The organism is Pseudocitrobacter faecalis (assembly GCF_965231525.1).
In the GTDB taxonomy this organism is placed as follows: Bacteria; Pseudomonadota; Gammaproteobacteria; order Enterobacterales; family Enterobacteriaceae; genus Pseudocitrobacter; species Pseudocitrobacter faecalis.
In genome coordinates this window covers 171977-228238 of sequence record NZ_CBDDNJ010000002.1, presented here as the reverse complement: position 1 = coordinate 228238, position 56262 = coordinate 171977, and the positions used below count along the sequence as shown (strand labels likewise).

57 protein-coding genes, 1 tRNA gene and 1 riboswitch (2 of these 59 only partly in view) are annotated in these 56262 nt (G+C 54.1%); of the genes, 31 read left to right on the top strand and 27 right to left on the bottom strand.

Features of this window, described 5'->3' with window-relative positions:
* The 3 genes in view from ACOXYR_RS01755 to ACOXYR_RS01745 are tightly spaced (at most 13 nt apart) and all read left to right on the top strand, a layout consistent with a single transcriptional unit that may run on beyond the window.
* A protein-coding gene (locus ACOXYR_RS01755; RefSeq protein WP_421355388.1) for a fimbria/pilus outer membrane usher protein crosses the window boundary here: on the top strand, positions 1-60 show its 3' portion. Its footprint begins 2397 nt before the window's first position; only the last 60 of its 2457 coding nucleotides appear in the window; the start codon falls outside the window, past its left edge; it ends in the stop codon at positions 58-60.
* Positions 61-73: 13 nt separating this feature from the next.
* Complete coding sequence (locus ACOXYR_RS01750) at positions 74-808, top strand: fimbrial biogenesis chaperone (protein WP_350435774.1); 735 nt, start codon at positions 74-76, stop codon at positions 806-808.
* Entirely contained in the window at positions 805-1872 is a 1068-nt protein-coding gene (locus ACOXYR_RS01745; protein ID WP_113858959.1) for a fimbrial protein, read from the top strand. Before ACOXYR_RS01750 ends, ACOXYR_RS01745 begins: the two co-directional genes overlap by 4 nt.
* An 83-nt stretch (positions 1873-1955) precedes the next feature.
* Here ACOXYR_RS01745 and ribB read toward each other — a convergent pair whose 3' ends face one another.
* On the bottom strand, positions 1956-2609 hold the full coding sequence (gene ribB, locus ACOXYR_RS01740; protein ID WP_108475086.1) for a 3,4-dihydroxy-2-butanone-4-phosphate synthase: 654 nt from the start codon (positions 2607-2609) through the stop codon (positions 1956-1958).
* A 105-nt stretch (positions 2610-2714) separates the two neighbouring features.
* Positions 2715-2864, bottom strand: a riboswitch (FMN riboswitch).
* Between the two features lie 121 nt (positions 2865-2985).
* On the opposite strand from ribB, the gene ubiK reads away from it, so the two are divergent.
* A complete protein-coding gene (ubiK, locus tag ACOXYR_RS01735) occupies positions 2986-3252 on the top strand; it encodes a ubiquinone biosynthesis accessory factor UbiK (RefSeq protein WP_108475085.1) in 267 nt (88 codons plus the stop codon).
* A gap of 72 nt (positions 3253-3324) precedes the next feature.
* On the opposite strand, the gene glgS is transcribed toward ubiK, so the two are convergent.
* The 4 genes from glgS to ACOXYR_RS01715 all read right to left on the bottom strand — a co-directional run bounded on the left by glgS (position 3325) and on the right by ACOXYR_RS01715 (position 9370).
* A complete protein-coding gene (glgS, locus tag ACOXYR_RS01730) occupies positions 3325-3534 on the bottom strand; it encodes a cell surface composition regulator GlgS (RefSeq protein WP_167405936.1) in 210 nt (69 codons plus the stop codon).
* A 191-nt stretch (positions 3535-3725) separates the two neighbouring features.
* Positions 3726-5159 carry a bifunctional D-glycero-beta-D-manno-heptose-7-phosphate kinase/D-glycero-beta-D-manno-heptose 1-phosphate adenylyltransferase HldE gene (gene hldE, locus ACOXYR_RS01725; RefSeq protein ID WP_108475083.1) on the bottom strand — a complete coding sequence of 478 codons (1434 nt, stop codon included), beginning with the start codon at positions 5157-5159 and terminating at the stop codon, positions 3726-3728.
* 47 nt (positions 5160-5206) lie between these two features.
* Positions 5207-8047, bottom strand: a complete 2841-nt coding sequence (glnE, locus tag ACOXYR_RS01720; protein WP_421355389.1) for a bifunctional [glutamate--ammonia ligase]-adenylyl-L-tyrosine phosphorylase/[glutamate--ammonia-ligase] adenylyltransferase — start codon at positions 8045-8047, stop codon at positions 5207-5209.
* Between the two features lie 21 nt (positions 8048-8068).
* Positions 8069-9370 carry a CYTH domain-containing protein gene (locus ACOXYR_RS01715; protein WP_407731623.1) on the bottom strand — a complete coding sequence of 434 codons (1302 nt, stop codon included), beginning with the start codon at positions 9368-9370 and terminating at the stop codon, positions 8069-8071.
* A 251-nt stretch (positions 9371-9621) separates the two neighbouring features.
* On the opposite strand from ACOXYR_RS01715, the gene ACOXYR_RS01710 reads away from it, so the two are divergent.
* Together ACOXYR_RS01710 and ACOXYR_RS01705 are read left to right on the top strand one after the other, a co-directional pair.
* Complete coding sequence (locus ACOXYR_RS01710) at positions 9622-10242, top strand: TIGR04211 family SH3 domain-containing protein (RefSeq protein WP_108475080.1); 621 nt, start codon at positions 9622-9624, stop codon at positions 10240-10242.
* Positions 10243-10300: 58 nt separating this feature from the next.
* Entirely contained in the window at positions 10301-11542 is a 1242-nt protein-coding gene (locus ACOXYR_RS01705) for a multifunctional CCA addition/repair protein (protein WP_108475079.1), read from the top strand.
* A 10-nt stretch (positions 11543-11552) separates the two neighbouring features.
* On the opposite strand, the gene bacA is transcribed toward ACOXYR_RS01705, so the two are convergent.
* Positions 11553-12371 (bottom strand): undecaprenyl-diphosphate phosphatase, encoded by an 819-nt coding sequence (bacA, locus tag ACOXYR_RS01700; RefSeq protein ID WP_108475078.1) that lies wholly within the window; start codon positions 12369-12371, stop codon positions 11553-11555.
* 85 nt (positions 12372-12456) lie between these two features.
* The gene (gene folB / locus ACOXYR_RS01695) at positions 12457-12825 is read right to left on the bottom strand and encodes a bifunctional dihydroneopterin aldolase/7,8-dihydroneopterin epimerase (protein WP_108475077.1); all 369 of its coding nucleotides are present in this window, start codon (positions 12823-12825) and stop codon (positions 12457-12459) included.
* A 107-nt stretch (positions 12826-12932) separates the two neighbouring features.
* On the opposite strand from folB, the gene plsY reads away from it, so the two are divergent.
* A complete protein-coding gene (gene plsY, locus ACOXYR_RS01690) occupies positions 12933-13547 on the top strand; it encodes a glycerol-3-phosphate 1-O-acyltransferase PlsY (protein WP_108475076.1) in 615 nt (204 codons plus the stop codon).
* 153 nt (positions 13548-13700) lie between these two features.
* Here plsY and tsaD read toward each other — a convergent pair whose 3' ends face one another.
* A complete protein-coding gene (tsaD, locus tag ACOXYR_RS01685; RefSeq protein ID WP_421355390.1) occupies positions 13701-14714 on the bottom strand; it encodes a tRNA (adenosine(37)-N6)-threonylcarbamoyltransferase complex transferase subunit TsaD in 1014 nt (337 codons plus the stop codon).
* Between the two features lie 235 nt (positions 14715-14949).
* Between tsaD and rpsU the strand changes: the two genes are divergently transcribed.
* From rpsU to rpoD, 3 genes are all read left to right on the top strand, one after another.
* Positions 14950-15165 (top strand): 30S ribosomal protein S21, encoded by a 216-nt coding sequence (gene rpsU / locus ACOXYR_RS01680; RefSeq protein ID WP_001144069.1) that lies wholly within the window; start codon positions 14950-14952, stop codon positions 15163-15165.
* Between the two features lie 115 nt (positions 15166-15280).
* On the top strand, positions 15281-17026 hold the full coding sequence (dnaG, locus tag ACOXYR_RS01675; protein WP_108475074.1) for a DNA primase: 1746 nt from the start codon (positions 15281-15283) through the stop codon (positions 17024-17026).
* 155 nt (positions 17027-17181) lie between these two features.
* Positions 17182-19023, top strand: a complete 1842-nt coding sequence (rpoD, locus tag ACOXYR_RS01670; RefSeq protein ID WP_108475073.1) for an RNA polymerase sigma factor RpoD — start codon at positions 17182-17184, stop codon at positions 19021-19023.
* 157 nt (positions 19024-19180) lie between these two features.
* Here the strand turns inward: rpoD and mug are convergent, their stop codons facing one another.
* Positions 19181-19687: a G/U mismatch-specific DNA glycosylase gene (gene mug, locus ACOXYR_RS01665; protein ID WP_108475072.1), complete on the bottom strand. Its 507-nt coding sequence runs from the start codon at positions 19685-19687 to the stop codon at positions 19181-19183.
* 125 nt (positions 19688-19812) lie between these two features.
* Between mug and ACOXYR_RS01660 the strand changes: the two genes are divergently transcribed.
* From ACOXYR_RS01660 to ACOXYR_RS01650, 3 genes are all read left to right on the top strand, one after another.
* A tRNA-Ile gene (locus tag ACOXYR_RS01660) sits at positions 19813-19888 on the top strand.
* 430 nt (positions 19889-20318) lie between these two features.
* Positions 20319-20609, top strand: a complete 291-nt coding sequence (locus ACOXYR_RS01655; RefSeq protein ID WP_113858955.1) for a toxin-antitoxin system TumE family protein — start codon at positions 20319-20321, stop codon at positions 20607-20609.
* Position 20610: 1 nt separating this feature from the next.
* Complete coding sequence (locus ACOXYR_RS01650; protein ID WP_407731628.1) at positions 20611-20970, top strand: HVO_A0114 family putative DNA-binding protein; 360 nt, start codon at positions 20611-20613, stop codon at positions 20968-20970.
* Positions 20971-21001: 31 nt separating this feature from the next.
* Here ACOXYR_RS01650 and yecR read toward each other — a convergent pair whose 3' ends face one another.
* The 3 genes from yecR to ACOXYR_RS01635 all read right to left on the bottom strand — a co-directional run bounded on the left by yecR (position 21002) and on the right by ACOXYR_RS01635 (position 22302).
* Entirely contained in the window at positions 21002-21337 is a 336-nt protein-coding gene (gene yecR / locus ACOXYR_RS01645; protein WP_113858953.1) for a YecR family lipoprotein, read from the bottom strand.
* Positions 21338-21431: 94 nt separating this feature from the next.
* A complete protein-coding gene (locus ACOXYR_RS01640; RefSeq protein WP_421355391.1) occupies positions 21432-21590 on the bottom strand; it encodes a hypothetical protein in 159 nt (52 codons plus the stop codon).
* 412 nt (positions 21591-22002) lie between these two features.
* Complete coding sequence (locus tag ACOXYR_RS01635; protein ID WP_108475064.1) at positions 22003-22302, bottom strand: DUF1889 family protein; 300 nt, start codon at positions 22300-22302, stop codon at positions 22003-22005.
* A gap of 444 nt (positions 22303-22746) precedes the next feature.
* On the opposite strand from ACOXYR_RS01635, the gene ACOXYR_RS01630 reads away from it, so the two are divergent.
* The 4 genes from ACOXYR_RS01630 to ACOXYR_RS01615 all read left to right on the top strand — a co-directional run bounded on the left by ACOXYR_RS01630 (position 22747) and on the right by ACOXYR_RS01615 (position 27346).
* Positions 22747-23277, top strand: coding sequence for a Csu type fimbrial protein (locus ACOXYR_RS01630; protein ID WP_113858952.1), 531 nt, complete (start codon positions 22747-22749; stop codon positions 23275-23277).
* Between the two features lie 14 nt (positions 23278-23291).
* Positions 23292-24011, top strand: a complete 720-nt coding sequence (locus tag ACOXYR_RS01625) for a fimbrial biogenesis chaperone (RefSeq protein ID WP_421355392.1) — start codon at positions 23292-23294, stop codon at positions 24009-24011.
* Positions 24012-24114: 103 nt separating this feature from the next.
* On the top strand, positions 24115-26349 hold the full coding sequence (locus ACOXYR_RS01620) for a fimbria/pilus outer membrane usher protein (RefSeq protein WP_421355393.1): 2235 nt from the start codon (positions 24115-24117) through the stop codon (positions 26347-26349).
* 16 nt (positions 26350-26365) lie between these two features.
* On the top strand, positions 26366-27346 hold the full coding sequence (locus tag ACOXYR_RS01615) for a Csu type fimbrial protein (protein WP_421355394.1): 981 nt from the start codon (positions 26366-26368) through the stop codon (positions 27344-27346).
* Here the strand turns inward: ACOXYR_RS01615 and ACOXYR_RS01610 are convergent.
* From ACOXYR_RS01610 to ACOXYR_RS01575, 8 genes are all read right to left on the bottom strand, one after another.
* Complete coding sequence (locus ACOXYR_RS01610; RefSeq protein WP_421355395.1) at positions 27343-27846, bottom strand: protein disulfide oxidoreductase; 504 nt, start codon at positions 27844-27846, stop codon at positions 27343-27345. The two genes, ACOXYR_RS01615 and ACOXYR_RS01610, sit on opposite strands and share 4 nt — an antisense overlap.
* A complete protein-coding gene (locus tag ACOXYR_RS01605; protein ID WP_421355396.1) occupies positions 27836-28432 on the bottom strand; it encodes a DsbA family protein in 597 nt (198 codons plus the stop codon). Before ACOXYR_RS01605 ends, ACOXYR_RS01610 begins: the two co-directional genes overlap by 11 nt.
* Entirely contained in the window at positions 28432-30444 is a 2013-nt protein-coding gene (locus ACOXYR_RS01600) for a protein-disulfide reductase DsbD family protein (protein WP_421355397.1), read from the bottom strand. Before ACOXYR_RS01600 ends, ACOXYR_RS01605 begins: the two co-directional genes overlap by 1 nt.
* Positions 30445-30493: 49 nt before the next feature.
* Positions 30494-30844 carry a copper resistance protein gene (locus tag ACOXYR_RS01595; RefSeq protein WP_149464053.1) on the bottom strand — a complete coding sequence of 117 codons (351 nt, stop codon included), beginning with the start codon at positions 30842-30844 and terminating at the stop codon, positions 30494-30496.
* A 116-nt stretch (positions 30845-30960) separates the two neighbouring features.
* Positions 30961-31773, bottom strand: coding sequence for a MetQ/NlpA family ABC transporter substrate-binding protein (locus ACOXYR_RS01590; RefSeq protein WP_421355398.1), 813 nt, complete (start codon positions 31771-31773; stop codon positions 30961-30963).
* A gap of 23 nt (positions 31774-31796) precedes the next feature.
* The gene (locus tag ACOXYR_RS01585; protein ID WP_108475053.1) at positions 31797-32465 is read right to left on the bottom strand and encodes a methionine ABC transporter permease; all 669 of its coding nucleotides are present in this window, start codon (positions 32463-32465) and stop codon (positions 31797-31799) included.
* Positions 32458-33480 (bottom strand): methionine ABC transporter ATP-binding protein, encoded by a 1023-nt coding sequence (locus tag ACOXYR_RS01580; RefSeq protein ID WP_421355399.1) that lies wholly within the window; start codon positions 33478-33480, stop codon positions 32458-32460. The genes ACOXYR_RS01585 and ACOXYR_RS01580 overlap by 8 nt, the downstream gene beginning before the upstream one ends.
* 207 nt (positions 33481-33687) lie before the next feature.
* Positions 33688-34452, bottom strand: coding sequence for a siderophore-interacting protein (locus ACOXYR_RS01575; protein ID WP_421355400.1), 765 nt, complete (start codon positions 34450-34452; stop codon positions 33688-33690).
* A 249-nt stretch (positions 34453-34701) separates the two neighbouring features.
* Here ACOXYR_RS01575 and ACOXYR_RS01570 point away from each other — a divergent pair, with 249 nt between their 5' ends.
* Positions 34702-35283: a PadR family transcriptional regulator gene (locus tag ACOXYR_RS01570; RefSeq protein ID WP_421355443.1), complete on the top strand. Its 582-nt coding sequence runs from the start codon at positions 34702-34704 to the stop codon at positions 35281-35283.
* Here the strand turns inward: ACOXYR_RS01570 and ACOXYR_RS01565 are convergent.
* Positions 35280-36800, bottom strand: coding sequence for a methyl-accepting chemotaxis protein (locus ACOXYR_RS01565; protein WP_113858941.1), 1521 nt, complete (start codon positions 36798-36800; stop codon positions 35280-35282). The genes ACOXYR_RS01570 and ACOXYR_RS01565 overlap by 4 nt on opposite strands.
* Before the next feature lie 345 nt (positions 36801-37145).
* Between ACOXYR_RS01565 and ygjG the strand changes: the two genes are divergently transcribed.
* Together ygjG and ACOXYR_RS01555 are read left to right on the top strand one after the other, a co-directional pair.
* The gene (gene ygjG, locus ACOXYR_RS01560; RefSeq protein WP_199538649.1) at positions 37146-38534 is read left to right on the top strand and encodes a putrescine aminotransferase; all 1389 of its coding nucleotides are present in this window, start codon (positions 37146-37148) and stop codon (positions 38532-38534) included.
* A gap of 142 nt (positions 38535-38676) precedes the next feature.
* Positions 38677-40695: an oxidoreductase gene (locus ACOXYR_RS01555; RefSeq protein ID WP_421355401.1), complete on the top strand. Its 2019-nt coding sequence runs from the start codon at positions 38677-38679 to the stop codon at positions 40693-40695.
* A gap of 57 nt (positions 40696-40752) precedes the next feature.
* Here ACOXYR_RS01555 and ACOXYR_RS01550 read toward each other — a convergent pair whose 3' ends face one another.
* The 3 genes from ACOXYR_RS01550 to rlmG all read right to left on the bottom strand — a co-directional run bounded on the left by ACOXYR_RS01550 (position 40753) and on the right by rlmG (position 42829).
* Positions 40753-41169, bottom strand: coding sequence for a helix-turn-helix domain-containing protein (locus ACOXYR_RS01550; RefSeq protein WP_421355402.1), 417 nt, complete (start codon positions 41167-41169; stop codon positions 40753-40755).
* The gene (locus tag ACOXYR_RS01545; protein ID WP_108475046.1) at positions 41166-41480 is read right to left on the bottom strand and encodes a type II toxin-antitoxin system HigB family toxin; all 315 of its coding nucleotides are present in this window, start codon (positions 41478-41480) and stop codon (positions 41166-41168) included. The genes ACOXYR_RS01550 and ACOXYR_RS01545 overlap by 4 nt, the downstream gene beginning before the upstream one ends.
* A 212-nt stretch (positions 41481-41692) precedes the next feature.
* Complete coding sequence (rlmG, locus tag ACOXYR_RS01540; protein WP_108475045.1) at positions 41693-42829, bottom strand: 23S rRNA (guanine(1835)-N(2))-methyltransferase RlmG; 1137 nt, start codon at positions 42827-42829, stop codon at positions 41693-41695.
* An 83-nt stretch (positions 42830-42912) separates the two neighbouring features.
* On the opposite strand from rlmG, the gene ACOXYR_RS01535 reads away from it, so the two are divergent.
* The 5 genes from ACOXYR_RS01535 (at position 42913) to sstT (ending at position 47983) form a co-directional block, all read left to right on the top strand.
* Positions 42913-43416 (top strand): M48 family metallopeptidase, encoded by a 504-nt coding sequence (locus ACOXYR_RS01535; protein ID WP_108475044.1) that lies wholly within the window; start codon positions 42913-42915, stop codon positions 43414-43416.
* 80 nt (positions 43417-43496) lie between these two features.
* Positions 43497-44189 carry a SanA/YdcF family protein gene (locus ACOXYR_RS01530; protein ID WP_108475043.1) on the top strand — a complete coding sequence of 231 codons (693 nt, stop codon included), beginning with the start codon at positions 43497-43499 and terminating at the stop codon, positions 44187-44189.
* A gap of 81 nt (positions 44190-44270) precedes the next feature.
* On the top strand, positions 44271-45269 hold the full coding sequence (locus ACOXYR_RS01525; RefSeq protein WP_108475042.1) for a Gfo/Idh/MocA family protein: 999 nt from the start codon (positions 44271-44273) through the stop codon (positions 45267-45269).
* 286 nt (positions 45270-45555) lie between these two features.
* Complete coding sequence (locus ACOXYR_RS01520; protein WP_108475041.1) at positions 45556-46524, top strand: TerC family protein; 969 nt, start codon at positions 45556-45558, stop codon at positions 46522-46524.
* A 214-nt stretch (positions 46525-46738) separates the two neighbouring features.
* Positions 46739-47983, top strand: coding sequence for a serine/threonine transporter SstT (sstT, locus tag ACOXYR_RS01515; RefSeq protein WP_189624191.1), 1245 nt, complete (start codon positions 46739-46741; stop codon positions 47981-47983).
* Between the two features lie 18 nt (positions 47984-48001).
* Here the strand turns inward: sstT and ACOXYR_RS01510 are convergent, their stop codons facing one another.
* From ACOXYR_RS01510 to uxaC, 3 genes are all read right to left on the bottom strand, one after another.
* Entirely contained in the window at positions 48002-48553 is a 552-nt protein-coding gene (locus ACOXYR_RS01510; protein ID WP_108475039.1) for a YgjV family protein, read from the bottom strand.
* An 82-nt stretch (positions 48554-48635) separates the two neighbouring features.
* Complete coding sequence (locus tag ACOXYR_RS01505) at positions 48636-50123, bottom strand: UxaA family hydrolase (RefSeq protein WP_108475038.1); 1488 nt, start codon at positions 50121-50123, stop codon at positions 48636-48638.
* A gap of 14 nt (positions 50124-50137) precedes the next feature.
* A complete protein-coding gene (uxaC, locus tag ACOXYR_RS01500; RefSeq protein WP_421355403.1) occupies positions 50138-51550 on the bottom strand; it encodes a glucuronate isomerase in 1413 nt (470 codons plus the stop codon).
* Between the two features lie 459 nt (positions 51551-52009).
* Between uxaC and exuT the strand changes: the two genes are divergently transcribed.
* The 6 genes from exuT to ACOXYR_RS01470 form a co-directional block, all read left to right on the top strand.
* Positions 52010-53305 carry a hexuronate transporter ExuT gene (gene exuT, locus ACOXYR_RS01495; protein WP_108475036.1) on the top strand — a complete coding sequence of 432 codons (1296 nt, stop codon included), beginning with the start codon at positions 52010-52012 and terminating at the stop codon, positions 53303-53305.
* A gap of 124 nt (positions 53306-53429) precedes the next feature.
* Positions 53430-54206, top strand: coding sequence for a transcriptional regulator ExuR (gene exuR / locus ACOXYR_RS01490; protein WP_108475035.1), 777 nt, complete (start codon positions 53430-53432; stop codon positions 54204-54206).
* 318 nt (positions 54207-54524) lie between these two features.
* Positions 54525-55190, top strand: coding sequence for a DedA family general envelope maintenance protein YqjA (gene yqjA, locus ACOXYR_RS01485; protein WP_108475034.1), 666 nt, complete (start codon positions 54525-54527; stop codon positions 55188-55190).
* Positions 55190-55573, top strand: a complete 384-nt coding sequence (gene mzrA, locus ACOXYR_RS01480; RefSeq protein WP_108475033.1) for an EnvZ/OmpR regulon moderator MzrA — start codon at positions 55190-55192, stop codon at positions 55571-55573. The genes yqjA and mzrA overlap by 1 nt, the downstream gene beginning before the upstream one ends.
* A 135-nt stretch (positions 55574-55708) precedes the next feature.
* On the top strand, positions 55709-56077 hold the full coding sequence (locus ACOXYR_RS01475) for a DUF1090 domain-containing protein (RefSeq protein WP_421355404.1): 369 nt from the start codon (positions 55709-55711) through the stop codon (positions 56075-56077).
* A gap of 29 nt (positions 56078-56106) precedes the next feature.
* A protein-coding gene (locus ACOXYR_RS01470) for an ElaB/YgaM/YqjD family protein (RefSeq protein WP_015962914.1) crosses the window boundary here: on the top strand, positions 56107-56262 show its 5' portion. Its footprint extends 150 nt past the window's final position; only the first 156 of its 306 coding nucleotides appear in the window; it begins with the start codon at positions 56107-56109; its stop codon lies off the right edge, out of view.

The following is a 56262-nucleotide window of genomic DNA, read 5'->3' as shown; positions in this document are numbered from 1 at the left end:
ATTAAACTGCCAGCATCCCTGGAATCCGTCGCACAGCAGCTTATTTTACCTTGTCATTAATTAAGGATGAGAAATGACACTTTCTAAAGTACTCCCCCTTCTCTGTGTGCTACTGCCGTTAACAAGCCATGCAGCCGTTTTACCTGACAGAACCCGCATTATTTTTCATGCGGATGAGAAGGCCAGCAGCCTGAAACTGGAGAATCAAAGCAAATCACAGCCCTACCTCGCCTACTCCTGGATTGAAAACGAGCATGGCCAAAAGGATGACAGTGCCATTGCGGCATTGCCCCCCATTCAGCGCCTGGAACCCGGGGCAATAAGTCAGGTTCGTATTGTTAAACAAAGTAAAGCCAGCACTCTGCCCACTGACCGCGAGTCTCTCTTTTACTTCAACGTGCGTGAAATTCCGCCCGTCCCGGAAAATAACGATAACCATGCGGTTTTGCAGTTGGCATTACAGTCAAAACTTAAACTGTTCTGGCGGCCAGTGGGCCTAAAAAAATCGCCTGATGCGAAAATTGAGCAGCAAATCACCGCATCTCAACAAGGGAGTTCGCTGCTGGTCAAAAACCCTACTCCCTACTACATCACCCTGGCCTTCTTTGGCAAAGACGATAAAGCCGTATTCCCCGGATATGAAAGCACGATGCTTTCACCCTTTGGCTCGCAAACGCTCAATGCGAATCGTTATACAGGAAACGTGTTTATGTTGGGCTATATTGACGACTACGGTGGGCTGCGCATGCTCAATGTCCGTTGTAATGCTCACTGTGACGTCAAAGCGCCACCGGAGAAAAAACAATGAGGCGCATACTGGTTATCCTGGCGTTGGCCTTAGCCACGTTGCTTCCGCTGCGATCGGCTTTTGCCGTGAACTGTCATTTGGGTACCTCAAATGGGCCGGTGGAAGGCTTTACCAATATCGAGCCTTTCGCCGTGCCTGGTAATGCCAAAGCCGGTGATAAAATTTGGGAAAGTAATGATATTAAAATTCCGGTTTATTGTGACACGGGCACCGCGCCAAACTTCGGAAACGAAGATATCTATGCGTGGGTAAACCCTTACACATCCGTCAACGATCCCTATTATCAGCTTGGCGTCACCTACGAAGGCGTAGACTACGACGCCTCTCAAGGCAGCATCGGCATTGATACCCATCAATGCCTTGATAATAAACAGCTTGCTATCTACACACCGGAACAAATTAAGGCGGCAGGCTGGGAGCACGATCTTTGTTCTGGCGACGTTAATAACATTCACTACTCGCGTACGTTTATTGCCCGTATGAGGCTGTATGTGAAGATAATCACGATGCCGCCTCACGATTATAAAAGCAGTATCAGTGACTATATTTTGGTGCAGTTTGACGGCGTTGGCGGCGTAAACCAGAACCCGGAAGCAAAAAACCTCAAGTATCATGTGACGGGCCTGGATCAGATTCGTGTTCTGGACTGTAGCGTCAAGTTCAGCATTTACCCTGAAAACCAGACCATCGATTTTGGCACGTTTAACAACATGGAAATTAACCATAAAACGTTAACCCGAAGTTTCTCGGTCAAAACCACTAAAAACATTGCTGATTCAGAATGTACAGACACGTTTAAGGTCTCTTCATCGTTCTACACCACAGAAACACTGGCGGATAACGATACATCACTGAGGTTAAGTAATGGGCTACAAATAAAGATTCGCGATACGGAAGATAATACTTTCTTTACCTATAACGATTACAAAGAGTTCGCCAGTTTCGACTCAAACCTGTTGGTGCGAGAAAAAAACTATCAGGCAGAACTCAGTCAGGCGGCAGGTGAAACGGTAAAAATTGGGCCGTTCCAGACAGTGGTGTTATATAAAATTAACTACAACTAAAAACGAAAAAGCCCGCGAAGCGGGCTTTCAGTGCCGGATGCAACTTAAACGTCTTATCCGGCCTACAGGCGTTGAACCAGCAATCAGCTTGCTTTACGTTCGTGAGCCTGGCGATATGCCACCAGGTCTTCAATTGTCACCAACGCCATATTGTGTTTGCGGGCAAACTCGATGCACTCTGGCGCACGCGCCATGGTACCGTCGTCGTTGGTCAGTTCACACAGTACGCCTGCTGGCTTGAAGCCCGCCAGAGTAACCAAGTCGATGGTCGCTTCAGTGTGGCCGCCACGAGTCAGTACGCCGCCCTTCTGCGCGCGCAGCGGGAAGACATGGCCCGGACGATTCAGGTCGGACGGTTTTGCATCGTCAGCAATTGCCGCGCGGACGGTGGTCAGACGGTCAGCGGCGGAAACGCCGGTAGTCACGCCATGTGCCGCTTCGATGGTAATGGTGAAGCCCGTCCCGTATGCGCTGGTGTTGTTCTCTACCATCATCGGCAGATCCAGCTGTTTACGGCGTTCTTCCGTCAGGCACAGACACACGATGCCGCTACCGTGACGAATAGTCAGCGCCATTTGTTCAACAGTCATGTTTTCGGCGGCGAAGATCATATCGCCTTCGTTTTCACGGTTTTCGTCGTCCAGCACCATCGCGCCGCGGCCTTCGCGCAGAGCAATCAGTGCGTTTTCAACGCGTTCAAAAGCAGTACCAAAAGAGGAAAGTAGCGTCTGATTCATGGTAAAAAAACCTCGTTAAAATTATGGTTACCAGAATCAGGGCAGTCTTAGGAGTGCCGGTTTAGCGGCAAATGGATAACGCGAGCGGGCTCAGCCCGACTGAATCGTTACTCTCTCCCATCCGGACTCTAACCGTCGGCCCCGGAATTACACCGGATCTGCTGACCTTTGAGTTTGCACTCAAAGCGCTCGCGGGCTTTCAGCCGTAGCTGATTTACCGCCGGTGGGGAATTTCGCCCCGCCCTGAGAATAAGCGTACTCACTATAACGCTATTGACTATCTTCGGCAATGCATAAGCTTCGAACAATTCTGGTTTATAGAACCAGGCGAAGGCACTACAATGATTGTCAGAACAGACAAATCAGGTAAACGACGATGATTGACCCGAAAAAAATTGAACAAATCGCACGCCAGGTCCATGAATCTATGCCGAAAGGCCTCCGTGATTTCGGGGATGATGTAGAGAAAAAAGTGCGTCAGGTTCTGCAGTCACAGTTGACTCGTCTGGATCTGGTGAGCCGCGAAGAGTTTGATGTGCAAACGCAGGTGTTGCTGCGCACGCGTGAGAAACTGGCGCTTCTTGAACAGCGTCTTAGCGAGCTCGAAGGTCGTGCGGCCACGTCAGTGGAAGATAAAGAGTAAGAAAAAGCCGGGTAGCGCTGCGCTTACCCGGCCTACGATCTACGTCCCCACGCGACTCCCGGGGCAAATGAATCAGTGTTCCAGCTCAGTTTCCTTACGCTTCTCTACCATCCGGCAATAGCGTTCATAACGCTTGCAAAACCAGACGCGGTGCTCTTCATCCATGTTGCCGGTAATCGCTTCTAAATCAACGTCCTGACCCTGATCGTGCATTCTGGCAAAGCTCTGGGCCAAAAAATCAAAATTATTCAGGGAATAAATATTGCTGTTGTCCATCGGCATACTCCTTCAGTCGTTGTATATCTGAGTGTATATGCTTTATCTGATTTCAGTATTCGCCGACCAAAAATCAGAATTTGGACATTCCGTGCGCTTATTGTGGATAAAAAATGTGCTAAATCATATTTCTGATTAATCAATAAAAAGCCCTGTCGTTCGAAGCCGACAGGGCTTTTAAATGAAGCGAGTACCGCTTACTTATTAGCGTCTTTTTGAATCTTCTTGATGATGTTGGTGGTCGAACACCCGTCTTCGAAGTTGAGCACCAGTACTTCACCGCCGTTGGCCCACACTTCTTCACTGCCGGCAATCTGTTCAGGTTTATAATCGCCGCCTTTCACCAGGCGATCCGGTAAGATCCCGGCGATCAAACGCTGCGGCGTATCCTCTTCAAAGGAAACCACCCAGTCGACGGATTCCAGTGCGCCCAGCACGATCATACGCTGTTCCAGCGGGTTCACCGGGCGGGATTCACCCTTCAGACGTTTGGTCGAGGCATCGCTGTTTACCGCGACGATCAGACGATCGCCCAGCTTGCGCGCGTTAGCGAGATAAGAGACGTGACCCGCGTGCAGAATGTCGAAGACACCGTTGGTCATCACCACTTTCTCACCGCGTTTACGCGCCGCGGCCACCGCCTGTTTCAGCTCTTCTTCGCTCATCACACCAAAGCCGGTTTCCGCACGACCGCGCACGGCGTTTTCCAGCTCGATAGGCGAAACGGTTGAAGTACCGAGTTTACCCACCACCACGCCTGCCGCCGCGTTAGCGAAGTAGCAGGCATCTTCCAGTGAGTTACCCGCCGCGAGCGTTGCCGCCAGCACACCAATCACCGTGTCACCGGCACCGGTGACATCATACACTTCCTGCGCCTGGGTCGGTTGATGCAGCGGCTCTTTACCCGGCTGAAGCAGTGTCATACCCTGCTCGGAACGTGTTACCAGCAGTGCGGAAAGTTCGTAATCGGCAATCAATTTCATGCCGCGCTCAACGATCTCCGCTTCGCTTTTGCACTTACCGACAACCGCTTCAAACTCAGAGAGGTTTGGCGTTAACAACGTCGCACCGCGATAACGTTCAAAATCAGTGCCTTTCGGGTCGATTAATACCGGGACGTTCGCTTCACGCGCGAGCTTAATCATCTGCTGTACGCTTTCCAGCGCGCCTTTGGCGTAGTCGGAAAGCACCAGAGCGCCCACGCTCGCCAGACTGCTTTTAATGCGGTCATGCAGCGGCTGCGGGTCAACCCCGGCAAAGCCTTCTTCGAAGTCGAGACGAATCAGTTGCTGGTTACGCGACAGCACACGCAGCTTGGTAATGGTCGGGTGCGTCGCCACAGAGACGAAATCACATTTGACGTTTACGTCCGCCAGCGCTTTGTTCAATGCGCGCGCCGCGTCATCAATACCGGTCAGGCCGACCAGACGAGAATTCGCTCCCAGGGACGCGATATTCATCGCCACGTTCGCCGCGCCGCCAGGACGTTCCTCGATGGTTTCAACCTTCACCACCGGCACCGGCGCTTCCGGGGAGATACGGCTGGTTGGGCCATACCAGTAGCGATCCAGCATCACATCACCAACAACCATCACCCCTGCGCGCTCATATTCTGGCAGCGTTACTTTCATTCGTGTCTCCTGAGAGATTCAAAAATTTGGCGCGATAATAGCACATTTCACGGCGTGACCAGCCACTTCAGCCAACTCGCCTCTACCTGTTCACGCTCGGCGGTAAAACGCTCCAGCCCGACGTTCCCCGGTAATTCCTGCAACGCCAGATGATGCAGCGCATCACGTAGCGTGGTGTAGGCACGGGTCAACGCTTGCGCTTCCTGCTCGTCCATGATGTCGTTCTGCGCCAGCAGCTCGAGGATGCGCACATTATCTGACCAGCGGGTCAGTTTCGGTTTGTCATGGGCGTAGCGCAGCACCAGATATTGCGTAATAAATTCGATGTCCGTGATCCCACCAGCATCAGCCTTAATATCAAAGCGATCGCGATGTTTATTACCAAGATGGGCGCGCATTTTTTCACGCATTTCACGCACTTCCGTGCGTAAGGTGTCGCCGTCTCGCACGTTGGTGAGGATCTGGCGGCGAATAGCATCAAACTGCTGCTGAAGCTGCGGGTCGCCATAAACCACGCGCGCGCGAACCAGCGCCTGGTGCTCCCATGTCCACGCTTCGTTCTGCTGATAATCAGCAAAGGCTTCGGCGGTCGTCACCAGCATTCCCGCCGCGCCGGAGGGACGTAAACGCGCGTCAACTTCATAAAGGATGCCAGAAGAGGTTCGCGTGCTGAACAGATGCATAATGCGCTGCGCCAGACGCAGGTAGAACTGGCGACCATCAATTTCGCGTTCGCCATCGGTCATCACATCCGCCGGGCAATCGTGAAGGAACACCAGATCCAGGTCGGAACTGTAACCCAGTTCCCAGCCGCCCAGCTTGCCGTAACCAATTACCGCAAAACCGCGTCCGTGGCGATCGTGCAGGTGCGTTGGCTGCCCATAACGAGCAACCATTTGCGTCCACGCCTGATGTACCACGGCGTCAATCATCGCCTCCGCAAGCCAGGTCAGATGGTCGCTCACTTTCATAACCGGCAGCGTACCGGCGATATCCGCCGCCGCAATGTGCAGCAATTGGGCCTGTTTAAACTGGCGCAATGCTTCCAGTTGTTGTTCTTCATCCTCTTCCGGTACGCGCAACAAATACTGACGCAGTTCATCGCGATAGGCGTCGGTCGCTGTCGGTTGATAAAGCGTGTTGGGGTCGAGTAGTTCATCCAACAACAGCGGATAACGCGCCAGCTGGCTCGCCACCATCGGTGAGGCGGCGCACAGCCGGATAAGGTGTTTCAATGTTCCCGGATATTCGCTGAGCAATTCCAGGTAAGTGGTGCGCGTAACGATGCCAATCAGCAATGGAGTGATGCGCATCAGCGGCACCGGGGCATCATCGCGAACGCACACTTCGCTCAACAGATGCGGCATCAGCGAATCGAGCACCTGACGACCGCGCGGGCCAATGGTTCGTTTATCCAGTTCTTTGCGGAAATCCGCAATCAGCGCCACCACCTGGCGGCGATCGTCCTCGCTGAGGTGCGCCAGTACCGGCGGGTTGTCCTCTTCCTGCAACGTGTCCTGCCAGAGTTCACGCCAGTCTTCAGCCAGCGTCTCTTCTTCCGGCGAAGATTCATCGTCGCCAATCAGTTCGTCAAAAATGCGGCGCACGCCCGCCATCAGCCCTTCAAGCTGTACGGTGAGCGTCTCCCAGTCAGCCACGCCCATTCCCCACGCCAGGCGCGCGCGGTTAAGGTCGTCGCCCGGTAGGGTTTGCGTCTGTTCATCGTTGATGCTTTGCAGGAGATTTTCCAGGCGACGCAGGAAAAGATAGGCTTCGCGCAGCGCGTTTGCGTCCTGCTCTGAAAGCAGATGCAGGTTTTCAATCGCCGCAAGCGTCGGCAGCAGTGAGCGCTCCTGTAACGACGGTTCACGCCCGCCACGAATCAACTGGAACACCTGGACGATAAATTCGATTTCGCGGATGCCGCCCGCGCCGAGCTTGATATTGTCTTTCAGCCCCCGGCGACGCACTTCTCGGGCAATCATCCCTTTCATGCTACGCAGCGACTGAATCACGCTGAAGTCGATATAGCGACGGAAAACAAAGGGCCGCAGCATTGCGCGTAATTCCTTGCTCCAGACGTCATCGTTGTCGCCCATAATCCGCGCTTTCACCATCGCGTAGCGTTCCCAGTCGCGCCCCTGCTCCTGGTAATAATCCTCCAGCGCGGCAAAGCTCAGCACCAGCGGGCCGCTGTCACCAAACGGGCGCAGGCGCATATCGACGCGATAGACAAAGCCATCCTGGGTCGGTTGGTCGAGCACTTTAATCAGCCGCTGACCAAGACGGGTAAAGAACTGGGCGTTGTCGAGTTCGCGTCGCCCGCCGCGCGTGGAGCCGTGCTCCGGCCAGGCAAAAATCAGGTCGATATCTGAGGAGAAGTTCAGCTCCCCGCCGCCCAGCTTGCCCATGCCAAGAATCAACAGCGGTTGCGCGACGCCGTCGGCGTTGCTGGGCGTGCCCCATTCGCGACAACAGGCGTCGTAGAGCCAGTCACGGGCGTTGACGATCAGCGTCTCGGCCAGCACGCTCAACTGCTGGAGCGTATCCACCTCGGAAATCAGCGACAGCGACTGCGCCCAGGCGATGCGTACCATGATACGTCGGCGGAACAACCGCAGTTCACGCATGAGCCCGGCTTCATCGGTTACATCGACCAGCGCGGCCTGTAGCCAGTCGCGATAGTGTTGCCATTCGTCCGCCTGTGGCGGTTGGCTGGCGAGCGTCTCCAGCCATTCGGGATAGATCGTCAGGCTTTGCTGAACGAAATCGCTGAACGTCATGACGGCCTGCGCCTGCGGCGTCAGTGTCGCTACCGGAAAGGTCTCTGGTAGCCGCTCAACCAACGTTTGCCAGTGCTGCTGTAACTGCGATGAAAGCGGGGTCATACTCGGTTTCCCTGAGGTCAGTTATCGTTTTCCGCTGTGTAACCAGAATGGCTCAACCGCCAGTGCTTCATTGCGGAAATGTTCAATTTCGATGTGCTGGCGCGTCAAAATAGCGTGACGCAGCCCCAGCCAGTTCGCCAGCCATGCGTCGGCCTGCGCGCGATTGTAATAACCCGCCAGCAGCTGCACGCAGGTGATATCGCGCGTTAAACGTGGCAACTGGTCGGCATAGCTGTCGCCCAGGGGATACGCAAAAGTGGTGCGCAGCTCTGCCGCCTGGCGTGAAAGATGGGTATCGGCGAAACGCTTAAAGGAGTCGCTGATTTTGGTCTGCGCTTTGGCATCCAGGAAAGGCCGCCAGCCGCGCGTCACCAGCCACTCGGTGAAGGCCAGCTTGGCCTGGGTCACCGCCACGTTAAAGGCGGCATCATGAGCGGAAATATCGCCGCCCAGCACCGCTTCGGCCTGGGTCAGTAAATCGCGCAGCGCCGCGCTGGCTTTGCGCGGTACCACGCCGCCAAACAGCATCAGCGTGTGGCGAATCTGGCCGATTGCCGCCAGCACTTCGTCTTTCGCTTTTCTATTACCGCGAACCCACAGCTCTTCGTGGTATTGCCAGTGCGCCAGCGCTTTTTCCAGCGCCGCTTCCAGCCCCTGCTCAATGGTCGATTTCGGCGCGATTTGCATGATTTCAGCAGGTTTGAGCGGACGCTCCTCATTGCCCTGTGCGAGATGATAGCCGCGCGCGGCTTTGCTCAGGCTGCCCTGACGCACCAGCCCCGTCTGGCTCAGTTGCTGCGCCAGCGTCAGAACATCGACGGTGTCACCGGAAAGCAGTTCCAGTTCCAGCTCGCAAATTGGCTCCTGATGCTCGCCCGCTTTGACGTCGCCCAGGTCGAGCGCAATTTCAATCTGGCTCTTGCCGTGACTGACTACCCACTTTTCACGCATGAAATCGGTGCTGAACAGCGGCTGCACCTGCGCCGCCAGCCCTTCGGGCATCTCGCCATTCGGCCAGACTTCTGCAGGCAGTTTTTCCAGCGCGAGGGTCGGTTCATCAAGGTCGATATTGTACTCCGGGCGCTGATGCAGCCCGCCCACTGTACGACCAGCCACTTTCAGGGTCATTTCATAGCGATCGCCCGCGCCGCGAATGCGCAGGCCCATGTCATGACGCCGCAGCCAGTTATCTTCGGTTTCGTAGTAAATATTGAGGAGTTTTCCGGCAGCCGTATGCTCGGCTTTTAGGGTGGAGAGATGCTGACGCAGGGCTTCAACACCTGCCTCATCAACGATGAACTTTAATTCAATTTCTTGTGCCATGGCTGATTTCTTATGGTTTCGTGGCCCTGAAGTACCCTTTCGGCGAACTTCCAGGTAATCTTTTTGTCAGTAGATAGTATTTTGCGAAAAATTACCATGCAATGCGCAATTTGCGCGGCAACTTTACGCGGTTAACACTATTGCGACGTCACCCGCGCCTCCTGGATGATTCTGATTGCTGTAGAAGGCTTTGCGTCGCCAGACTGTTGCCACTACTATCGTCCCACTTTTATGACAAAAACGATGACCTGATGCCAAAATTACGCCTAATCGCAGTCACTTTACTTGCACTCACCGCTTCCGCCGTCACTCACGCAGAAGAGAAGCGTTATGTTTCTGATGAACTGAATACCTGGGTTCGCAGCGGCCCAGGCGATAACTATCGCCTGGTGGGCTCTATTAATGCCGGTGAAGAAGTCACCCTGCTGCAAACCAATCCCGGCACCCAGTATGGACAAGTTCGCGACGGCAATGGCCGTACCGCGTGGATCCCGCTGAAAGAGCTGACGGAAACCCCGAGCCTGCGCACCCGTGTGCCGGATCTGGAAAATCAGGTGAAAACCCTGACCGACAAGCTGACTAACATCGATTCGACCTGGAATCAGCGTACCGCTGAAATGCAGACCAAAGTCTCTCAGAGCGACAGCGTGATCAACAGCCTGAAAGAAGAGAATCAAAAGCTGAAAAATGAGCTTATCGTGGCACAGAAAAAAGTCAGCGCCGCTAATCTGCAGCTCGACGATAAACAGCGCACCATCATCATGCAGTGGTTTATGTACGGTGGCGGCGTGTTGGGCGCGGGCCTGATTCTTGGCCTGGTGCTGCCGCATCTGGTGCCAAGCCGTAAGCGTAAAGACCGCTGGATGAATTAGCCATAACGCCGCTTCTCTCGTATTATCCACACAGGACAACAGTGAGGAGAAACGCGGCGTGAAGAGTTATCTGGTCGGTGGTGCGGTAAGAGACGGTTTATTAGGCCTGCCGGTCAAAGATAAAGATTGGGTCGTGGTCGGTGCGACGCCACAGCAAATGCTCGACGCGGGCTACCAGCAGGTAGGCCGCGATTTTCCTGTGTTTTTGCATCCGCAAAGTCATGAAGAGTATGCGCTGGCGCGTACCGAGCGTAAATCGGGTTCCGGGTATACGGGTTTTACCTGCTATGCCGCACCGGATGTGACGCTGGAGCAAGATTTACTTCGCCGCGATCTGACAGTGAACGCCCTCGCACAGGACGACAACGGCACGATTATCGACCCTTACGGCGGTCGTGCCGATCTGCAAAACCGCCTGCTGCGTCATGTTTCCCCCGCCTTTGGTGAAGACCCGCTCCGCGTGCTGCGCGTGGCGCGTTTTGCCGCCCGATATGCCCATCTTAGCTTCCGCATTGCCGATGAAACACTGACGCTGATGCGCGACATGACTGCCGCCGGCGAACTTGAACACCTGACGCCGGAACGTGTGTGGAAAGAGACAGAAGGCGCGCTCGGTACTCGCAACCCACAGGTCTTTTTCCAGACCTTACGCGACTGCGGCGCGCTGAAAGTTCTGTTCCCGGAAGTTGACGCGCTGTACGGCGTGCCTGCGCCGGAGAAATGGCATCCGGAAATCGATACCGGCGTGCATACGCTGATGACGCTAACGATGGCGGCAATGCTGAGCCCGGAGATCGACATCCGCTTCGCCACTCTTTGCCACGATTTAGGCAAAGGTTTAACGCCAAAACATCTCTGGCCGCGTCATCACGGTCACGGCCCGGCGGGCGTCAAACTGGTGGAACAACTCTGCCAGCGTCTGAAAGTGCCTAATGAGATGCGCGATTTAGCGAAACTGGTGGCGGAGTTCCACGATCTCATTCATACCTTCCCGATTCTGCAACCAAAAACGATCGTCAAGCTGTTCGATGCTATCGATGCCTGGCGCAAGCCTCAGCGCGTCGAGCAGATTGCGCTAACCAGCGAAGCCGACGTGCGTGGGCGCACCCATTTTGAAGCCAGCGATTACCCGCAAGGGCGCTTGCTGCGTGAATCCTGGATAGTGGCGAAAGGTGTATCGAATAAAGAGGTCATTGAAGCGGGGTTTCAGGGGCCGGCAATCCGCGAAGAGTTAACGCGCCGTCGCATTAAAGCCGTCGCCCACTGGAAGGAACAACGTTGCCCTCAGCCGAAAGACTGAGGGCAGGACATCAGAAGAACACCACGTACACCGCTGCCGCGACGATAAAGCGGTAGATAGCGAACGGAATAAACGAGATGCGCTTGATGAGTTGCAGGAAGGTCTTAATCGCCACCAGCGCCACAAGGAAAGCCATCACAAAGCCTACGGCAAACATCGGCAAATCCGCCAGCGTCAGGAAATGCCAGCTCTTATAGAGATCCAATGCCGTGGCACCCATCATCATCGGTACCGCCAACAGGAATGAGAATTCCGACGCCGCATAGCGGCTCACCCCCATCAGCATACCGCCAGAAATGGTCGCCCCTGAGCGAGAAAAGCCCGGCCACAGCGCCAGACACTGGAAGCAGCCAATGATAAATGCCTGACGATAGGTCATGTCGTCCACGCCTACCGCGCGCGGCTGTTTCGGCTTCAGGCATTCGGCGGCAATCAGCAGGAAACCGCCGACAATGAGCGCGTACATCACGTTAATCGGATTGAATAGCGACTTGATCGTGTCGTGAAACACCAGCCCCAGAACCACTGCCGGAATCATGCCCAACAGAATGTGGATGAGCGACAAACGCCCTTTTCCTTCGCCTTCATGAATCGGTCGGCCAAAATGGATACCAATCAGGCCAAACAGACGACGCCAGAACATCACCACCACGGCCAGAATCGAACCGAGCTGAATCACCACTTCAAACGTCTTCGCCGTTTCACCTTCAAAACCCAGCAGATGCCCGACAATAATCATGTGGCCGGTGCTGGAAACGGGCAAAAACTCCGTCAATCCTTCGACAACACCCAGAATAGCCGCCACCAGCAGCGAGTGCATATCGCTCATCACTTAAACCCTTAAAAATTAAAAAAATAAAATAAACCCGGCTCTAAGACCGGTGTAATGCCGTTTGGTTTAATCCATTGTGAATTTAAATAGTTTGTTTCAGATTTTGGCCACGCTCGATAATCACACCCACGTTCGCCGCTCTGGCGACCGCGCCTGGTTTGCTGACTTTAATGCGCACCCAAGGGGAGTTAAAGCGCGTCATAAGCAACTCTGCTACTTCTTCCGCTACGCGCTCAACCAGCGCAAAGCGGCTCCCTTCAACATGCGCAATCACCGCATCGCTAATATCGGCATAGCTCAGGCAATACTTAACATCATCGCTGGATGCCGCCCGACGATTGTCCCATCCCATTTCGATATCGAACACCAGTTTCTGCTCGATGGTCTGTTCCCAGTCGTAAACACCGATAGTGGTGATTACCGAAAGTTGCTCTATAAATACAATATCCATCACGACCTGCCTGCTTTTTGGCTGAACCGGATACCACTTCCGGCGAATTATGCGTATTATCCACAGATGCAGAGAATACTTCGACATTTTCACAACGGAACAGCGTTATGAGTGCAATCGCGCCTGGAATGATCCTCCTCGCCTACCTTTGCGGCTCAATTTCCAGCGCCATTCTGGTCTGCCGCATCGCGGGTTTACCCGATCCTCGCGAGAGTGGTTCGGGGAATCCCGGGGCGACCAACGTTTTACGAATTGGCGGCAAGGGAGCAGCCGTAGCAGTTCTGATTTTCGACATCCTGAAAGGGATGTTGCCGGTCTGGGGCGCGTATGCCCTCGGGCTCACGCCGTTTTGGCTTGGGCTGGTGGCTATCGCTGCCTGTCTGGGACACATCTGGCCGGTTTTCTTTGGCTTTCACGGTGGGAAAGGCGTGGCCACCGCGTTTGGTGCTATCGCGCCGATTGGCCTCGATCTCACTGGCGTGATGGCCGGCACCTGGCTTTTGACCATCCTGCTGAGCGGTTATTCGTCGCTGGGCGCCATCGTCAGCGCACTGGTTGCGCCGTTTTATGTCTGGTGGTTTAAACCGCAATACACTTTCCCGGTATCAATGCTGTCGTGCCTGATCTTACTGCGTCATCATGACAATATTCAGCGTCTGTGGCGACGTCAGGAAACAAAAATCTGGGCGCGGTTTAAGAAGAAGAAAGAAGAGAAAAAATAAAAGCGTGCCGAATGACACGCTTTGAGACTGATGACAATCGCAACATTGCCTGATGCGCTTCGCTTATCAGGCCTACGACGCTCCTGCAATATATTGAATTTTCAATTTCTTGTAGGCCGGATAAGGCGTCTACGCCGCATCCGGCATCGTCCCTCACGCTGCCGGTAATTCCGCCAGCGGCCAACGCGGACGCACGGTTACGCCAAGATCTGCATTCACGCCTGCTTTGAAGCGCACCATGCCTGCATAGGCAATCATCGCCCCGTTATCGGTGCAGAATTCCGGGCGCGCGTAGAACACTTCGCCACGACGTTTCTGCATCATCTCCGCCAGCTTCGCCCGCAGCGTGCGGTTAGCGCTTACGCCACCTGCCATCACCAAACGCTTGAAGCCGGTTTGTTCCAGCGCGCGTTTGCACTTGATCATCAACGTATCGACCACCGCATCTTCAAAAGCACGGGCAATATCGGCACGGGTTTGATCGTCGTTGTCATTATTGCGAATGGTGTTCGCCGCGAAGGTTTTCAGCCCGGAGAAGCTAAAGTCCAGCCCCGGACGGTCAGTCATCGGACGCGGGAAGACAAAGCGCCCTTCCGTACCCTGGGAGGCCATTTTCGACAGCATCGGGCCGCCTGGGTAATCGAGCCCCAGCAGCTTAGCGGTTTTATCAAAGGCTTCACCGGCCGCATCATCAATGGATTCGCCCAGCAGTTCATACTCGCCGATGCCAGTCACGCTGATAAGTTGCGTATGCCCACCTGAGACCAGCAGCGCCACAAACGGGTATTCCGGCGGGTTATCTTCCAGCATCGGCGCCAGCAGGTGACCTTCCATATGGTGTACCGGGATCGCCGGAACATTCCAGGCAAACGCCAGCGAACGCCCGACCGTTGCGCCAACCAGCAGCGCGCCAACTAAACCCGGCCCGGCGGTATAGGCGACAGCATCAATATCTTTTGCCGTCAGATTCGCTTCTTTCAGTGCGGCCTGAATCAGCGGCACCGTTTTACGCACGTGATCGCGCGAGGCCAGTTCAGGCACCACGCCGCCGTAATCAGCATGTAATTTCACCTGACTATACAATTGGTTGGCTAACAGACCTCTTACATCGTCATAAATTGCGATGCCGGTTTCATCGCAGGATGTTTCAATTCCCAGTACACGCATGGCTAGATTTACCTCGTTTCAATACCGCGCAGTGTAGGTTTTCTGCCCCAGCTTGTAAAACATTGTTCGCCCCAGGAACCTGCTTCGTGTATACTCCTCACCCTTAAAAAGTCCCTTTCAAAAACGCGTCGGTGCTTTACAAAGCAGCAGCAATTGCAGTAAAATTCCGCACCATTTTGAAATAAGCTGGCGTTGATGCCAGCGGCAAACCGAATTTATTAAAGGTGAGAGTTACATGCCGGTAATTAAAGTACGTGAAAACGAGCCGTTCGACGTAGCACTGCGTCGCTTCAAGCGTTCCTGCGAAAAAGCGGGTGTTCTGGCGGAAGTTCGTCGTCGTGAGTTCTATGAAAAACCGACTACCGAACGTAAGCGCGCTAAAGCTTCTGCTGTGAAACGTCACGCGAAGAAACTGGCTCGCGAAAACGCACGCCGTACTCGTCTGTACTAATCTCTTGAGAGCACACGCTCTCAATTGTCAGACCGAGTAGTAGTTGCAAGGCCGTGCTTCCGGAAGGAAAGCGCGGCTTGTTTTCGTTTAAGCATCATTAAAAACTACGGGGCTTATGGCTGGACGAATTCCGCGCGTATTCATTAATGATCTGCTGGCACGCACCGACATCATCGATTTGATCGATGCGCGAGTGAAGCTGAAAAAGCAGGGCAAGAACTATCATGCGTGCTGTCCTTTCCATAACGAGAAAACCCCCTCTTTCACCGTCAACGGTGAAAAACAGTTTTACCACTGCTTCGGCTGTGGCGCGCACGGCAACGCCATCGACTTTTTGATGAACTACGACAAGCTCGAGTTCGTGGAAACCGTCGAAGAACTGGCCGCCATGCACAACCTTGAAGTGCCGTATGAAGCAGGCAACGGGCCGAGTCAGATAGAGCGCCATCAACGGCAGAGTCTCTATCAACTGATGGACGGTCTGAACGCGTTTTATCAGCAATCCCTGATGAATCCTGCCGCTGACCCCGCGCGCCAGTATCTGGAAAAGCGTGGCCTCAGCAGCGAAGTGATTTCTCGTTTCGCGATTGGTTATGCGCCTCCGGGTTGGGACAACGTCCTGAAACGCTTTGGCGGCAATAGTGAAAATCGCCAGGCGCTTATTGACGCCGGTATGCTGGTAACCAACGAGCAGGGGCGTAGCTACGACCGCTTTCGCGAGCGCGTCATGTTCCCTATTCGAGATAAACGTGGCCGGGTCATTGGTTTTGGTGGACGCGTGCTGGGCGATGCCCTGCCGAAATACCTCAACTCCCCGGAAACCGATATTTTCCATAAGGGCCGTCAGCTGTATGGCCTTTATGAAGCGCAACAGACAGAAGCTGAACCCCAACGTTTACTGGTGGTCGAAGGCTATATGGATGTGGTCGCTCTGGCGCAGTACGACATTAACTATGCCGTCGCCTCGCTTGGCACCTCAACCACCGCCGACCATATTCAGCTACTGTTCCGGGTGACCAATAACGTCATCTGTTGCTATGACGGTGACCGTGCCGGTCGCGATGCCGCATGGCGCGCGCTTGAAACGGCGCTGCCGTATATGACCGACGGGCGTCAGTTACGCTTTATGTTTCTGCCCGACGGCGAAGACCCGGATACGCTGGTGCGTAAAGAGGGTAAAGCAGCATTTGAAGCGCGGATGGAGCAGGCACAGCCGCTCTCCACGTTTCTGTTTAACAGTCTGATGCCGCAGGTCGATTTGAGCACCCCGGACGGGCGCGCGCAGTTAAGTACGCTGGCGCTGCCGCTCATCGGCCAGGTGCCGGGCGAAACCTTACGCATCTATTTGCGTCAGGAGCTGGGAAATAAACTGGGGATTCTCGATGATGCCCAGCTTGAACGTTTAATGCCGAAACAGGCAGAAAACGGCGTGGTTCGCCCCGCGCCACAGCTAAAACGCACGACCATGCGTATACTGATAGGGTTACTGGTGCAAAACCCCGATCTCGCGCCGTTGGTTCCACCGTTGAATGGTCTGGATCCAAAAAAACTGCCGGGACTTGGCTTATTTGCAGAACTGGTCAACACTTGTTTGTCACAGCCTGGACTGACCACTGGTCAACTTCTGGAACAATATCGTGGCACAAATGAAGCCGCGACCCTTGAAAAACTGTCGATGTGGGACGATATAGCAGATAAGGATATCGCAGAAAAAACGTTCACCGACTCACTCAACCATATGTTTGACTCATTGCTGGTTCTGCGACAAGAAGAGTTGATTGCTCGCGATCGCACACACGGGCTCAGCAGTGAGGAACGCCGGGAACTCTGGACGCTAAACCAGGAACTGGCCAAAAAATAGAATTGAACGGCTTAAGTGCCGAATATCACTCGGGAAGCCCCCGAAAGCCGCGTGAAGGGCAGCGGCAAAATATAAATTAGTCCTCGTTACACTCTGTTGGCGGCTTGTTTCGCCGACCGACACCAATCTCATGAAATAAGTGTGGATACCGTCTTATGGAGCAAAACCCGCAGTCACAGCTGAAGCTTCTTGTCCAACGTGGTAAGGAGCAAGGCTATCTGACCTATGCCGAGGTCAATGACCATCTGCCGGAAGATATCGTCGACTCCGATCAGATCGAAGACATCATCCAAATGATCAACGACATGGGCATTCAGGTGATGGAAGAAGCACCGGATGCCGATGACCTGTTGCTCGCTGAAACATCGAACAACACCGATGAAGATGCGGAAGAAGCCGCCGCACAGGTGCTTTCGAGCGTGGAATCTGAAATCGGGCGCACCACTGACCCGGTTCGTATGTACATGCGTGAAATGGGTACCGTTGAACTGTTGACCCGCGAAGGCGAAATTGACATCGCTAAACGTATTGAAGACGGGATCAACCAGGTTCAGTGTTCCGTCGCGGAATACCCGGAAGCCATCACCTATCTGCTTGAACAGTACGATCGTGTTGAAGCGGAAGAAGCGCGTCTGTCCGATCTCATCACCGGGTTCGTCGATCCGAACGCTGAAGAAGATTTAGCACCGACCGCGACTCACGTTGGTTCTGAACTCTCTCAGGAAGAGATGGATGACGACGATGAAGATGAAGAGGACGACGACGACAGCAGCGATGATGACAACAGCATCGACCCTGAACTGGCACGTGAGAAATTCGCTGAACTGCGCACGCAGTATGAAGTGACTCGCGACACCATCAAGGCGAAAGGCCGTAGTCATGCCGCCGCGCAGGAAGAGATCCTGAAGCTGTCCGAAGTCTTCAAACAGTTCCGCCTGGTGCCAAAACAGTTCGACTACCTGGTGAACAGCATGCGCGTCATGATGGACCGTGTGCGTACCCAGGAACGTATCATCATGAAGATGTGCGTTGAACAGTGCAAAATGCCGAAGAAAAACTTCATCACCCTGTTCACCGGCAACGAAACCAGCGAAACCTGGTTCAACGCCGCCATTGCGATGAACAAGCCGTGGTCTGAGAAGCTGCTCGACATTAAAGAAGACGTTCAGCGCAGCCTGATGAAGCTGCAACAAATTGAAGAAGAAACCGGCCTGACCATCGAGCAGGTTAAAGATATCAACCGTCGTATGTCCATCGGTGAAGCGAAAGCCCGCCGTGCGAAGAAAGAAATGGTTGAAGCGAACTTACGTCTGGTTATTTCTATCGCTAAGAAATACACCAACCGTGGCTTGCAGTTCCTCGACCTGATTCAGGAAGGTAACATCGGCCTGATGAAAGCGGTTGATAAGTTCGAATATCGTCGTGGTTACAAGTTCTCCACCTATGCAACCTGGTGGATCCGTCAGGCGATCACCCGTTCTATCGCGGATCAGGCGCGCACCATCCGTATTCCGGTGCATATGATTGAGACCATCAACAAGCTCAACCGTATTTCTCGCCAGATGCTGCAAGAGATGGGCCGCGAGCCGACGCCAGAAGAGCTGGCTGAGCGCATGCTGATGCCGGAAGACAAAATCCGTAAAGTGCTGAAAATTGCTAAAGAGCCTATCTCCATGGAAACGCCGATCGGCGACGATGAAGATTCGCATCTGGGTGATTTCATCGAGGATACCACCCTCGAACTGCCGCTGGATTCTGCGACGACCGAAAGTCTGCGTGCGGCAACGCACGACGTTCTGGCTGGCCTGACCGCGCGTGAAGCGAAAGTGCTGCGTATGCGTTTCGGTATCGACATGAACACTGACCACACGCTGGAAGAAGTGGGTAAACAATTCGACGTTACCCGTGAACGTATCCGTCAGATCGAAGCGAAGGCGCTGCGTAAACTGCGTCACCCGAGCCGTTCTGAAGTCCTGCGTAGCTTCCTGGACGATTAATCCCGGTCTGTGAAACGTAAAAAGCTCCCTACGGGGAGCTTTTTTTATGGGGGTTTTATACCCTCACCCTAACCCTGAGGGAGAGGGGATCGATTGTGCATAATGGTTGGGATTTTCTCCCTCTCCCTTCGGGAGAGGGCCGGGGTGAGGGCATCCATCAAAGCCCCCGCAACACCAGCGCCTGATCCAGTTCCCGGTACGCCTCAACCAGCTTATCCGTCGTAATTCGGTTTAACCCGCTCGGATTCGGCAGCACCCACACCTGCGTCACGCCAATCGACATCGACTGCTTGCCCCACGGCACACCTCGCTGGCTGAATCCTTGTTCAAATGCCTGTTTCCCCAGCACCGCCAGCGCCGCAGGTTGATAGTCCTCGATTTTGCTAATCAGCGCCCGCCCGCCGTCATGCAACTCCTGGCGCTTCACTTCCGTGGCCTGTACCGTCGGGCGATCAACCAGTTTGGTGACACCGCAGCGAAAATCGAGCAGATGCTCGGCTTCCTCTGGCTTCAATTGCCTGTCAGTAAACCCGGCCAGATGCAGCACTTTCCAGAAGCGGTTAGCCGGATGCGCGAAGGGAAAACCGAGTGAAGAGGAAGACAAACCCGGATTAATGCCGCAAAACACCACCCGCAGCCCTGGAGCGATAATATCTTTAACCATGCTGTTCTCTGATAAATGGTTCATGTGACCATTATAACGAATTGAAAATACGTTGTTTATAAAAACAGCAGACGTACCTTAACAACTGGATTGTAAACCGCAGTTACTTTATAATTCCCCGCCACGGCCCCTTAGCTCAGTGGTTAGAGCAGGCGACTCATAATCGCTTGGTCGTTGGTTCAAACCCAACAGGGGCCACCAAACATATCAAGGGCTTGCGAGAAATCGCAGGCCCTTTCGCTTTTACCGGGGATATGCCGGGGATATTTCCAGCACTACCACATCCTCCCTATGTTTCTGAGTATCCAATAGCGGTTATCCGTCTCTGTTGTGGTTTTATCGGCATACCCGCCTGATATCGCTTGATCCATTGATTCGCCTCGTTTTCGGAAAAATGTCAACCCCGCGCATGCATCCTGTTGAATAGTCGTTCGCGCATTTCCAAATAAAGCGGCTGAATGAACGCTCTGAAGTCCTGGCTCTTGAGTTCGTCTACAAACTCGATAAACCGTCTGTAAACTCATCATCCCCCGACTTTTTCCTCATCCGTCATATAAACCTCTGTTTGTTGTAATCATTGACAACGCCCTTTTTTGTTGTCATTATTTACAACACGCAAGGAGGGCGAAAAATGCCAGCGACACTGTTTAAGAAGTTCACCAGGTATTTGAGCGAAAACGAATACATTCAAATACTGATATGGGAAGTCGATCCGGCTGTGCTGGGTAGCAGCCACGGTTATAAATACAGTATGGCCTACGTTGTTTCCGGGGTGTGCGTTATGCGGTACGACAACGAACGCGGCAAAGGGGATCACAAGCACATAGGTGACCGGGAAATTTCCACCAGCTTTATGAGCATTGAGCAACTGTTAGCAGATTTTCTGGCAGACGTTGAAACTATTCGAGATGATCGGGGGTAACATGAAAACCGTTACGATTAAAATTGAAAATATGCAGGATTTCGCGGCGGACGTTATGTCCGCCATGAATGCCATCGCAACTGGCGAACGCGGCACGGGCGAGGGCGTGATCTCGTTCCCTTCATGGGCTGTGATGCATAAAGTTTTAGCACCCAACAGAATGGGGATCTTGCAGGCTATGGCTGGGTGCGGTGAATTGACGATCCGCGAGATTGCGACGCTTGTCGGGCGTGACGTAAAAGGCGTTCACACGGACATTACCACGCTGATTAATGGCGGGCTACTGGAGCGCGGCGAGCGCGGCACGCTGTTCCCATATGATGCGATTCATTTTGATTTTACCATCAGCGCTGCAGCATAAAAAAAGCCGGTCTAGTGACCGGCTCGTCTCTTTAGTTCTGCGAAGCCTTACCGCCGGTACACTGATACTCCACGTATATATCAGCCTGCCGACAACCCGCCGGGCTCGGGTCTGTGCACTGTGAGGACTGCCCGCCGAACGCCTCTGCGCCCTCATATCCCCAAACCTTACATTTTTGGATGGCGAGCGACTGAGCTTGCATCATATCAACGCTGGCTTTTTCAAACATCCCGTAGGTATCACCGACGTGGTATCCCATCCTTATTGTTCCGTCGGCTTTGCTTCCGCCCATGGGGATTAATTGCTTATGGACCGTACACCCTGAAAGAATAAAAACGCACAACAAACAAAATGACATTCTTTTCATTATGAACCCCCTTAAAAATGAGGGTTCCATCATACTGTTACGCGCGCAAAAGCGTTCGTAACCATATAACAGCATTTACTTTTTAGGATTCTGTTTACCCAAACTTTTCGGCAAGCGGATTTAGTAGCGCAAAAAACGCACACCGTTTGTCGTCGTCACTCATGACGCCCAGCAGCGCATCGAGCCGCCCGGCACTCTCAACAAACCCGGCAAGTTCCAGAATCGCCCGCTCAACTTTCTGCGCTGGCTCCATCAGTGCGTCGGCGTTAGTTGGAATTACGGCCCGTAACGATAACCTCGCCGATTCTGCTCGCGCGCCTGGTCAACGATCAGAGTGGGGAATTTCCATTGCATCACGCGTAATCGCAATCCGACAAAACAGTGTCAGCAAATTCCAGCCGTTTGACCGGATTTGGCTCGATAGCCGCAACAGCAGAATTATTAAATTTAAACAATTCCAGGAATTTTGGGGTGTCAGGGTGGTTTATTGGTCAATAGCCTAAGCGTTAACTGCTTGTATTTACTTATTAATGCCTGGTGTTATGCTATCTCTCCTCATAATCGCTTGGTCGTTGGTTCAAACCCAACAGGGGCCACCAGATACAGCAAGGGCTTACGTGAAAACGTAAGCCCTTCGTTTTTGCAGCATACCTCACCACGTTAACTCACACTAACGCGCTCAGTTGTTCCTGCATATAGGAAGAAAAATACTCGGGGTTTTTAATCACAACACGCTCGTCAGAGGCGATTTTTTCAGCCCATCCGACGACTTTTTTAGTGAACTCGGGATTCCATCCCTCTGAAGTCCCTCGCGCAGTAATTTCTTCTGCACTCACCTGTACACCGATTTCTTTCAGATACTTAAAGATACCCTTCGCTGTGCTTTCATCCATAGAGTGCGGTACCGCAACGGTTGTATCCATAGCGTTGATGAAATCCAGGGCTTTAGCGATGACTGTTGGCATGTTCTCGTCCTTAAATTAACCACGTGATTAACAAGACTATAAGACCTCAAACGGCTCACGATATCAAAGGGATTCTTACACCTTTCATACGAAACCTCGTACGGGTCACTTCTTCGGGCGTCCATGTCCTCAGCCTCCCTCATCGGGAGTGTAGCGGCAAATCGCTTTTTTGCCATTTCAGGCAACAGGGAGAAGCTGTTAAAAAATATAATATATCCTATATTTCATCTTATTTATTCCATTCACCAAAAACATCCACAAGATTATTCCTATAAAATCACCATGAAAATAAAATATATCCTTAAAGAAATTCAATACGCACAAATCTTTATTTTAAAATTGGCACAAAACATTTCCGTACCCTACTGTTTACTTAAGCCCAATTGAGACAATTCCCCTTCCACTCTTTTGAAAAGAATAAGATAACCTGTAGAGGATAAGAATATGAAACCATCAACCCTGCTGCGCTTCATTCTTCCTTGCTTCGCATTTTCTGTTATTCCAGCAGCCAATGCCGCGACGGCGACAGCCACCTTTCAGGTTCTTATTACTATTCTCAAATCATGCAGTGTTACCGCGGGAGCATCCTCCAACATTAACCTGGGTTCAGTAAATGCCAATGCCACCAATACCAGCGGTAACAGCACTATTTCGGTGAACTGTTCGAAAACAACGCCTTACTTTATCGGCCTTGCCCCCTCTACGGCGAATGGCGGTGGTACGGGCGGTGCAGGGGCGATGTCATCTGTTGCCAACGCCGCGACCAATACCGATAAAGTGCCGTATCAGCTTAACCAAACCTCCGCGACTGGCCCGGTGTGGGGGAACACCGCGACCACGACCACGGTGGGTAATGGCGTGGCAGGCACCGGTACAGGCGTTGCACAAACCTACACAGTCTATGCGACCGCTGCGAGCGCAAACTTCACACCTGATAGCTATGCAGACACGGTAACTGTTAACGTTAACTATTGATAAAACGGAATTTTATGAGAATAAAAACCTTTTTAAGGCAGGCTGTTTGGCTCTGCCTGACAGGATTGATCGCTTCACAAAATGTCGCTCTGGCCAGCGGTTTGCAGGTTTCTCCTGTCTCCTTGACCCTTCAGGATAAAAATGCTGACGGCATCTGGCTGAGTAACGAAGGCACCAATACCATTAACGCGCAGGTGCGCGTCTTTCACTGGAGCCAGCGCGATTTTAAAGACAACCTGACCGCCTCGCGCGATCTGGTCATCAGCCCGCCGATGCTCACGCTGCAACCCGGGCAGCGCCAGTTGATTCGCGTCATTCGCCTGGGTAATCCAACTAACAGTGTCGAGGAGTCTTACCGGTTATCTGTTAATGAATTACCATCAGCCACGCCGCAGTCCAATAAATTACAATTCGTTTTACATTATTCACTCCCCGTTTTTATTCAACCGAAGAACAGTGACACGCCGCAAGCGAAATTAACATGGGGAGTAAAACGTGTCGGAAATGATAATTTCCTTGAGGTCAGTAACAACGGAAATAGTCATGCACAACTCTCCGCCGTAACGTATATCAATCAACAGGGCGGCAGAAGAGAAATTACGCCGGGGCTACTGGGGTATGTTCTTCCAGGCTCGACTATGCGATGGATATTAACGCCAAAAGCCGCAAATATTGCACCTGGCGGAAAACTCGAAGTCATGATCAATGGCCAAAAAGCGGTGCAAAATCTGTAAAAGACTTTCCCGTCTGGCAAACGTCATTTTGCTTAGCGCAACATGTGTATCGGGTGCCGCGGTCGCGAACAATACCAACACTGGCCCATCACGGGATACTCCGATGAATGATAACACGCAGCATGAAGGTATCGACCTCTACCTTGATGTGACGGTTAACGGAAACCCCAAAGGGCTGGTGCATTTCCGTTTCATCAATGAAAAGCTCTACGCCAGCCCCGCCTCGCGGCACCAGATTGGCATCCCGGCAGGCGAGACGCGCGCGCTCAATGACATTCCACAGCTTAATGTCGATTACGACGTTCAGCAGCAGACGCTCACGCTCACCGCCCCGCTTAGCGCGCTGGATCTCGGCACTACCGAAGTGGGTAGAGAGAACGTGGAACAGCCGCAAGCCAGCATCTCGCACGGGCTGCTGCTCAACTACGATCTCTACGCCGCGCAGGATGATGAAACGCGGCTTAATACATGGAGCGAGCTGCGCGCTTTTAACGCCGCCGGGGTTCTCAGCTCGACTCAATTAAGTCAAAACACCACCGAAAGCACGCCGGGTTATCAAAGCAACGGATTCACGCGTCTTGATACCAGTTGGCGCTCTTCCTTCCCGGATAAAATGCTGTATGTCTCGTTGGGCGACACGCTCACCAGCGCTCTGTCATGGTCGCGTTCCACGCGTATTGCCGGCCTGCAAATCGGCACCGATTTCAGCCTGCAACCCTATCAGCCCACCACCCCGCTGCCCGCATTTTTTGGTTCCGCGACACTTCCGTCGAGTGTGGAACTGTATGTAAACGGGGTAAGAAATTACAACGGCAACGTCCCCGCCGGAAATTTTGAGATTAACACCCTGCCCAATATCAACGGCGCGGGGAACGCCCAGGTGACAATGACCGATGCGCTGGGGCGCACAACTGTGCAAAATTTTTCGTTTTATAACGATCAGTCGTTGCTGCGAAAGGGGTTAACGGAATGGTCAGCCGAACTGGGCGTGGTGCGGGAAAACTACGGTTACACTTCGTTTGATTACGCCAGCAAACCCGCGCTTAGCGCCACTTGGCGTCACGGCATCAGCAACACCTTCACCACCGCCGCCCATGGCGAAGCCAGCGACAGTCTGATTAACGGCGGCATCAGTAACGACTGGGTGCCAGGCCCGCGCAGCGGCACGATTTCAGCCGCCCTCGCCTTCAGCGGCGATGAAGGGAAAAACGGCGCGCTGTACAGCCTCGGCTATCGCTGGTCGAACGATATTTTCAGCTTCAATACCTCAACGACCGTCACCAGCGGCGACTATCGCGATATCGCCACTGCTTACGGCCAGGCGCCGCCAGAGCTGAACAGCAATACGGTGGTGGGCTATAACGCCCAGGCACTCGGCAATTTCAGCGTCGGCTATTTACAGTTTCGCTATCCGCACGACAGCAATCTGCGCTACGTGAATGCCAACTGGTCAAAAGCGCTGACGGAGAAAGCCTGGCTTAACCTCGGGCTGAACCAGAATCTTGACGATCACCAGGACAGCAGCGTCTACCTGATGCTCACGGTTTCACTGGAGAACAACCGCACCGTCAGCGGTACCGTTCAGCGCACTAACGATGAGACGGGTTACATGATGAATGCCAGCCAGATGCTGCCGTCTGAAGGTGGCTGGGGCTGGAATATCGCCGCCAATCGCCAGGCGTCAGAAACCAGCGGCCAGGGCGAAGTCGGCTATCAGGGGCGATACGGGAAGGTCTATACCGGCTTTAACCGTGTTCCCGATAACCACTACGCTTACGCGGGCGCGACCGGTTCGCTGGTAATGATGGGCGGCGGTCTGTTTGCCGCGCGGGAAATCAATAATGGCTTTGCGGTGGTGTCGACGCAGGGCGTGCCGGACGTGCCGGTGATGCTGGAGAATAACGTGGTTGGCACCAGCGACGACGACGGCTTACTGCTGGTGACACAGCTCAATAGCTATCAAAACAATCAGATAAGCATCGACACGCTGAATCTTCCGGCCAACACGCGCGTCGATCGGGTTAACGCCGCCGCGGTTCCCGCCGATCGTTCCGGCACGCTGGTGGAGTTTGGTATTACCACCACGCAACCCGCGTTGATTGTCTTAGTGGATGCGCAGGGCCGCGCGTTGCCGGAAGGCAGCCAGGCCACACTCAACCCAGGGCAACAGAGTACAGATACGGTAATGATCGGTTTTGATGGGATGGCCTATTTCGATATGGTCTCTTCGCATAACACGCTGGAGGTTGCTCTGCCGGGCGGCAAATGCGCGGTGCAGTTCGATTACCCGCGTCAGGCCAAAGGCATCCCGCAAATTGGCCCATTGGTCTGTCGCTAACTACAGGAGTCGTGATGTGCGGTTAATTCATCTGGTATTACTGCTGGGATTATTGCTCTGCCCGCTGGCCAGCAAAGCCGTCGTGTGCTCAATGTCCGGCGTGCAAAACATCAGTTTTGGGAACGTCAATCCGTTAAGCAGCGCGGATACCAATACCAGCATGACCTTCAACTACAGTTGTACTAAGGAGCTTGGCGATTTACTGGCCGGCGTCACCATCTGCTTTAACATCGGCGCGTCAGCGAACAGCGGGCAGGTGATACCGCGCAGAATGGCTTACGCGGGGCCACCTGCCGGGACACTCGATTATCAGCTTTATTCGAACGCGTCGTACACTACGGTCTGGGGCAGCCAATATCAAAGCGGAACCACCGTTCCGGCGATCCAGCTTAATTTGTTAAACCTGACGCCGGTGACGGGAAGCTTAACGGTGTATGCCAAAGTGCCCGCCCGACAAACCAGCGTCGTGCCGGGAAGTTATCAGGATACCTACACGGCGGCGACCGCCAGTATGACAATAAACATCGGCCTGGCTGCGCCCCCCGCAAACTGCGGTTCCACGCAGGGGGCAACCTTTCCCTTTACCGTCTCGGCTACCGTAACCAAATTTTGCAACGTCACCACGGCGAGCAATATTAATTTTGGCAATGCGGCCTTCACCGATACTAACCTCAGCGCCAGCAACAGCATTGGCGTGGCCTGCACCAGCAACACGCCCTATACCATCGGGCTGGTACCGTCCAACAACAGCACGACCGGCAGCGGGGTGATGAAAACCAATACCGGCAATGCCAGCAACAGCGATCAGGTGCCGTATCAGCTTCGTTCCACCGCCGGAACCAGCGGTACGCCGTGGGGAAATACCACCGGCAGCAATACGGTTGCCGGAACGGGGAACGGGCAAACCATCACCTACAATGCGTATGCCACGGTGCCGAGCGCGAATTACACGCCCGACACCTACGCCGATACGGTCACCATCAACGTGACCTACTAAAGCCCGCCCCACCACAACCGGGCGCGCATGCCCCAGTAGCTGCTCCAGCCGGTGGTCACATTTACCACCTGCCCCTGAGAGATCACCACCAGCGTGGGCGTCACGCTCACCCGCCAGCGTGCGGAAAGCTCGCCGCGCGGGTCGTTTACCACCGGCAGGGTCAGATGCTTTTTCGCCATCCACTGCGCCAGTTGGTTGTCGTCTCCGGAGCGCAGGGCCACGCTCAGAACGTTCTGACCTTCCTGCGAAAGTTGTGCCACCGCAGGCGTGGTGTAGCGGCATACGCCACACCAGCTCGCCCATACGTAGAGTAGCAACGGCTTTTTCTGGCTCAGCTCTGCCAGCGAATGGGTTTCGCCGTCCAGCGTCTGTAAGGTTATCCCGGAAACATTCTCCGGGAGTTCAGGCTTACGCAGTTGATCCATCCCCCACATCAGCGCCATCGCCAGGAGTAGCAGAACGACCAAATCCTTCAGCCAGCGGCGTAATTTATTGCGCATTGGCTTTCGCCAGCTGTTCTTTCACCAGCGCCTCCAGATCGTCATAGTCGATGGCGCCCGCCACCATTTGATCGCCAACGATCGTCGCGGGCGTTCCCTGAATGCCCAGCACCTGCGACAGGATCAGATTCAGCTTCACGCTATCCGTGCTTTGCGCATCCGCCTTGATATCCGCCGTCTGGGTTTTCTGCTGCGCACTCAGGATCGAGGCGTCATCGTGATTACCTTTTTTCGCCATCAACCGCTGATGCAGCGCCCAGAATTTTTCCGGCTGCTGACGCCAGGTGGTTAACGCCACGCGCGCGGAAGTCATCGAACTTTCGCCGCGAAACGGCAGCAGTTTGACGACCAGTTGCACCTGCGGGTAATCCTGCACAATTTTCTCCAGCATCGGGTCAAACTGTTTGCAGTAAGGGCAGTTGTAATCGGTAAAGTTGACGATCACCAGCGCCGGTTTTTCCGCACCCTGGCGCGGGCTTGTCGGATCGTTGAAAATCATCTCGGTGAGCTGCGATTGTGTGTCCGCTTCTTGTGCCTGGCTAAAGGTGGCCACACACAGCAGTAATATCAGAGTAAATACGCGCATTAGTTTTTTCCTTTGGCGTTGGACAACGCATTCAGTACCGCATCGCGGCTGAGCAGCGGCGGCAGGATCTCGCCCTGCGGCGTTGCGGGGCCATAAATTTGATTAAACGGGATAGCCGCGCTTTGGCGGCGCTGGAGAAACTGGCTGATGACGGTGGACGGGCGGCTCCAGTCACCGCGCAGGGCGACAACATCTGGCGCTGTGAGCGCCTGCTGAATGTCATCGCTTAGCAGCACATTGTATTTATTGGCTTTACAGGTGACGCACCAGTCGGCGGTCACATCAACAAACACGCGCTTGCCGTCAGCCAGCGCCGTCTGAATCGCCTGCTCGCTCAGCGGCTGCCAGTCAATTCGGTCACGCAGCGGGGAAGTGGATTGCGGCAGCCAGAAAAGCGTCGCCGCAGTCAGTAGCATCAGCCCCGCCGCGCACAGCGCCACACGCCCGCGATAGCGCCAGGCCAGTGCAGCGCATAGCAACAGTGCCAGCACGCCGCCAATTCCCCAGGTGATGGCAGCCCCAACATGCACGTTCAGTAGCGTCAGCAGCCAGAGCGCGGAGCCCAGCATCATCACGCCCAGCACGATACGCACCAGATTCATCCAGCGGCCCGGCTTTGGCAGGCGCAGCGCTAGCCCCGGCCATGCCGCGACCAGCAGCCACGGCAGGCTCATGCCAATCCCCATCGCAAGGAAAATGCCCCACAGTTTCGGCAGCGGCGCAACCAGCGCCACCGACACCGCCGTGCCGAGGAACGGCGCCGTACAGGGCGTTGCCAGCAGCGTGGCAAATGCGCCCTGCCAGAAATGCCCCACCAGCCCGTGACCGCCGCGCGTGGCGAGAAAGGTTGTGGCATTGGAAGAGAGGCGAATCTCAAATAGCCCCAGCAGGCTGGCGCTGAACAGCACCATTACCAGCACCATCGTCGCAATAAACCACGGATTCTGGAACTGTATGCCCCAGCCCAGCGCCTGATTGCTCAGACGGAGTACCGTCATCATCAATGCCAGCGCCAAAAATGACGCCACTATCCCCGCCACTGAGGCCAGAAACTGCCGCCGCACCACGCCACGCTGCGTGCTATCACCCTGTAATACCGAGCCAAGTTTCATCGCGAGAACCGGTAATACGCAGGGCATAATATTGAGAATCAGCCCACCGAGCAGCGCCATCGACAGCACCAGCCACAGCGACACGCCGTCAGATGGTAGCCCACTCGCTCGGCCTATGACCCGCGTGCTCTCCTGCGCGAGGCCGTTATCCACCAGCACCAGCGACACCGTTTTGCCCTGTAAATCCGGTGCGCTATCGCCCCATTCGTCCGTCACCGGCACGGTGGCGATGAGCGTGTCGCCTTTCACCCGGAAGGTGGGTTTGGCAAAACTGACGCCGTCCAGCGTATCGAGAAACAGCGCGGGCGATTGCCAGCCGCTCTCACGCGTGGCGGTAACGATCATTTTTCCCGGCGCATAATCCGCCTGCAACGTGGTGGCCAGCCCATCTTCGCGTGGCAGTGTGCCCATCGCGCGAGTGAAGTCGTAATCGATGTTTTTATCCGCCGGAGCGTGCAGGTCGAGCGAGAACGGATAGTCCGTCAGAATACAGACGTTGCTACAGGTAGAGAGCGTCAGCACACCGCTCAGCGTCGACGTTTTGACATCATGCAGCGTGATGGGGAAGCTAACGTTATCGTGATAGCCCTGCGTCGTAATACCTGCGACATCAAAGCGTTGCGGCACCGGCCAGCGCCAGGTCACCGACGGCGCATCATCCCAGACGATAGTGGGCGCAATCCCACCCTCGCCTGGCGAGCGCCAGTAGGTTTTCCACCCCTTCTCCAGTTGAACATCAAGAAGCAGGCGCGTCTCGCCGCCCGGAAGAGTTTGCGTGCGCAGCCGCACGCTGGCGTGATCGTTATCGGCGGCGCGCAGCCAGCCGCTGTCCGCCGCCCAGCTTGCGGGCAGCCACAGACAAACCAGGCAGAGCAGAAGCTGCCTGAAAAAAGTAAGCATTGGTTTTCTCCGTAAGTAGTTAATTAACCTGAATAACGCAGGCTAAAACTCACTCACGGAAGACGCACAATCGTAGATGCACCCGCAATCGGGGCGAAGAGATAACACGGGGAGGCCAGACGCGCGTGAAGAAGACGGGCAGCGCCGCCAGTACCGCCAGCAGCAGTGCAACGGCAAACAACGCGCCTTCAAACAGTACAGGTGGCGACGCCAGCAGCGATTTCGCGCTCAGTTCACACGGCGTGACGGGCGCATCGCCATCCGATGAGACGGTCTGGCTTACGGAGGCAACGTTCATCGTCAGGGCGTGCAGGCTCGCCATGCGCTGCGCGGTGCAAACCAGCACCACCAGACATGCAAGGGCTACCAGTAATATCGCCTTTCGCTGCCGATGAATCATCATTACCTCGTATAAATACGGGCTTAATCTTAACGGGCGAAAATGGTTTGGCAATCTTATTGCTGTAAAGAAGTGTCGGAGAGGGAGAAACGCCCGGCGTAAACCGGGCGGAAGGATCAGTGATTAACCGGGATCACCGCGCCTTTGTATTTGGTGCGGATCCACTCCTGAATCTCTTTCGAGTGCAGCACGTTCACCAGCGCCACGATATCTTTTTTCTTCTCGTCGCCGCGATGTACGGTGATGATGTTGGCATACGGGTTATTTTCGCCACTCTCTACCGCAATCGGGTCATGCACCGGGTCGAGGCCCGCATCAATCGCGTAGTTGGCGTTAATCACCACCGCAGCGCCTTCGTCGTTGTTGTACATCTGCGGCAGCAGAGACGCTTCTACGTTCGGCAGGAACTGCAGCTTTTTCGGGTTCTCCACGATATCGCTGATACGCGCGGTCACTTTATCAATCCCCGGCTTCAGCTTAATCACACCCTCTTTTTCAAAGATAGTCAGAATACGCCCCTCTTCGGAAACCGCGTCACGCATGATGATTTTGCCGCCTTCCGGCAGGTCTTTCAGCGTTTTGTATTTTTTGGAGTAAATACCAATTGGCTCGATGTGGATCGCCCCGGCACTGACAAAATCATAATCTTTATCGCCCGCATGATCTTTCAGCACGCTATTCAGATACGGGATGTGCTGGAAGTAGTTAGCGTCAATGTCGCGGCCCGCCAGTGCGGTGTTCGGCAGGATGTAGTCCTGGAACGGTTTGATCTCAAGGTCAATGCCCTGCTTCGCCAGAATCGGTTTCGCCTGTTCCAGAATTTCCGCGTGCGGCGTGTTGGACGCGCCCACGGTCAGGGTGTCAGCCCAGGAAGCAAAGCTCAGGGCGCTCAGGGTGGCAGTGGCGAGAAGCGTGAGTGTCTTTTTCATGATGATGGTTCCTGTGTGTGTTATTAGCGTTTATCTAACAGAGAAGTCAGTACGTCGCCGCAGAACTGGATGATGAAAACGATGATTAAAATTGTCACCGTCGCGACCAGCGTGACGTCATTGTGGTTGCGCTGGAATCCTTCCAGATAAGCCAGATTCCCTAAACCACCTGCGCCGATCACCCCCGCCATTGCGCTGTAACTCACCAGTGCAATCAGCGTGACGGTAATACCGGAAACCAGCGCCGGGGAAGATTCGGGCAGCAGGACGCGGAAAATCAGCGTCGACAAACGTGCGCCCATAGAACGGGTTGCCTCAATCACCCCTTTGTCGACTTCACGCAGGGCAATCTCCACCAGTCGCGCATAGAACGGGGCCGCACCAACAATCAGTGCCGGCAGCGCCGCGTTCGCGCCAAGAATGGTGCCGACGATCGTTTTGGTAAACGGGATCAGCAACACAATCAAAATAATGAACGGGATGGAACGGAAGACATTCACCACCACCGAAATCACGCTGTACAGCGGGCGGTTATAAAAGAGCCCGCCTTTAGCGGTTAAAAACAGCGCCAGCCCGAGCGCAATGCCGAGAACAAACGTCGCCACGCCGGAAAGCGCGGTCATGTAGAGCGTCTCCTGGGTGGCGGCCCACAGGGCATCCCATTTCAGATGCGGTAAGAATTGCTCAGCCATGTTTTACTACCTCGCTGTCGATGCCGGTTTCCTGCAAATCTGCGAGGATGCTTTTCAGTTGTTCAGGGTTCGCCACCACGTGCAGCCAGAGCTGACCAAACGCGCCGTGCGTGGTCTGCGTCATCTTGCCGTGCAGAATGTTGAACGGCAGGCCATAGCGCAGCGTTAGTTCGCCCACCACCGGGCGATGCGTGGTCTGCCCGGTGAAGGTCAGTTTGATAATGCTGCCGGTCAGGTCGTCGGTCAGTGCGGGGTTAAACGCCTCTTCTTCGACGTACTGGCTCACCTGGCGTACAAACTGCTGAGTAATCGGTTTTTGCGGATGAGTAAAGACCTCCAGCACATCGCCCTCTTCCACCACCTTGCCCTCTTCCATCACCGCTACGCGGTCGCAGATTTTGCGCACCACGTGCATTTCATGGGTGATGAGCACAATGGTTAAACGGAAGCGGCGGTTGATATCCAGCAGCAGGTCGAGAATTTGATCGGTGGTTTGCGGGTCGAGCGCTGAGGTGGCCTCATCACACAGCAGCACGTCCGGGTTATTGGCCAGCGCGCGGGCGATACCCACACGTTGCTTCTGCCCGCCGCTTAACTGTGAAGGATAGGCATTTTCACGCCCCTTCAGGCCCACCAGCTCAACCAGTTCCGCCACGCGAGCGCGAATTTTGGCTTTCGGCACACCGGCAATCTGCATCGAAAAGGCGATATTTTCGCTGACCGTGCGCGACCAGAGCAGGTTAAAGTGCTGGAATACCATGCTGATTTTCAGGCGTGCCTGACGCAATGTTTCGCCTTTCGCGGCGGAGATATCCTGCCCATTCACCATCACGCTGCCCGTAGACGGTTTTTCCAGCCCATTGAGCAGGCGAATCAGCGTGCTTTTTCCCGCGCCGCTGTAGCCGATAATGCCGTAGATCTGCCCCTGCTCGATGCTCAGGTTGACGTTATCGACTGCCGTTATCGTCCCTTTTCCAGGGTTAAAAATCTTTGAAATATTCCTGAGTACTATCATTCGTCTGCCAAATAGCGGTTTAGAAGTATGGACGTCCAGACGATATCGGGAATGAGTGACAGATAGCAAACAACAAAAAGGAATGTGTTATTACGGGGAGTTATAAGTAAGTCACCGCGCCGGGTGGGGCAATAAGCTTATTTTTTGCAAAGCTTTGCCGTTTTTTGTAGGTCGGGTAAGCGAAGCGCCACCCGACAAAAAGCGCACTTACTTCTTATGCCAGTACGCCTGAGTTCGCACCAACTGTTGATCAATCGCGTTGGTTTCAAAACGGCCAACCAGCGATTTCGCCACCGCGCCTTCCCCGGTCACCCAGATAAAATAGTCTTCTGTTGGAACGTCCAGCGTCGCCAGCTTATCGGCCACTGCCTGCTCGCGATGACCAATCACCCAGTCGATATCGAACTCACTGAATTCCGCCAGATAGTCCTGATACGCCTCATCCGCGATAGTCACAATCGCTTTTACCTGTGGACGCGTCGGCAGCGAGCGCAGGCTTTCCAGGCGGCGGCGCAGTGCGGGCATCCCGGACTCATCACAGACGTAAAGCTGCCAGGCGTAATCCTCCGGCACCACCAGCGAACCGCGCGGCCCGCCAATCGTCAGCGTGTCACCCACGCGGGCATTCATTGCCCATGAACTTGCCACGCCGCCATCATGAATAAAGAAGTCATAGGCCAGTTCGTGGCGCTCCGCGTTGTAGAGCGGTGTGTAATCACGCGACTGCGGACGGACACCTTCCGGCCAGACGATCCCTTCGTCGGTCATGGTCGGCGGAGCGATACGTTCGCCTGCCTGAGGAAAAAACAGTTTAGTGTGATCGTCAAAGCCGCGTGAGGAGAAGCCTTCCAGCGACTCGCCGCCCAGCACGATCCGCTGGAAACCTGCGCCAATGCGCTCCACACGTAACACGGTCAATTCGCGAAAACGCAGCTCATTACGCACGCGCTGGGGGTATTTTTTTTCTTTCATAGTGGTGTTATCAGTCGCCTTCGTGAAAAACAGATATATCTAAACTTGATGCAAATGATAATGATTGCCAGTTAGACAGAAAGCAAGTCTTTTTTAAGATATAGTTATCCTTTCGCACAAAAAAACCTTCAAACCCAAATTAATTATTTATATTTCATGAAGATGAAAGTTAACCGCATCCCCACCTTGCTAAAGATATACATTTAGATATAAGTTAGATATATCGAAAACAAGATAAGGTTAAAAATGTTGAGACACTTTTCAGAGTTTGGCCGCGGTGGACGCGGTGGTCGTGAATGCCATGGTGAGCGCGAATGTCGTGGTGAAGGTCGTCACGGCGGTGGAGGCGGTTTTGGCGGCGGGCGTCGTCAACGTTTCTTCGGCCACGGCGAGCTGCGCCTGGTGGTGTTGGATATTCTTTCCCGCAACGCCAGTCACGGTTATGAACTGATCAAAGAGATCGAAAACATGACCCAGGGCAGCTACAGCCCAAGTCCTGGTGTGATCTACCCGACGCTCGATCTGTTGCAGGATCAGGGGCTGATCACCATCCAGGAAGAAGACGGTGGACGCAAAAAAATCGCCATCACCGGGGAAGGCAGCAACATGCTGGCGGAAAACAAAGAGGTGCTGGAGCAGGTTCAGCTAAAACTTAAAGCCCGGATGGTCGGCCACGAACTGCGCAAAGATCCGCAAATGAAGCGCGCGCTGGAAAACTTTAAGGCCGTACTGAACCTGAAAGTGAACCAAAGCGAACTCAGCGACGCGCAGCTAAAACAGATTGTGGGCGTGATCGACCGCGCGGCGCTGGAGATTTCGCAGCTCGATTAATGCAGAACCGTCACGGCGTCCTGCAGCCGGCTGGCGCGATGTTTTACCATCGCCGATACATTCGCGCTTTCCGCGACCAGCCCGGCATTTTTCTGCGTAATGGCATCCAGTTCCGCTACCGCGCGGGTTATATCTGACAGCCCGTTGGCCTGTTCTGAGGTCGACTGGCTGATCTGCGCGATCAACTGCGTCACATTCTGCACCTGCGCCAGAATATCGTTCATCACCCGCCCCGCCGCATGAACCTGATCGGCACCGGAATGCACTTTGCTGGCGCTGGCTTCAATCAACTTACGAATATCGTTCGCCGCCGTAGCGCTGCGGCTCGCCAACTGCCGTACTTCCCCTGCCACCACGGCAAAACCTTTCCCCTGATCGCCCGCTCGCGCGGCTTCGACCGCAGCGTTGAGCGCCAGGATATTGGTCTGGAAGGCGATATCATTAATCAGCGTGGTGATGGAGCCAATGCGCTGCGTGCTGTCGGCAATTTCATCCATCGTTCTGACGACGCCCTGCATCGCCTGCCCGCCCTGCTCGGCCGCGCCACTGGCGGCAATTGAGAGTTTATCGGCTGCCGCCGCCGTTTGCGAATTGCTTTGCACCGAGGCGTTCATCTCATTCATTGTCGCCACCGTCTGCTGAACATTGACCACCGTTTGGCGGGTGCGTTCGTTAAGGACATCATTGCCTCTGGCTAAGGTATCGCTTCCCTGACTGACACTGGAGACCTGGCTTGCGACATCATTTTTCAGCCAACGACAGATAAGCCCCAGTTGCCCGACAGATCGCAGAATCAGCCCCAGCTCATCGCTACGCTTGAGATGCTGCACGCTGTTACGCCCCCCCGTCGCCACGCTTAATGCCTGACGTGCGACATTCTCTATCGGACGCACGATCTGTGCTTCCAAAACTACCGTGGCGAAGACAGTCAGCAATGCCGTAGCCAATAATGGTATCCACGATGTATGCGTCGCCAACAACATTCCTGCCAGCAGGATAAAAACACACGTCATAATAGACCGCACGCGCCAACGCAGCGGCATCGCGGGCAGCTTGCCCCACCAGCGTTTACTCACCACCATTCCTTTGTGCAGGCGTTTGTGGCTTCGCCCCTCTTTAAGCGCCCGATAAAGCGGCTCCGTGACCGCGATTTCTTCCGGTGTCGCCTGGGTACGAATTGACATATAGCCGGTCACTTTGCCTTGTCGCACCATTGGGATGGCGTTCGCGCGCACCCAATAATGGTCACCATTTTTACGCCGGTTTTTAACGATAGCGCTCCAGGGCTCGCCCTGCTTCAGGGTGTACCACATATCGGCAAACGCCGCTTTTGGCATATCCGGATGGCGCACCAGATTATGCGGCTGACCGCTAATTTCTTCGAGGCTGTAACCACTCACCTGAATGAACGCATCGTTCACGTGGGTGACGTAGCTGTTAAGGTCGGAGGTCGACATTAAGGTCGTGTGTTCATCCAGCGGGTATTCACGCTGACTAACCCAGGTTTGTGAAGACATGCAGGTATCCTTGCCGGTAATAAGGCTTATTGTGTAAAGGGTATGTCGGCGGTGAATACATTAGCTTTATTCGTTAATCTCGATTCAGCTCGCATTTTTAGAGGATATATTCTCTGATGCGTCAAAATGGCGCACGATCCGCCCCGTTTTCGCGCAATTCGCCCCATTCTGGCGAGAGGGTATTTCCCCTTCTCCTGCGGCCATGCGGCTGCTGGACGATTAAATATTGTGCAACTGCATTTCTCCCTGGTGTTTATCCCGATTTTCAGCGCCCGCTTCGAAGTGGCGCATTCCCTGCAATACTTAATTCAGTATCGTGTGATACGTGAGCCCCGGGAGCATATTTTGAACAGGTTACCTTCCAGCGCATCGGCTTTGGCCTGTAGCGCACACGCCCTGAATCTCATTGAAAAGCGCACGCTTGATCATGAGGAGATGAAAGCACTTAACCAGGAGGTCAGAGAATACTTTAAAGAGCACGTGAATCCGGGGTTTCTGGAGTATCGAAAATCTGTAACTGCTGGCGGGGATTACGGAGCCGTAGAGTGGCAAGCGGGGAGTCTGAATACGCTTGTCGACACCCAGGGACAGGAGTTTATTGATTGCCTGGGTGGCTTTGGCATTTTCAACGTGGGGCACCGTAATCCAGTTGTGGTTTCCGCCGTACAGAATCAGCTCGTCAAACAACCGCTACATAGCCAGGAACTGCTCGACCCGCTTCGGGCGATGCTGGCAAAAACGCTGGCCGCGCTGGCTCCGGGGAAACTGAAGTACAGTTTCTTCAGCAACAGTGGCACCGAATCCGTGGAAGCGGCGCTTAAGCTTGCCAAAGCGTACCAGTCGCCACGCGGTAAATTCACCTTCATCGCCACCAGCGGCGCGTTTCATGGCAAATCACTCGGCGCACTCTCGGCCACGGCGAAATCCACGTTCCGTAAACCATTTATGCCGCTGCTGCCAGGCTTCCGTCATGTGCCGTTTGGCAACATTGACGCTATGCGTCTGGCGCTCTCTGAATGCCAGAAAACTGGCGATGACGTGGCGGCGGTGATCCTGGAACCTATCCAGGGTGAAGGCGGTGTGATCCTGCCACCGCCGGGTTATCTGCCGGCGGTACGCAAGCTGTGCGATGAGTTTGGTGCGTTATTGATCTTCGATGAAGTGCAAACCGGGATGGGCCGCACGGGCAAAATGTTTGCCTGCGAGCACGAAAACGTGCAGCCGGACATTCTGTGCCTGGCGAAAGCGCTCGGCGGCGGCGTGATGCCAATCGGCGCGACCATCGCCACCGAAGAGGTCTTTTCGGTGCTGTTCGATAATCCGTTCCTGCACACCACCACCTTTGGCGGTAACCCGCTGGCCTGTGCGGCGGCGCTGGCGACCATCAACGTGCTGTTGACGGAAAACCTCCCGGCACAGGCAGAGCAGAAAGGTGACATGCTGCTGGACGGCTTCCGCAGCCTGGCGCGTGAATACCCGGACGTGGTGCGGGAAGCGCGCGGCAAAGGAATGCTGATGGCCATAGAATTTGTTGATAACGAAATTGGCTACAGCTTCGCGAGCGAAATGTTCCGCCAGCGTGTGCTGGTTGCCGGAACGCTCAACAATGCCAAAACTATCCGCATTGAGCCACCACTGACGCTGACTATCGAGCAATGCGAACTGGTGCTGAAGGCGGCGCGTAAGGCACTGGCGTCGCTGCGTGTTGAAAAACAGGTCACGACCGAACACTAAATCGCACGCCCCCATGTCACTCATGGGGGCGTTCTTTGAATCCCATCACAATCCCCACATTCCCCTTTTCCCTTTTTGACGCCGACGGCTAAATTAAACTCATCCGACCACATAACAATAATTTTACATACTGGACAATCTTATGAGCTATCCGTCGCTGTTTGCCCCGCTGAATTTGGGCTTCACTACCCTTAAAAACCGCGTCCTGATGGGGTCGATGCACACCGGGCTGGAAGAACATGCGGAGGGTGCAGAACGTCTGGCGGCTTTCTATGCTGAACGGGCGCATCACGGCGTGGCATTGATTGTCACCGGTGGCGTCGCACCGGCACTTTCCGGCGTGGGCATGGAAGGCGGTGCGGTGCTGAGTGATGCCAGCCAGCTTCCTCAGCATCGTCTGGTGACGGATGCGGTGCATCAGGAGGGCGGCAAAATCGCCCTGCAAATCCTGCACACCGGGCGCTACAGCTACCAGCCGCATCTGGTGGCGCCTTCGGCCATTCAGGCACCGATCAACCGCTTTACGCCCCATGCTTTGACGCACGACGAAATTCTCGTGCTGATTGATGATTTCGCCCGTTGCGCCCAACTGGCGCGGGAAGCGGGCTATGATGGCGTGGAAGTAATGGGTTCAGAAGGCTACCTGATTAACGAATTTCTGGCGGCACGCACCAATCATCGCGATGACGAATGGGGCGGCGACTATCCGCGCCGGATGCGCTTTGCCGTGGAAGTGGTGCGCGCGGTTCGTGAACGCGTGGGCAAAGATTTCATTATCATCTTCCGCCTCTCAATGCTGGATCTGGTGGAAGGCGGCGGCGCATTTGATGAAACCGTACAACTGGCGCAGGCCATTGAAGCAGCAGGGGCGACAATCATTAATACCGGCATTGGCTGGCACGAAGCGCGTATCCCCACCATCGCCACACCGGTGCCGCGCGGGGCATTCAGTTGGGTCACGCGCAAGCTAAAAGGCCACGTCGCGATCCCGCTGGTGACCACCAACCGCATCAACGATCCTCAGGTCGCGGAGGATATTCTGGCGCGCGGTGATGCAGACATGGTATCGATGGCGCGTCCATTCCTGGCCGACGCCGAATTGCTGTCAAAAGCGCAGGCGGGCCGCGCCGATGAGATCAACACCTGTATCGGCTGCAATCAGGCGTGCCTCGATCAGATTTTCGTCGGCAAGGTTACCTCCTGCCTGGTGAATCCCCGCGCCTGCCATGAAACCAAAATGCCGATTGTCCCGGCGCTAAAAAAGAAAAATCTCGCCGTCGTGGGTGCGGGCCCGGCCGGATTGGCGTTTGCCATCAACGCCGCCGCACGCGGGCATCAGGTCACGCTGTTTGATGCACATAGCGAAATTGGCGGGCAGTTTAATATCGCCAAACAGATCCCCGGCAAAGAAGAATTTTACGAAACGTTGCGTTACTACCGGCGGATGATCGACGTCACGGGCGTGACGCTTAAACTGAATCATCTCGTCACGGCGGATCATCTCCAGGCATTTGATGAAACGATCCTCGCCTGCGGGATCGTCCCGCGCATACCCGCGATTGACGGGATCGACCATCCCAAAGTGCTGACCTATCTCCAGGTGCTGCGCGATAAAGTTCCAGTGGGAAATTCGGTGGCCATTATCGGCTGCGGCGGCATTGGCTTTGATACCGCGATGTATTTAAGTCAGCCAGGCGTTTCTACCAGCCAGAATATTGCGGAATTTTGTCAGGAATGGGGCATCGACACCACGCTGCAACAGCCGGGCGGCCTGCGTCCGGAAGGCGCGCTACTGCCGAAGAGCCCACGCAAGATCGTGATGCTTCAGCGTAAAGCCAGTAAACCCGGCGATGGGCTCGGCAAAACCACCGGCTGGATCCACCGGGCAACGCTGCTGTCGCGCGGTGTGAAGATGATCCCGGCGGTGCGTTATCAGAAGGTAGACGACGAAGGGCTACATATCACGATCGGCGATGAAGCGCAGGTGTTGAGGGTGGATCATGTGGTGATCTGTGCCGGGCAGGATCCACAGCGCGCGCTGGCGCAGCCGCTGGCAGAAGCCGGGAAAATCGTGCATTTGATTGGCGGCTGCGATGTGGCAATGGAGCTGGACGCGCGGCGGGCAATCGCGCAGGGGACTAAGCTGGCACTGGAGATATGAAACCCTCTCCATGAGGGAGAGGGGATCTAGCGTGCGTGGTGTTAGGGCTGCGATGCCTTAATCAATGAACAACGCCGGTGAAATACCAAAACGGGCCGCCAGCTTTTTCGCGTGTTCAAGGGTTAGCTTCCTTTGTCCGTTAAGAACTCGCGATACCATCGATTTGCTACCAATTTCGGGAAGACCGGATAACGTTAATCCGTACTGATCCATTAACGTACGGATTACCGCTATGCCTGCTGGCATCGCTTCAAGCCTCGCATTAAATTCAGCAAATTCCGGTGCGGATGTCTCCCAGGCCGTGATTTTTGCGCACACGAGGTCAACGAGTGGGTTATCAGGATCGTTAAGCAACAGATGCTCAATCAGTATGAGCGCTTCTTTATATTGCTCGTCATTCTGGATCCCTGCCAAAAAAGGAGCGGCTTTGGTGAGCTTTTCACCCGCCTTGAGTACATCAGAAATGACCATCATTTTTTTCCCCTTCTTCGATGTTCCGCCGTAAACCTGTCGTACTCTTTATGTGTGAAGACATGCCGAACATAAAACTTCTGCGAATCAAAAAAAATCATCACAATGACGCGTAATTCGTTTCCGCCAATGTCGATAACATAATGTTTATCCAGGTATTTAAGATTATCCAGAGAGGGGAAAAGCCCCTTTAGTGCCTCAGGCGTCCTGAAGTATCCTTTCGAAACCGCCTTCCCCAGCGCGAGGATTTCCATCGCATGCCGGGGAAATCTTTCGGCTGCATCTTTCAACGCTTTTTGTGTTATCAAGTGCATTCTTCATCAACTCCGTTGACAAATTGGCAATATCATAACGCATGTTGCCAAATTGGCAATACGTTAGATCATCATGGCGAAATGAGATTACGCTTCAAACAGAGCGATACAAGAGAAGGGAAATGGAGAATTTTAATGCTGCGAGCACGCTTCCAGAAGCGAAGGTTTTGCTCCCTCTCCCTATGGGAGAGGGCCGGAATGAAGGATTCGCCTTAACGACGACGCCCCAGCTTCACCGCTTTCAGCACCACAAACTTGCTGTTGGTGGCGATAGTGGTGCAGTTGCCGAAAATCTTCTTCAGCTTATGGAAATAGTCGAGATGACGGTTAGCTACGATATACAGCTCACCGTTAATTTTCAGGCAGCGACGTGCATGATGGAACATTTCCCAGGCCACATTATCGGTCAACGCATGCTGCTGGTGGAACGGCGGGTTGCACAGTACCGCGTTGAAGCGGAACGGTTCGACGCCAGAGAGCGCGTTGTTGATCATAAACTCGCAGCGGTCAATCGCGTCCGGCAGGTTACTTTCAACGTTAAGGCGGCTGGAGGCGACCGCCATCGGTGATTCATCCACAAATACCACCGTCGCTTCTGGATTTTTTTCCAGCAGCGTCATGCCAATCACCCCGTTGCCACAGCCGAGATCAACAATCTCACCTTCCAGGTTTTCCGGCAGATGCTCGATAAAGAAGCGTGCGCCGATATCCAGACCGGTGCGAGAGAAGACATTCGCGTGGTTATGAATGGTCCACGAGGTACCTTCCAGCGGCCAACTCACGATTTGCGACTCATCGGCCAGCGCCGGCTTCGTGAAGGTGCAGTTGATCAGGCGCGCTTTTTTCCACGCAAGTGTGGTGGTCGTGGTGCCGAGGATTTTCTCGAACAGCGCCAGCGTAGAGTTATGAATATCACGCGCTTTCGCACCGCCGATAATGCGGGTTTGCGGGGTCACGACCTCACGCAGCGCGCGCAGTTGTTGCTCCAGCAGCGCCAGCGTTTTCGGGATTTTAATCAGCACAACGGCAGGCGCGGATGGATATTCTGCGGTGCTGTCGAGAAATCTGACGCTGGATTCGTCAATGTCGTTATGGCGCAGGTTTTCACGCGTGCCCAGCTCGCTGACGTAAGAGTCGCCGATGCTGTACGGCTTATGCTCTGCCAGCGCGCAGCTCAGTGCACCGAAGCTGTCGTTAAAAATCAGGACCGGGCCGTTGATTTCGGTGTCGTCCAACTGCTGCAGCAGATACTCATCCGCCGCTTCCCACGCCTGTAGCGGGTTGACGTCGTCCGTCTCCGGGAAACGTTTCAGGTTCAGTGAACGGAAACCGTTGTCTATGTGGCTCATCGGCCCTCCAGAATGGTAAAATTTGGCGTTATCCCTGAAAAGGGTGCGTGAGTATACACTTTTTAATCCGATTTGGGGCTGTGATGACGCAACTAACTTATCTCCAGGGCTACCCGGAACACCTGCTGGCACAAGTGCGCACGCTTATTGCAGAAGGGCGTCTGGGTACCGTGCTGGCAAAGCGCTATCCCGGCACGCACGATTTCGCCACCGATAAAGCGCTGTGGCAGTACACACAGGATCTGAAAAGCCAGTATCTGCGCAACGCGCCACCCATTAATAAGGTGATGTATGACAATAAGATCCATGTGCTGAAAAACGCGCTGGGCCTGCATACCGCCGTTTCGCGCGTGCAGGGCGGAAAGCTAAAAGCCAAAGCGGAGATTCGCGTTGCCACCGTTTTTCGCACCGCGCCAGAGCCGTTCCTGCGCATGATTGTGGTGCATGAATTAGCGCATCTGAAAGAGAAAGAGCACGACAAAGCGTTTTACCAGCTTTGCTGCCATATGGAGCCGCAGTATCACCAACTGGAGTTTGATACCCGGTTGTGGCTGACACAGATGTCGCTGGGGCAAGGCAAAATCTGAAATCGATAGCGGATCGTTATGATTTTATCCACTAACGTCTACAATCGTCTTCCCCCCGCTTTTGTTAAGGATAACGCTCAATGCTGCGCGCGCTAGCCCGTTTTCTTCGTCACATTATTTGCTCTCGACGCATGTTCAGGTTCGCCTGTTTTCTATTGTTTGCGGCTATTGCCATGATATTTTTCGCCAACCGGGAGATAGTCAAGACGAGCGAGCACCTGACGTGGAATGATGTTAACGCTATCCCTGTGCGTAATGTGGGATTGCTGTTAGGCGCCAAACCGGGCAACAACTACTTCACCCGGCGAATTAACGCCGCTGCGGAACTGTATCATTCCGGGAAAGTAAAATGGCTGCTGGTGAGCGGCGATAATAGCCGTAAAAATTACGATGAGTCTTCCGGCATGCAGCAGGCGTTGATCGCCAAAGGCGTGCCCGCCAGCGCTATCTTCTGTGACTACGCTGGATTCTCCACTCTCGACTCCGTCGTGCGCGCCAATAAAGTCTTTGGTGAAAATAACATCACGATTATCTCACAGGAATTCCATAATCAACGCGCCATCTGGCTGGCGAAGCAATATGGCATTGATGCCATCGGCTATAACGCTGAGGATTTGGATCAAGGCCGCGGCAAGCTGGTGCGTCTGCGCGAAAAACTCGCCCGCGTCAGCGCAGTGATTGATGCAACAATCCTCCACCGTCAGCCCAAATATCTCGGCCCTACGGTCATGATTGGCCCGAACAGCGAGCACGGTTGCCCCGCCACGAAATAAGTGCGTTACTGCGCACTCATTTTGTCGCGCCAGCGTGCTACATTGAAGGAAGATCCCCTTTTATGGAGCACGTCAGCGTCTATGATACGTTTCGCAGTTATTGGCACAAACTGGATAACCAAACAGTTTGTCGATGCCGCCCACGAGACCGGCAAATATAAGCTTACCGCTATCTACTCCCGCAGCCTTGAGCAGGCCCAAACGTTCGCCAACGATTACCCCGTCGAGCATCTTTTTACTTCGCTTGAAGCGATGGCGCAAAGCGATGCCATCGATGCGGTATACATCGCCAGCCCGAACTCGCTCCATTTCCCACAAACTCAACTGTTCTTGCGCCATAAAAAGCATGTAATTTGCGAGAAGCCGCTGGCCTCGAACCTGCGCGAAGTGGAAGCCGCGATTGAAACCGCACGCGAAAATCAGGTGGTGCTGTTCGAGGCGTTTAAAACCGCCAGCCTGCCGAATTTCCTGCTGTTGCAGCAGTCGCTCAGTAAAGTAGGCAAGGTGCGTAAAGCGCTTATCAACTACTGTCAGTACTCTTCACGCTATCAGCGTTATCTCGATGGCGAGAATCCAAATACCTTTAATCCGGCGTTCTCCAACGGTTCGATTATGGATATCGGTTTTTATTGCCTGGCCTCGGCGGTTGCGCTGTGGGGCGAGCCGCACGGCGTACAGGCATCGGCGAGCCTGCTGGAAAGCGGCGTGGATGCACACGGTCTGGTGGTGCTCGACTACGGCGATTTCAGCGTCACTTTGCAGCACTCAAAAGTGAGTGACTCGGTGCTGCCGAGCGAAATCCAGGGCGAAGAGGGTTCACTGGTCATCGAGAAGATTTCCGAATGCCAGAAAGTCACCTTCGTGCCGCGCGGCGGCAAAGCGCAGGATCTCTCTCAACCGCAGCATATTAATACTATGCTGTATGAAGCAGAGGTCTTTGCCCGTCTGGTGGAAACCAATGAAGTGAACCATCCGGGTCTTGCCGTCAGCCGTACCACGGCAAAACTGCAAACGGAGATTCGCCGCCAAACAGGTGTCACCTTCCCTGCTGATGACATCAGTGAGCAGGTACCAGCGTAAAGCTATGTAAAACGGATGTTACAGGCCATTGACGCCATTGATGGTCTGTAATATTTTGTAACCTGCAAAGGGGAGTAACTTCCTTGCCGGTGGGCCGTCATTACGATATGTGAAAAACCATATCCGGTCGCCGGGCAATAAAACGTATGCACCTTCGGATAACCGTTTGAAGGGCATACTTTTTGTTGTAAGTGAGACCTTGCCGGAAGGCGAGGTCTATGCATAAAAAAGCAGCGGCTGACGTCTTTCGACATCAGCCGTTTTTTTATGCGTAAGGAAAATATCTATGAATAGTGTCGGCACACCGTTGCTGTGGGGCGGATTCGCTGTCGTCGTCGTGATTATGTTAGCCATCGACCTGATGTTGCAGGGCCGACGCGGCGCTAACGCCATGACCATGAAACAGGCTGCAGCCTGGTCTATCGTCTGGGTCACGCTCTCGTTGTTGTTCAACGCTGCCTTCTGGTGGTATCTGGCGGAAACTCAGGGTCGCGCGGTTGCCGATCCGCAGGCTCTCGCTTTCCTTACCGGTTATCTGATTGAGAAATCGCTGGCCGTGGATAACGTCTTCGTCTGGTTGATGTTGTTCAGCTACTTCTCGGTTCCGGCAGCGCTGCAACGCCGCGTGCTGGTTTATGGTGTATTAGGTGCGATTGTGCTGCGTACGATCATGATCTTCGCCGGTAGCTGGCTTATCACCCAGTTTGAATGGCTGCTGTATGTGTTCGGCGCATTCCTGCTGTTCACCGGTATCAAGATGGCGCTGGCAAAAGAGGATGAGAGCGGCATTGGCGATAAACCGCTGGTACGCTGGCTGCGCGGCCATCTGCGCATGACCGATAAGATAGAGGGCGAGCATTTCTTTGTGCGCCAAAAAGGTGTTATCTACGCCACACCGCTATTACTGGTGCTGATTCTGGTCGAGTTCAGCGACATTATCTTCGCCGTTGATAGCATCCCGGCGATCTTCGCGGTCACCACCGATCCGTTTATCGTACTGACCTCTAACCTGTTCGCGATCCTCGGCCTGCGTGCCATGTACTTCCTGCTGGCGGGCGTGGCAGAGCGCTTCTCGATGCTCAAATATGGCCTGGCAGTGATCCTGGTGTTTATCGGTATCAAGATGCTGATCGTCGATTTCTACCACATCCCTATCGCGATTTCGCTGGGCGTGGTGGGCGGCATTCTGGTATTGACGCTGCTTATCAACGCCTGGGTGAACCACCAGAACGACAAGAAGAATCAGCAAGCTTAAGCTTTTCCGCCGGGCAGCAGTACGCTGCCCGGCAGCGATGTAAAACTAAAGTTAAAAAATATGATGCACCGCGTAAATTCCAGCATTTTACGCTTCCCCGCCAGCCAACTTTCCTTATACTCAACCAGGCAAACATTTTTTTACATCCTGACATAAACGAGACAAATAACTCGTAACCGGGATGGCACATTACATCACTGGAAGGAATACATTCATGACGACATCTCCGTCTTCCAGCTTCTTTCGCCGCCTGGCGCAGGGAAGTCTGGTAAAACAAATATTGATTGGTCTGGTGCTGGGTATCGCACTGGCGTTAATTTCCAAACCGGCGGCGGAAGCCACGGGCCTGCTGGGTACGCTTTTTGTTGGCGCCCTGAAAGCGGTCGCGCCGGTACTGGTACTCACGCTGGTGATGGCCTCGATTGCTAACCATCAACAAGGGCAAAAAACCAATATCCGCCCTATTCTGTGGATGTATTTGCTGGGCACCTTCTCGGCGGCGTTAACTGCGGTGGTGGTGAGCTTTATGTTCCCCTCCACGCTTCAACTCACAACCGGCGCGACGGACATTACCCCGCCAACAGGTATTGTACAGGTGATGCACGGGTTGCTGATGAGTATCGTCGCCAACCCGATTCATGCCCTGATTAATGCGAACTACATCGGGATTCTGGTGTGGGCCGTGGGTCTGGGCTTCGCCCTGCGTCACAGCAATGACACCACCAAAAACCTGGTCAACGATATGTCCAACGCGGTCACCTTTATTGTTAAGGTGGTGATTCGCTTTGCGCCAATTGGTATCTTCGGCCTGGTCTCTTCCACCCTCGCCACCACCGGTTTTTCCGCGCTGTGGGGCTACGCGCAAATTCTGCTGGTGCTGGTCGGCTGTATGGCCGTCGTGGCGCTGGTGATCAACCCGCTGCTGGTATGGCTGCAAATCCGCCGCAACCCGTATCCGCTGGTCTTTACCTGCCTGCGTGAAAGCGGCGTGACCGCCTTCTTCACCCGCAGTTCTGCGGCGAACATTCCAGTGAATATGTCGCTGTGCGAGAAGCTGAATCTGGATCGCGATACTTACTCGGTTTCCATTCCGCTGGGTGCGACAGTGAATATGGCTGGCGCGGCAATTACCATCACCGTGCTCACACTGGCGGCGGTGCATACACTGGGCATTCCGGTTGACCTGCCGACAGCGCTGCTGCTAAGTGTGGTGGCATCCCTGTGCGCCTGCGGTGCATCGGGTGTGGCGGGGGGTTCACTGCTGCTGATCCCGCTGGCCTGCAATATGTTCGGCATTCCGAACGAAATCGCCATGCAGGTGGTGGCTGTCGGCTTTATCATCGGCGTATTGCAGGACTCCTGCGAAACTGCAATCAACTCCTCCACCGACGTGATGTTCACCGCCGCCGTTTGCCAGGCAGAAGATGCTCGCCTGGCGAAGGACGCGCTGCGGGGCTAATGCTTTTCCCCTTCGCCATCAGGCGGAGGGGCTTTCTTTCTGTACTTTCTTCTCGACGTTGAACGGATCAATCCCGCGACGCTGCATGCGCCAGAAACGGATGATATTCAGGCCGTTCATCACCAGAAAACTTCCCTCAATCATGGTTCCGCCTATCGAGCCAAGCCAAAAGTTATGGATAACCCAGCAGGCCGTTGAGCACCACATCACGCAGCGCACCGACAACCCTTTACAACGAAACAACGCCCACGTACTGGCCACCGTACCGGCAATGGGCAGCAGTTCCATCGCGTGGTGCAGCTTGCTGAGCCCCAGAATCAGCGTCAGGGCGATAAATACAAACATTACCCAGATGCGGCGGGTGTACACCGAAATTAGGGTGCGGATGACGTTGAGCTCCGCGCTCATTCCCGCCGGAATTGCCCCCATCAGAAAAAAATGCACGCCAATCGTCGCACTGTAGAGAGAGAGCTGAAACTTAAAGCGCCGCTCATCACGGTTGATGAAAGTGGTGATACCGATTAAAAACGCGAGTACCCCTACGCCCTGGGCAAGCCAATACGCAGTCATGGAGAAGTCCTTATTGAACACCATAAAAAAACGGCGTTTCAGGAAGTGAAACGCCGTTTTATCGTATCAGATCACATTTTTATTACAATGTGACGCCGCTCTTAAAGATTGCCAGTTCACGGAAATCGTTACGCTCATTGCAGGTCTGTTTGCCGTTGGCAAAATCGACAATCGCATCCACAAACTCGTTCAGCAGCTGCGGCATCGCTTTGCCGTGAATCAACTGACCCGCGTCGAAGTCGATCCAGTGTTTTTTCTTCGCCGCTAGTTCACTGTTGGTAGCGATTTTCACCGTCGGCACAAAACCGCCGTACGGCGTACCGCGACCGGTACTGAACAGCACCATGTGGCAGCCCGCACCCGCCAGCGCGCTGGTGGCAACCGCATCGTTACCCGGCGCACTCAACAGGTTCAGACCCGGCGTTTTCAGACGCTCACCGTAGCGCAGCACATCCACCACCTGGCTGGAGCCCGCTTTCTGCGTGCAGCCCAGCGATTTATCTTCCAGCGTGGTGATACCCCCCGCCTTGTTGCCCGGTGATGGGTTCTCGTAGATAGGCTGGTCATGGGCAATGAAGTACTGCTTGAAGTCATTGACCATGGTGACCAGTTTCTCAAACGTCGCTTCGTCACGGCAGTGGCTCATCAGGAGCTGTTCCGCGCCAAACATTTCCGGCACTTCGGTCAGCACCGTGGTGCCGCCGTTGGCAATCACGTAGTCGGAGAAGCGACCCAGCATCGGGTTGGCGGTGATCCCGGAGAGGCCATCGGAACCACCGCACTCAAGGCCAAATTTCAGCTCGCTGAGCTTGCCCGGTACGCGTTGATCGTTACGCATCACGTTGTACAGCTGATGGAGATGCGCAATCCCCGCTTCCACTTCATCGTCCTGGTGTTGGCAAATCATAAAGTGGACGCGGTCGGCATCAAACTCACCCAGCGTTTCGCGGAAGGCATCGACCTGGTTGTTTTCACAACCGAGACCAATCACCAGCACCGCGCCCGCGTTAGGGTGACGCACCATGTTTTGCAGCATGGTGCGGGTATTAATATGGTCATCGCCCAGCTGAGAGCAGCCGTAAGTGTGGCTGAAGAGATGCACGCCATCGGTACCTTCAGCGTCATTCGTCTCTTTCAGGAAACGCGTCTGGATCTGACGGGCGATGCCGTTCACACAGCCCACGGTCGGCAGGATCCAGAGTTCGTTACGCACCCCAACGTCACCGTTAGCGCGACGATAAATATTGATATCGCGATCTGCCGCTTGCGCCGCTTCAGGCTGGAAATCGGGTTGATAGCTATACGTATCCAGGTCGCTCAGATTGGTACGCGTATTGTGCGAGTGAATATGTTCCCCCGCGGCAATATCCACCAGCGCATGACCAATGGGTAAACCATACTTAATGACGTTTTCACCTTTGGCGATAGGGCACAACGTGAATTTATGCCCACGCGCTACCGCCTGACGGAGCGTTACCGTCTGGTTGTCGACCGTGACTTCCGTGCCTTCAGCCAAATCCGCTAATGCTACCGCAACGTTATCCAGCGCATGGATCTTGATGTATTGCATATCAACCCCGGACCTTAGTTCAGTTCAATGGCGAAGTAGTCACGCGCATTGTTAAAGCAAATGTTTTTCACCATCTCGCCCAGCAGGTTGATATCCGCTGGCGCTTCGCCCGCAGTCACCCAGCGGCCAATCATCTGGCACAGAATGCGACGGAAGTATTCATGACGGGTATAAGACAGGAAGCTGCGGCTATCGGTTAGCATGCCAACAAAGCGGCTCAGCAGGCCCAGTTGTGCGAGCTGAGTCATCTGACGTTCCATACCGTCTTTCTGGTCGTTGAACCACCAGCCGGAACCGAACTGCATTTTGCCCGGCATTCCTTCCCCCTGGAAGTTACCGATCATGGTGCCCAGCACTTCGTTGTCGCGCGGGTTCAGACAGTACAGGATGGTTTTCGGCAGCAGATTCTGTTCATTCTGTTTGCTCAGCAGTTTGGAGAGCTCTTCCGCCATCGGGCGGTCGTTGATGGAGTCGAAACCGACATCCGCGCCCAGCAGTTTGAACTGACGCAGGTTGTTATTACGCAGCGCGCCAATGTGGTACTGCTGTACCCATTCGCGACGCGCGTATTCTGCGCCGAGGAACACCAGCACCGCCGTTTTGAACTGCGCGACTTCATGCTCGCTCAGGGTCTCACCCGCCAGACGACGCGCCAGGATGCTATCCAGCTCGGCTTCGCTCGCTTCGGCAAACATCACCACATCCAGCGCGTGGTCAGACACTTTACAGCCGTGTGCGGCGAAGTGGTCGAGACGTTTGGTCAGCGCGGTTTGCAGGTCGGTGAAACGACGGATATCGGTGTCAGACACTTCACCCAGCTTCGCCATGTAGTCGTTGAAGGTGGCCTGTTCAATGTTGAACGCTTTATCCGGACGCCAGCTTGGCAGCACTTTGATGGAGAAGGTGCTGTCTTTCGCCACGGTCGCGTGGTGTTCCAGCGAGTCGATCGGGTCATCGGTGGTGCCGACCATTTTCACGTTCATCTGCTGCATGATGCCGCGCGCGGAGAATTTGTCCTGCGCCAGCAGTTCGTTGCATTCGTTCCAGATTTCGTCGGCGGTAGACGGCGAAAGCAGTTTGCCAGTGATGCCAAACGGACGACGCAGTTCGAGGTGCGTCCAGTGGTATAACGGGTTGCCGATAGTGTGTGGTACGGTCGCCGCCCACGCATCAAATTTTTCCCGATCGGATGCGTCACCGGTGCACAGACGCTCTGCCACACCGTTGGTACGCATGGCGCGCCATTTGTAGTGATCGCCTTTCAACCAGATGTCATACAGGTTATTAAAACGATAGTTTTCAGCAATCTGCTGCGGCGGCAGGTGGCAATGATAGTCAAAAATCGGCTGATCTTTTGCGTAGTCGTGGTACAGACGGCGGGCAAATTCGGTATCTAACAGAAAATCTTCAGTCATAAACGGGGTCATTATCGTCTTCCTCTCACGAGTGGTCAGATGTTTATCTGTAATGCTGACAAAGTTATCACACCAATTTCGCCAAGCCGAAGATTTTTTCGTGAGTTAGATCAATAAAAATTGACAAAAAATGACATTAAAAAACTAAAAAAAGCGCCACAAGCCGCGCCACGACTGGTTTTAAGCCCTACCACCTATATCCACACTCAAATTACCTCTTTTGTGACAGCATTCACCTTTTAAAGTTGTATGACAAGTTATTGTGCACCCCGTCAAACATAAGCCGACGGAATGCATGTTGGTGAAGAATTCAACTGACTTAACGGTACGGATACCGAATTAAGCACGAGTACGAAGGCAAGGTTCGGGTCGTACCGGGTTCTCCCGGTAAGCCCCTCGATTGAGACATCCTCCCGTAGTACTGGATGAAGACCGTATGAAAATGCGGAATAACGACACGATGAGGTTTACATGCGTAAAATTAAAGGATTACGTTGGTACATGATCGCACTGGTGACGCTGGGCACCGTGCTGGGCTACCTGACGCGTAATACCGTTGCAGCTGCTGCTCCTACTCTGATGGAAGAGCTGCACATTTCTACACAGCAATACTCCTATATCATTGCCGCTTACTCCGCGGCCTATACGGTGATGCAGCCTGTAGCCGGTTATGTGCTGGATATTCTGGGCACCAAAATTGGTTACGCCTTCTTCGCCGTTGCCTGGGCTGTCTTCTGCGGTGCAACCGCGCTGGCAGGTAGCTGGGGGGGACTGGCGCTGGCACGTGGTGCGGTCGGTGCGGCAGAAGCGGCAATGATCCCGGCTGGCCTGAAAGCGAGCTCCGAATGGTTCCCGGCAAAAGAGCGTTCTATCGCGGTGGGTTACTTCAACGTCGGCTCCTCTATCGGTGCGATGATTGCGCCTCCGTTGGTGGTATGGGCAATCGTCATGCACAGCTGGCAGATGGCATTTATTATCTCTGGTGTGCTGAGCTTCGCATGGGCAATGGCCTGGCTTATCTTCTACAAACACCCGCGTGACCAGAAAAAACTGACTGACGAAGAACGCGACTACATCATTAATGGTCAGGAAGCACAGCATCAGGTGGGTACGGCGAAGAAAATGTCCGTCGCTCAGATCCTGCGTAACCGCCAGTTCTGGGGTATCGCCCTGCCGCGCTTCCTGGCAGAACCGGCCTGGGGTACTTTCAACGCCTGGATCCCCCTGTTCATGTTTAAAGTTTATGGCTTTAACCTGAAAGAAATCGCTATGTTCGCCTGGATGCCAATGCTGTTTGCTGACCTGGGCTGTATCGTTGGCGGTTACCTGCCACCGCTGTTCCAGCGTTGGTTTGGTGTGAACCTGATTGTTTCCCGTAAGATGGTTGTGACGCTGGGCGCCCTGCTGATGATTGGCCCAGGCATGATTGGTCTGTTCACCAGCCCGTACGTGGCAATCGGCCTGCTGTGCATCGGTGGCTTTGCTCACCAGGCACTGTCTGGCGCGCTGATTACGCTCTCTTCTGACGTATTCGGTCGTAACGAAGTGGCTACGGCTAACGGCCTGACCGGGATGTCCGCCTGGCTGGCAAGTACTCTGTTCGCACTGGTCGTCGGTGCGCTGGCTGATACCATCGGCTTCAGCCCGCTGTTCGCGGTACTGGCGGTATTTGACCTGTTGGGTGCGCTGGTTATCTGGACGGTGCTGAAAAACAAACCGGCTGACGAGGTTGAGCAAGAAACGCATCAACCGGCGACACAAAGCTAGTTTGATGTTTAGCGAGATGTGATGAAAGCCGCCTCCGGGCGGCTTTTTTCATGTCGTATTATGGTGAGAGTCTCGTAAAAGTGGTATAACAAATCTAATCTGCCGTACCCTGCCTGGAGAGAATATGGAAATCACTGACGCACGTCGTTTATATCAGCAACTTGCCGCTGAGCTGAAAGAGCGCATTGAGCAAGGTGTCTATCTCGTGGGCGACAAACTGCCTGCCGAGCGCTTTATCGCTGACGAAAAATGCGTGAGTCGGACGGTGGTTCGCGAAGCCATTATTATGCTGGAAGTCGAAGGCTACGTTGAAGTACGTAAAGGTTCCGGCATCCATGTTATTTCCAATACGCCACGCCATCAGCAGGCGCCAGACGAATCGATGGAATTCGCCAATTATGGCCCGTTCGAACTGCTGCAGGCTCGCCAGCTCATTGAAAGTAATATTGCTGAGTTTGCCGCCACGCAGGTGACCAAGCAGGACATCATGAAGCTGATGGAGATCCAGGACAAAGCGCGCAACGAGAAATGTTTCCGCGACTCCGAGTGGGATCTGCAGTTCCACATTCAGGTCGCGCTGGCCACGCAGAATACCGCCCTTGCCGCCATCGTCGAGAAAATGTGGACCCAGCGCAGCCATAACCCGTACTGGAAAAAACTGCATGAGCATATTGATGCGCGTACGGTCGATAACTGGTGCGACGATCACGACCAAATCCTGAAAGCGCTCATCCGCAAAGACCCGCATGCCGCCAAACTGGCGATGTGGCAGCATCTGGAAAACACCAAGCTGATGCTGTTTAACGAAACCAGCGATGACTTCGAATTTAATGCTGACCGTTACCTGTTCGCCGAAAACCCGGTTGTGCACCTCGACACGGCCGCCAACGGCACGAAATAATCTCCCTGAATCCCTTCTCAGGCCGTCTTCAGACTGGCCTGACGTTTATTGTGGGTAAGCAAAACATATATAGTGTCAGCCTTTGTAAATACCCTCGCCTCTCACCCACGCAACCCGCAAAATCAATCCTCAACAAACTGCAAAATCTGTGACGCAAAACTCAGGCGTTTGTTACAATTAGATGCATTTTGTCGTTCTGTAAGTTAGCAATTGCTTACTTCGCCATTAACACGGATGTGTTTACCGCGACCGATTAAAATATAAACAATGTCGCAGTTCGTTCAGGCGTTACGTTAATCGTTGTACCAGGAATCGTGAATGGAACTATTATCCCAGTTATTAAATGCATTATGGAGCCAGGATTTCGAAACCCTGTCGAATCCGTCCATGATTGGCATGCTCTACTTTGTTTTGTTTATGATCCTGTTCCTTGAGAACGGATTGTTACCTGCCGCCTTCCTGCCGGGCGATAGCCTGCTGGTGTTGATTGGCGTTCTGATTGCCAAAGGCGCGCTGGGTTTCCCACAAACTATTTTGTTGCTCACCACCGCCGCAAGCCTGGGCTGTTGGCTCAGTTACATTCAGGGGCGATGGCTGGGGAATACGCGCATTGTGCAGAACTGGCTTTCCCATCTTCCTGCTCACTATCACCAGCGCGCCCATCATTTGTTCCACAAACATGGGCTCTCGGCGCTGCTGATTGGCCGCTTTATCGCCTTTGTGCGTACCCTGCTGCCAACTATCGCCGGGATATCCGGCCTGAGCAATGCACGCTTCCAGTTCTTTAACTGGATGAGCGGCCTGCTTTGGGTACTTATCCTCACTTCACTGGGATACCTGCTTGGTAAAACGCCGGTGTTCCTGAAGTATGAAGATGCGCTGATGTCATGTCTGATGCTGTTGCCAGTCGCCCTGTTGATCATTGGCCTGGTCGGTTCGCTGGTTGTTCTGTGGAAGAAAAAATACGGCAACCGGAGCTCATAATGGGGCTGAAACAGGTCACGCTACGTCGGTTTACCCTGAGCCTTGGCGCATTACTGCTGTTTTGCGCCATTCTCTGGCTCTGCGCGACATTACAGCAGAAAGAGTCCACGTTGGCGATTCGCCCACTCAATCAGGGCACCAGCATGCCGGATGGCTTCTCCATCTGGCATCATCTGGATGCTAACGGCATACAGTTCAAAAGCATCACGCCGCAAAAAGATGCGCTACTCATTAAATTCGAGTCCAGCGCACAGAGCGCCGCAGCCAAAAAGGTGCTCGACAGCACGCTCCCGCACGAGTACATCATCGCTCAGCAGGATGACGATCGCGATGCCACCACCTGGCTTTCGCTGTTGCGCGACACGCCGCATCGCTTTGGATAATTCTGTATCTAATCACTGGCTTTGGTGATTTCCCGATTTTCTAACTATGCTTGAGTAAGTGGGCGTAATCTTTTACCCCTCTTTACTGGAACCCGTACATTCCTGATGTACTTAACACAATGGAAGGTTTCTTACATGAAATACCGCATCGCACTGACCATCGCACTTCTTTCCCTCACCGCCGGGGCAAGCGCAACGACGCTGTGCCAGGAGAAAGAACAGGACATCCAGCGTGAGATCAGCTATGCCGAAAAGCATAACAATCAAAACCGCATTAATGGCCTGAAAAAAGCGTTGAGCGAGGTTAAAGCTAACTGTTCCGACAGTCAGTTACGCGCTGAGCATCAGGAAAAAATTGCCGAGCAGAAAGAGGAGATCGCCGAACGTCAGCGTGACCTGCAGGAAGCAAAGCAAAAAGGCGATGCGGAAAAAATTGCCAAACGCGAACGCAAACTCGCGGAATCACAGCACGAGCTTAAAGAACTGGAGTCTCGCCAGTACTAAGCACATGGACATTCAAACAGGAGAGCATCATGTCTAAAGATACCAATGCAGATAACCTGCGCGCGGAACTGAAATCACTGGCTGACACCCTGGAAGAAGTACTGAATAGCTCCTCTGATAAGTCGAAAGAAGAGATCAGCAAATTACGCAGTAAAGCGGAAAGCGCGCTGAAAGAGAGCCGTCAT

Excerpts from the sequence above, each read along its gene's own strand:
- ACOXYR_RS01750 (WP_350435774.1), top strand. The coding sequence starts at position 74 with ATGACACTTTCTAAAGTACTCCCCCTTCTCTGTGTGCTACTGCCGTTA.
- ACOXYR_RS01745 (WP_113858959.1), top strand. The coding sequence starts at position 805 with ATGAGGCGCATACTGGTTATCCTGGCGTTGGCCTTAGCCACGTTGCTT.
- ribB (WP_108475086.1), bottom strand. The coding sequence starts at position 2,609 with ATGAATCAGACGCTACTTTCCTCTTTTGGTACTGCTTTTGAACGCGTT.
- ubiK (WP_108475085.1), top strand. The coding sequence starts at position 2,986 with ATGATTGACCCGAAAAAAATTGAACAAATCGCACGCCAGGTCCATGAA.
- glgS (WP_167405936.1), bottom strand. The coding sequence starts at position 3,534 with ATGCCGATGGACAACAGCAATATTTATTCCCTGAATAATTTTGATTTT.
- hldE (WP_108475083.1), bottom strand. The coding sequence starts at position 5,159 with ATGAAAGTAACGCTGCCAGAATATGAGCGCGCAGGGGTGATGGTTGTT.
- glnE (WP_421355389.1), bottom strand. The coding sequence starts at position 8,047 with ATGACCCCGCTTTCATCGCAGTTACAGCAGCACTGGCAAACGTTGGTT.
- ACOXYR_RS01715 (WP_407731623.1), bottom strand. The coding sequence starts at position 9,370 with ATGGCACAAGAAATTGAATTAAAGTTCATCGTTGATGAGGCAGGTGTT.
- ACOXYR_RS01710 (WP_108475080.1), top strand. The coding sequence starts at position 9,622 with ATGCCAAAATTACGCCTAATCGCAGTCACTTTACTTGCACTCACCGCT.
- bacA (WP_108475078.1), bottom strand. The coding sequence starts at position 12,371 with ATGAGCGATATGCACTCGCTGCTGGTGGCGGCTATTCTGGGTGTTGTC.
- folB (WP_108475077.1), bottom strand. The coding sequence starts at position 12,825 with ATGGATATTGTATTTATAGAGCAACTTTCGGTAATCACCACTATCGGT.
- plsY (WP_108475076.1), top strand. The coding sequence starts at position 12,933 with ATGAGTGCAATCGCGCCTGGAATGATCCTCCTCGCCTACCTTTGCGGC.
- tsaD (WP_421355390.1), bottom strand. The coding sequence starts at position 14,714 with ATGCGTGTACTGGGAATTGAAACATCCTGCGATGAAACCGGCATCGCA.
- rpsU (WP_001144069.1), top strand. The coding sequence starts at position 14,950 with ATGCCGGTAATTAAAGTACGTGAAAACGAGCCGTTCGACGTAGCACTG.
- dnaG (WP_108475074.1), top strand. The coding sequence starts at position 15,281 with ATGGCTGGACGAATTCCGCGCGTATTCATTAATGATCTGCTGGCACGC.
- rpoD (WP_108475073.1), top strand. The coding sequence starts at position 17,182 with ATGGAGCAAAACCCGCAGTCACAGCTGAAGCTTCTTGTCCAACGTGGT.
- mug (WP_108475072.1), bottom strand. The coding sequence starts at position 19,687 with ATGGTTAAAGATATTATCGCTCCAGGGCTGCGGGTGGTGTTTTGCGGC.
- ACOXYR_RS01655 (WP_113858955.1), top strand. The coding sequence starts at position 20,319 with ATGCCAGCGACACTGTTTAAGAAGTTCACCAGGTATTTGAGCGAAAAC.
- ACOXYR_RS01650 (WP_407731628.1), top strand. The coding sequence starts at position 20,611 with ATGAAAACCGTTACGATTAAAATTGAAAATATGCAGGATTTCGCGGCG.
- yecR (WP_113858953.1), bottom strand. The coding sequence starts at position 21,337 with ATGAAAAGAATGTCATTTTGTTTGTTGTGCGTTTTTATTCTTTCAGGG.
- ACOXYR_RS01640 (WP_421355391.1), bottom strand. The coding sequence starts at position 21,590 with ATGGAGCCAGCGCAGAAAGTTGAGCGGGCGATTCTGGAACTTGCCGGG.
- ACOXYR_RS01635 (WP_108475064.1), bottom strand. The coding sequence starts at position 22,302 with ATGCCAACAGTCATCGCTAAAGCCCTGGATTTCATCAACGCTATGGAT.
- ACOXYR_RS01630 (WP_113858952.1), top strand. The coding sequence starts at position 22,747 with ATGAAACCATCAACCCTGCTGCGCTTCATTCTTCCTTGCTTCGCATTT.
- ACOXYR_RS01625 (WP_421355392.1), top strand. The coding sequence starts at position 23,292 with ATGAGAATAAAAACCTTTTTAAGGCAGGCTGTTTGGCTCTGCCTGACA.
- ACOXYR_RS01620 (WP_421355393.1), top strand. The coding sequence starts at position 24,115 with ATGAATGATAACACGCAGCATGAAGGTATCGACCTCTACCTTGATGTG.
- ACOXYR_RS01610 (WP_421355395.1), bottom strand. The coding sequence starts at position 27,846 with ATGCGCAATAAATTACGCCGCTGGCTGAAGGATTTGGTCGTTCTGCTA.
- ACOXYR_RS01605 (WP_421355396.1), bottom strand. The coding sequence starts at position 28,432 with ATGCGCGTATTTACTCTGATATTACTGCTGTGTGTGGCCACCTTTAGC.
- ACOXYR_RS01600 (WP_421355397.1), bottom strand. The coding sequence starts at position 30,444 with ATGCTTACTTTTTTCAGGCAGCTTCTGCTCTGCCTGGTTTGTCTGTGG.
- ACOXYR_RS01595 (WP_149464053.1), bottom strand. The coding sequence starts at position 30,844 with ATGATTCATCGGCAGCGAAAGGCGATATTACTGGTAGCCCTTGCATGT.
- ACOXYR_RS01590 (WP_421355398.1), bottom strand. The coding sequence starts at position 31,773 with ATGAAAAAGACACTCACGCTTCTCGCCACTGCCACCCTGAGCGCCCTG.
- ACOXYR_RS01585 (WP_108475053.1), bottom strand. The coding sequence starts at position 32,465 with ATGGCTGAGCAATTCTTACCGCATCTGAAATGGGATGCCCTGTGGGCC.
- ACOXYR_RS01580 (WP_421355399.1), bottom strand. The coding sequence starts at position 33,480 with ATGATAGTACTCAGGAATATTTCAAAGATTTTTAACCCTGGAAAAGGG.
- ACOXYR_RS01575 (WP_421355400.1), bottom strand. The coding sequence starts at position 34,452 with ATGAAAGAAAAAAAATACCCCCAGCGCGTGCGTAATGAGCTGCGTTTT.
- ACOXYR_RS01565 (WP_113858941.1), bottom strand. The coding sequence starts at position 36,800 with ATGTCTTCACAAACCTGGGTTAGTCAGCGTGAATACCCGCTGGATGAA.
- ACOXYR_RS01555 (WP_421355401.1), top strand. The coding sequence starts at position 38,677 with ATGAGCTATCCGTCGCTGTTTGCCCCGCTGAATTTGGGCTTCACTACC.
- ACOXYR_RS01550 (WP_421355402.1), bottom strand. The coding sequence starts at position 41,169 with ATGATGGTCATTTCTGATGTACTCAAGGCGGGTGAAAAGCTCACCAAA.
- ACOXYR_RS01545 (WP_108475046.1), bottom strand. The coding sequence starts at position 41,480 with ATGCACTTGATAACACAAAAAGCGTTGAAAGATGCAGCCGAAAGATTT.
- rlmG (WP_108475045.1), bottom strand. The coding sequence starts at position 42,829 with ATGAGCCACATAGACAACGGTTTCCGTTCACTGAACCTGAAACGTTTC.
- ACOXYR_RS01535 (WP_108475044.1), top strand. The coding sequence starts at position 42,913 with ATGACGCAACTAACTTATCTCCAGGGCTACCCGGAACACCTGCTGGCA.
- ACOXYR_RS01530 (WP_108475043.1), top strand. The coding sequence starts at position 43,497 with ATGCTGCGCGCGCTAGCCCGTTTTCTTCGTCACATTATTTGCTCTCGA.
- ACOXYR_RS01525 (WP_108475042.1), top strand. The coding sequence starts at position 44,271 with ATGATACGTTTCGCAGTTATTGGCACAAACTGGATAACCAAACAGTTT.
- ACOXYR_RS01520 (WP_108475041.1), top strand. The coding sequence starts at position 45,556 with ATGAATAGTGTCGGCACACCGTTGCTGTGGGGCGGATTCGCTGTCGTC.
- sstT (WP_189624191.1), top strand. The coding sequence starts at position 46,739 with ATGACGACATCTCCGTCTTCCAGCTTCTTTCGCCGCCTGGCGCAGGGA.
- ACOXYR_RS01510 (WP_108475039.1), bottom strand. The coding sequence starts at position 48,553 with ATGACTGCGTATTGGCTTGCCCAGGGCGTAGGGGTACTCGCGTTTTTA.
- ACOXYR_RS01505 (WP_108475038.1), bottom strand. The coding sequence starts at position 50,123 with ATGCAATACATCAAGATCCATGCGCTGGATAACGTTGCGGTAGCATTA.
- uxaC (WP_421355403.1), bottom strand. The coding sequence starts at position 51,550 with ATGACCCCGTTTATGACTGAAGATTTTCTGTTAGATACCGAATTTGCC.
- exuT (WP_108475036.1), top strand. The coding sequence starts at position 52,010 with ATGCGTAAAATTAAAGGATTACGTTGGTACATGATCGCACTGGTGACG.
- exuR (WP_108475035.1), top strand. The coding sequence starts at position 53,430 with ATGGAAATCACTGACGCACGTCGTTTATATCAGCAACTTGCCGCTGAG.
- yqjA (WP_108475034.1), top strand. The coding sequence starts at position 54,525 with ATGGAACTATTATCCCAGTTATTAAATGCATTATGGAGCCAGGATTTC.
- mzrA (WP_108475033.1), top strand. The coding sequence starts at position 55,190 with ATGGGGCTGAAACAGGTCACGCTACGTCGGTTTACCCTGAGCCTTGGC.
- ACOXYR_RS01475 (WP_421355404.1), top strand. The coding sequence starts at position 55,709 with ATGAAATACCGCATCGCACTGACCATCGCACTTCTTTCCCTCACCGCC.